49 protein-coding genes and 3 pseudogenes (1 of these 52 cut by a window edge) are annotated in these 57,079 nt (G+C 68.6%); 20 read left to right on the top strand and 32 right to left on the bottom strand.

The genetic code is table 11. The features are described 5' to 3' along the window. Both A5708_RS27805 and A5708_RS12265 read right to left on the bottom strand, forming a co-directional pair. On the bottom strand, positions 1-148 hold the 5' portion of the coding sequence (locus A5708_RS27805; RefSeq protein ID WP_269199390.1) for a CoA transferase. It extends 1,058 nt beyond the left edge of the window; only the first 148 of its 1,206 coding nucleotides appear in the window; the start codon lies at positions 146-148; the stop codon falls past the left edge of the window. Positions 149-199: 51 nt separating this feature from the next. After that, positions 200-1,156, bottom strand: a complete 957-nt coding sequence (locus A5708_RS12265) for a MaoC family dehydratase (RefSeq protein ID WP_155765982.1) — start codon at positions 1,154-1,156, stop codon at positions 200-202. Positions 1,157-1,385: 229 nt separating this feature from the next. Between A5708_RS12265 and A5708_RS12260 the strand changes: the two genes are divergently transcribed. Further along, a complete protein-coding gene (locus A5708_RS12260) occupies positions 1,386-2,537 on the top strand; it encodes an acyl-CoA dehydrogenase family protein (RefSeq protein WP_081292919.1) in 1,152 nt (383 codons plus the stop codon). 83 nt (positions 2,538-2,620) lie between these two features. Further along, positions 2,621-3,088 carry a CD225/dispanin family protein gene (locus A5708_RS12255; protein ID WP_065028896.1) on the top strand — a complete coding sequence of 156 codons (468 nt, stop codon included), beginning with the start codon at positions 2,621-2,623 and terminating at the stop codon, positions 3,086-3,088. On the opposite strand, the gene A5708_RS12250 is transcribed toward A5708_RS12255, so the two are convergent. Genes A5708_RS12250 through A5708_RS12235 form a run of 4 tightly spaced genes read right to left on the bottom strand, consistent with a single transcriptional unit; the run spans position 3,073 to position 7,362 of the window. Further along, positions 3,073-4,032, bottom strand: coding sequence for an enoyl-CoA hydratase/isomerase family protein (locus A5708_RS12250; protein ID WP_065028895.1), 960 nt, complete (start codon positions 4,030-4,032; stop codon positions 3,073-3,075). The two genes, A5708_RS12255 and A5708_RS12250, sit on opposite strands and share 16 nt — an antisense overlap. Positions 4,033-4,035: 3 nt before the next feature. Then, positions 4,036-5,553, bottom strand: coding sequence for a fatty-acid--CoA ligase FadD4 (fadD4, locus tag A5708_RS12245; protein ID WP_065028894.1), 1,518 nt, complete (start codon positions 5,551-5,553; stop codon positions 4,036-4,038). A gap of 34 nt (positions 5,554-5,587) precedes the next feature. After that, the gene (locus A5708_RS12240) at positions 5,588-6,649 is read right to left on the bottom strand and encodes an S-adenosylmethionine:tRNA ribosyltransferase-isomerase (RefSeq protein WP_065028893.1); all 1,062 of its coding nucleotides are present in this window, start codon (positions 6,647-6,649) and stop codon (positions 5,588-5,590) included. Next, on the bottom strand, positions 6,646-7,362 hold the full coding sequence (locus A5708_RS12235; protein WP_065028892.1) for an SDR family NAD(P)-dependent oxidoreductase: 717 nt from the start codon (positions 7,360-7,362) through the stop codon (positions 6,646-6,648). Before A5708_RS12235 ends, A5708_RS12240 begins: the two co-directional genes overlap by 4 nt. A 60-nt stretch (positions 7,363-7,422) precedes the next feature. Here A5708_RS12235 and soxR point away from each other — a divergent pair, with 60 nt between their 5' ends. Next, a complete protein-coding gene (gene soxR, locus A5708_RS12230) occupies positions 7,423-7,890 on the top strand; it encodes a redox-sensitive transcriptional activator SoxR (RefSeq protein ID WP_065028891.1) in 468 nt (155 codons plus the stop codon). 27 nt (positions 7,891-7,917) lie between these two features. Here soxR and A5708_RS12225 read toward each other — a convergent pair whose 3' ends face one another. The 3 genes from A5708_RS12225 to A5708_RS12215 form a co-directional block, all read right to left on the bottom strand. After that, positions 7,918-9,744, bottom strand: a complete 1,827-nt coding sequence (locus A5708_RS12225; protein WP_065028890.1) for a phosphoenolpyruvate carboxykinase (GTP) — start codon at positions 9,742-9,744, stop codon at positions 7,918-7,920. A gap of 140 nt (positions 9,745-9,884) precedes the next feature. Then, positions 9,885-11,450: a hypothetical protein gene (locus A5708_RS12220; protein WP_196772614.1), complete on the bottom strand. Its 1,566-nt coding sequence runs from the start codon at positions 11,448-11,450 to the stop codon at positions 9,885-9,887. Further along, positions 11,447-12,523: a hypothetical protein gene (locus A5708_RS12215; RefSeq protein ID WP_065028888.1), complete on the bottom strand. Its 1,077-nt coding sequence runs from the start codon at positions 12,521-12,523 to the stop codon at positions 11,447-11,449. Before A5708_RS12215 ends, A5708_RS12220 begins: the two co-directional genes overlap by 4 nt. Before the next feature lie 192 nt (positions 12,524-12,715). Here A5708_RS12215 and trmB point away from each other — a divergent pair, with 192 nt between their 5' ends. From trmB to A5708_RS12200, 3 genes are read left to right on the top strand one after another with little or no spacing between them, the layout of a single operon-like run. After that, positions 12,716-13,498, top strand: a complete 783-nt coding sequence (gene trmB / locus A5708_RS12210; RefSeq protein WP_196772615.1) for a tRNA (guanosine(46)-N7)-methyltransferase TrmB — start codon at positions 12,716-12,718, stop codon at positions 13,496-13,498. Between the two features lie 13 nt (positions 13,499-13,511). Then, positions 13,512-14,225, top strand: a complete 714-nt coding sequence (locus A5708_RS12205) for an NYN domain-containing protein (RefSeq protein WP_065028886.1) — start codon at positions 13,512-13,514, stop codon at positions 14,223-14,225. Between the two features lie 49 nt (positions 14,226-14,274). Next, complete coding sequence (locus A5708_RS12200; RefSeq protein WP_065028885.1) at positions 14,275-17,151, top strand: MMPL family transporter; 2,877 nt, start codon at positions 14,275-14,277, stop codon at positions 17,149-17,151. A 44-nt stretch (positions 17,152-17,195) separates the two neighbouring features. Here the strand turns inward: A5708_RS12200 and A5708_RS12195 are convergent, their stop codons facing one another. Continuing rightward, positions 17,196-18,344: an AI-2E family transporter gene (locus A5708_RS12195; protein WP_065028884.1), complete on the bottom strand. Its 1,149-nt coding sequence runs from the start codon at positions 18,342-18,344 to the stop codon at positions 17,196-17,198. Positions 18,345-18,524: 180 nt separating this feature from the next. Here A5708_RS12195 and A5708_RS12190 point away from each other — a divergent pair, with 180 nt between their 5' ends. Beyond that, on the top strand, positions 18,525-19,727 hold the full coding sequence (locus tag A5708_RS12190) for a lysylphosphatidylglycerol synthase transmembrane domain-containing protein (protein WP_065028883.1): 1,203 nt from the start codon (positions 18,525-18,527) through the stop codon (positions 19,725-19,727). On the opposite strand, the gene A5708_RS12185 is transcribed toward A5708_RS12190, so the two are convergent. Further along, entirely contained in the window at positions 19,724-20,278 is a 555-nt protein-coding gene (locus tag A5708_RS12185) for a hemophore (RefSeq protein WP_065028882.1), read from the bottom strand. The genes A5708_RS12190 and A5708_RS12185 overlap by 4 nt on opposite strands. Positions 20,279-20,628: 350 nt before the next feature. Here A5708_RS12185 and A5708_RS12180 point away from each other — a divergent pair, with 350 nt between their 5' ends. Further along, entirely contained in the window at positions 20,629-23,679 is a 3,051-nt protein-coding gene (locus A5708_RS12180; protein ID WP_065028881.1) for an MMPL family transporter, read from the top strand. Further along, positions 23,676-24,224, top strand: coding sequence for a hypothetical protein (locus A5708_RS12175; protein WP_065028880.1), 549 nt, complete (start codon positions 23,676-23,678; stop codon positions 24,222-24,224). Before A5708_RS12180 ends, A5708_RS12175 begins: the two co-directional genes overlap by 4 nt. Here the strand turns inward: A5708_RS12175 and A5708_RS12170 are convergent, their stop codons facing one another. Then, positions 24,225-24,914 (bottom strand): hypothetical protein, encoded by a 690-nt coding sequence (locus tag A5708_RS12170; RefSeq protein WP_065028879.1) that lies wholly within the window; start codon positions 24,912-24,914, stop codon positions 24,225-24,227. Then, positions 24,911-25,591 (bottom strand): hypothetical protein, encoded by a 681-nt coding sequence (locus A5708_RS12165; protein WP_065028878.1) that lies wholly within the window; start codon positions 25,589-25,591, stop codon positions 24,911-24,913. Before A5708_RS12165 ends, A5708_RS12170 begins: the two co-directional genes overlap by 4 nt. Positions 25,592-25,632: 41 nt before the next feature. Between A5708_RS12165 and A5708_RS12160 the strand changes: the two genes are divergently transcribed. Then, positions 25,633-27,621 carry a M13 family metallopeptidase gene (locus tag A5708_RS12160; protein WP_065028877.1) on the top strand — a complete coding sequence of 663 codons (1,989 nt, stop codon included), beginning with the start codon at positions 25,633-25,635 and terminating at the stop codon, positions 27,619-27,621. Here A5708_RS12160 and A5708_RS12155 read toward each other — a convergent pair. From A5708_RS12155 to A5708_RS12135, 5 genes are all read right to left on the bottom strand, one after another. Next, a complete protein-coding gene (locus tag A5708_RS12155; RefSeq protein ID WP_065028876.1) occupies positions 27,605-29,848 on the bottom strand; it encodes a molybdopterin-dependent oxidoreductase in 2,244 nt (747 codons plus the stop codon). The two genes, A5708_RS12160 and A5708_RS12155, sit on opposite strands and share 17 nt — an antisense overlap. Beyond that, a complete protein-coding gene (locus A5708_RS12150) occupies positions 29,838-30,440 on the bottom strand; it encodes a TetR/AcrR family transcriptional regulator (RefSeq protein ID WP_065028875.1) in 603 nt (200 codons plus the stop codon). The genes A5708_RS12155 and A5708_RS12150 overlap by 11 nt, the downstream gene beginning before the upstream one ends. Before the next feature lie 145 nt (positions 30,441-30,585). Beyond that, complete coding sequence (locus A5708_RS12145; RefSeq protein ID WP_065028874.1) at positions 30,586-31,599, bottom strand: L,D-transpeptidase; 1,014 nt, start codon at positions 31,597-31,599, stop codon at positions 30,586-30,588. A gap of 105 nt (positions 31,600-31,704) precedes the next feature. After that, the gene (locus A5708_RS12140; protein WP_065028873.1) at positions 31,705-32,949 is read right to left on the bottom strand and encodes an MFS transporter; all 1,245 of its coding nucleotides are present in this window, start codon (positions 32,947-32,949) and stop codon (positions 31,705-31,707) included. Positions 32,950-33,095: 146 nt separating this feature from the next. Beyond that, positions 33,096-33,386 carry a metal-sensitive transcriptional regulator gene (locus tag A5708_RS12135; protein ID WP_065028872.1) on the bottom strand — a complete coding sequence of 97 codons (291 nt, stop codon included), beginning with the start codon at positions 33,384-33,386 and terminating at the stop codon, positions 33,096-33,098. A gap of 117 nt (positions 33,387-33,503) precedes the next feature. Between A5708_RS12135 and ilvD the strand changes: the two genes are divergently transcribed. Continuing rightward, a complete protein-coding gene (gene ilvD / locus A5708_RS12130; RefSeq protein ID WP_065028871.1) occupies positions 33,504-35,216 on the top strand; it encodes a dihydroxy-acid dehydratase in 1,713 nt (570 codons plus the stop codon). Between the two features lie 66 nt (positions 35,217-35,282). Here ilvD and A5708_RS12125 read toward each other — a convergent pair whose 3' ends face one another. Next, entirely contained in the window at positions 35,283-35,723 is a 441-nt protein-coding gene (locus A5708_RS12125) for an SPW repeat protein (protein ID WP_065028870.1), read from the bottom strand. A gap of 161 nt (positions 35,724-35,884) precedes the next feature. On the opposite strand from A5708_RS12125, the gene A5708_RS12120 reads away from it, so the two are divergent. Next, positions 35,885-36,868 (top strand): nitronate monooxygenase, encoded by a 984-nt coding sequence (locus tag A5708_RS12120; RefSeq protein ID WP_065028869.1) that lies wholly within the window; start codon positions 35,885-35,887, stop codon positions 36,866-36,868. Between the two features lie 3 nt (positions 36,869-36,871). Here A5708_RS12120 and A5708_RS12115 read toward each other — a convergent pair whose 3' ends face one another. Then, positions 36,872-37,525 carry an O-methyltransferase gene (locus A5708_RS12115; protein WP_065028868.1) on the bottom strand — a complete coding sequence of 218 codons (654 nt, stop codon included), beginning with the start codon at positions 37,523-37,525 and terminating at the stop codon, positions 36,872-36,874. Between the two features lie 158 nt (positions 37,526-37,683). On the opposite strand from A5708_RS12115, the gene A5708_RS26230 reads away from it, so the two are divergent. Then, positions 37,684-37,830 carry a metallothionein gene (locus A5708_RS26230; protein ID WP_067124138.1) on the top strand — a complete coding sequence of 49 codons (147 nt, stop codon included), beginning with the start codon at positions 37,684-37,686 and terminating at the stop codon, positions 37,828-37,830. A gap of 41 nt (positions 37,831-37,871) precedes the next feature. Here A5708_RS26230 and A5708_RS12110 read toward each other — a convergent pair whose 3' ends face one another. From A5708_RS12110 to A5708_RS12095, 4 genes are all read right to left on the bottom strand, one after another. After that, the gene (locus A5708_RS12110) at positions 37,872-39,947 is read right to left on the bottom strand and encodes a beta-glucosidase (protein ID WP_065028905.1); all 2,076 of its coding nucleotides are present in this window, start codon (positions 39,945-39,947) and stop codon (positions 37,872-37,874) included. Between the two features lie 44 nt (positions 39,948-39,991). Further along, positions 39,992-40,504, bottom strand: a complete 513-nt coding sequence (locus A5708_RS12105) for a TIGR04338 family metallohydrolase (RefSeq protein ID WP_065028867.1) — start codon at positions 40,502-40,504, stop codon at positions 39,992-39,994. Then, positions 40,501-41,250 (bottom strand): DUF2786 domain-containing protein, encoded by a 750-nt coding sequence (locus tag A5708_RS12100; protein WP_065028866.1) that lies wholly within the window; start codon positions 41,248-41,250, stop codon positions 40,501-40,503. Before A5708_RS12100 ends, A5708_RS12105 begins: the two co-directional genes overlap by 4 nt. Positions 41,251-41,391: 141 nt before the next feature. After that, positions 41,392-42,186, bottom strand: a complete 795-nt coding sequence (locus tag A5708_RS12095; protein WP_231117887.1) for an alpha/beta hydrolase — start codon at positions 42,184-42,186, stop codon at positions 41,392-41,394. Between A5708_RS12095 and A5708_RS12090 the strand changes: the two are divergent. Next, a pseudogene (locus A5708_RS12090) lies at positions 42,179-43,313 on the top strand (sigma-70 family RNA polymerase sigma factor). The gene A5708_RS12095 and the pseudogene A5708_RS12090 sit on opposite strands and share 8 nt — an antisense overlap. A gap of 13 nt (positions 43,314-43,326) precedes the next feature. Continuing rightward, complete coding sequence (locus A5708_RS12085; RefSeq protein WP_065028863.1) at positions 43,327-44,736, top strand: alpha/beta hydrolase domain-containing protein; 1,410 nt, start codon at positions 43,327-43,329, stop codon at positions 44,734-44,736. Positions 44,737-44,789: 53 nt separating this feature from the next. Here the strand turns inward: A5708_RS12085 and A5708_RS12080 are convergent, their stop codons facing one another. After that, positions 44,790-45,923 (bottom strand): dihydrodipicolinate reductase, encoded by a 1,134-nt coding sequence (locus tag A5708_RS12080; RefSeq protein WP_081292918.1) that lies wholly within the window; start codon positions 45,921-45,923, stop codon positions 44,790-44,792. A gap of 128 nt (positions 45,924-46,051) precedes the next feature. Between A5708_RS12080 and A5708_RS12075 the strand changes: the two genes are divergently transcribed. From A5708_RS12075 to A5708_RS12060, 4 genes are all read left to right on the top strand, one after another. Further along, positions 46,052-46,876, top strand: a complete 825-nt coding sequence (locus tag A5708_RS12075; protein WP_419538325.1) for a MarR family transcriptional regulator — start codon at positions 46,052-46,054, stop codon at positions 46,874-46,876. A 25-nt stretch (positions 46,877-46,901) separates the two neighbouring features. Then, positions 46,902-47,627 (top strand): pirin family protein, encoded by a 726-nt coding sequence (locus A5708_RS12070; RefSeq protein ID WP_065028860.1) that lies wholly within the window; start codon positions 46,902-46,904, stop codon positions 47,625-47,627. Between the two features lie 73 nt (positions 47,628-47,700). After that, the gene (locus A5708_RS12065; protein WP_065028859.1) at positions 47,701-49,152 is read left to right on the top strand and encodes a YhgE/Pip domain-containing protein; all 1,452 of its coding nucleotides are present in this window, start codon (positions 47,701-47,703) and stop codon (positions 49,150-49,152) included. A 47-nt stretch (positions 49,153-49,199) separates the two neighbouring features. After that, a complete protein-coding gene (locus A5708_RS12060; RefSeq protein ID WP_419538323.1) occupies positions 49,200-50,339 on the top strand; it encodes a phosphodiester glycosidase family protein in 1,140 nt (379 codons plus the stop codon). Here the strand turns inward: A5708_RS12060 and A5708_RS12055 are convergent. The 7 genes and pseudogenes from A5708_RS12055 to A5708_RS12025 all read right to left on the bottom strand — a co-directional run. Next, positions 50,332-51,033, bottom strand: a complete 702-nt coding sequence (locus A5708_RS12055) for a YoaK family protein (RefSeq protein ID WP_065028857.1) — start codon at positions 51,031-51,033, stop codon at positions 50,332-50,334. The genes A5708_RS12060 and A5708_RS12055 overlap by 8 nt on opposite strands. Before the next feature lie 37 nt (positions 51,034-51,070). Then, complete coding sequence (locus A5708_RS12050; RefSeq protein ID WP_065028856.1) at positions 51,071-51,835, bottom strand: mammalian cell entry protein; 765 nt, start codon at positions 51,833-51,835, stop codon at positions 51,071-51,073. Further along, a complete protein-coding gene (locus A5708_RS12045; protein WP_065028855.1) occupies positions 51,802-52,362 on the bottom strand; it encodes a mammalian cell entry protein in 561 nt (186 codons plus the stop codon). Before A5708_RS12045 ends, A5708_RS12050 begins: the two co-directional genes overlap by 34 nt. Continuing rightward, positions 52,359-53,330 (bottom strand): RDD family protein, encoded by a 972-nt coding sequence (locus A5708_RS12040; RefSeq protein WP_065028854.1) that lies wholly within the window; start codon positions 53,328-53,330, stop codon positions 52,359-52,361. The genes A5708_RS12045 and A5708_RS12040 overlap by 4 nt, the downstream gene beginning before the upstream one ends. Next, the gene (locus A5708_RS12035) at positions 53,327-54,106 is read right to left on the bottom strand and encodes an Mce protein (protein WP_065028853.1); all 780 of its coding nucleotides are present in this window, start codon (positions 54,104-54,106) and stop codon (positions 53,327-53,329) included. Before A5708_RS12035 ends, A5708_RS12040 begins: the two co-directional genes overlap by 4 nt. Continuing rightward, positions 54,076-55,626, bottom strand: a complete 1,551-nt coding sequence (locus tag A5708_RS12030; RefSeq protein ID WP_065028852.1) for a virulence factor Mce family protein — start codon at positions 55,624-55,626, stop codon at positions 54,076-54,078. The genes A5708_RS12035 and A5708_RS12030 overlap by 31 nt, the downstream gene beginning before the upstream one ends. Further along, positions 55,620-56,681: pseudogene (locus A5708_RS12025) on the bottom strand (virulence factor Mce family protein); the annotation flags it as partial. The pseudogene A5708_RS12025 and the gene A5708_RS12030, both read right to left, overlap by 7 nt. 201 nt (positions 56,682-56,882) lie before the next feature. Between A5708_RS12025 and A5708_RS12020 the strand changes: the two are divergent. Then, a pseudogene (locus A5708_RS12020) lies at positions 56,883-57,079 on the top strand (mammalian cell entry protein); the annotation flags it as partial.

The raw sequence follows: 57,079 nt of genomic DNA, 5'->3' as shown, positions 1-57,079 counted from the left end.
TGGCCGCGGCGACGTCGCGCGCGCGGGTCAGCACGTTGGCGCGGGAGAAGTCGGCGGGGCCGTCGGGCAGGCCGGTCAAGTAGGCCAGCCCGCTGCTCCCCCACTCCTTGACTTGCTGGGACTCCCCCACTGACGAAGCCGAACTCACGCCCCCATTGTGCGCGCGGCCCGTGGCGCCGCGGCGAGCGGCAAACCCGGCTCAGAACTGCAGCGCGTGAAACCGCCAGTCCAGCACCGGACGGTCCGGCTCACCGGCGGTGTCGCCGACCGCATACACCAGCGACCGCAGACCCAGCACACCGCCGTGCTCGCTCGCTTCGGCGGATTCGATGTGCAACTCGCTGTACAGGGTGTCGCCCTCGTGCACGGGTCCGGTGTGATCGCAGGATTGCCAGTTCAGGACCGTCACCAGATTGGGCAGCAGTCTGCTCGCCTGCGCGAGCGCCAGCCCGATGGTGTGCCCGCCGTACACCAGCCGGCGCCCGCCGGCCCTCGAATCATGATGCGTGGCAGCAATATTCAAGGTCAACCGGGCGAGCTCGGGAGCGCTGCTGACCACGTCGGCGGTGCTGCGCAACACCGAACCGGCCAGCCCGGCGGCGAAGTGCGGACCGGGCACCTTGTCGCGGAACACCGCGCCGTCCCACTGCGCGGTCGGATCGTGGGCCGGTCCGGGCACGTCGATGCCGATGGCGGACAGATCGTCGTGCCGCGCGTGGTCGGGCGCGAAATCCGGGCTGGCGGGCAGCATCCCGCACCGGTAGAAGTCGAGCACCAGCCGATCGGCCTGGTCGATCGTGATCATCCGCAGCGCTACCAGCCCGGTCGGAGCCCGGCCCGGCTTGGGCGAATTCGCCCGCAGGCCAACCACTTCGGTGCGGGTGTAGAGCGAATCGCCGATGACCGGGAATCGGTGGAACACCAGGCCGCGATAGAACAGGTTGGCCTTGACGCGCTGGGTCACCAGCGTCGACTGCCCGATTGCCACGTCGCACACCAGCCCCGGATGCGCCAGCGGAGCGGGCAGGCCGGTCACCGCCCCGCACAGGTCGGCGTCCAGCGCCAGGCGCAGGCGGTCCCCCACGATCGCCTGGTGCGCGCCCGCCAATCCGGACGACAACGTCATCGAGGGAGCCCAGTCGAACACCTGCCCCATCGCGAGGTCGTCGAAGTACGGCCCGCCCTCGCGAATCCCCGCGTACCCGTCACTAGTCACAACGACCCATGCTGGCAGGCTGTGGAATCGAGGGTCAACTTCGTGGCGATCGCGAGCGCGGCGAAGCCGGGCGAAGCGGGTCGCCACCATCAGGGCCTCGTGGCGATCGCGAGCGCGGCGAAGCCGGGCGAAGCGGGTCGCCACCATCAATGCTGGAGGGTGATCACAGGTGAACGACGAAGAAGAGATGCTGGTCGCCACGGTGCGGGCGTTCATCGACCGCGACGTCAAGCCGGCCATTCGCGAGGTCGAGCACGCCAACACCTACCCCGAGGCGTGGATCGAGCAGATGAAGCGTATCGGCATCTACGGTCTGGCCGTTCCGGAGGAGTACGGCGGTTCGCCGGTGTCGATGCCGTGCTACGTGCGGGTCACCGAGGAACTGGCGCGCGGCTGGATGAGCCTGGCCGGCGCGATGGGCGGGCACACCGTGGTCGCCAAGCTGCTGACGCTGTTCGGCACCGAGGACCAGAAGCGGGCCTACCTGCCGCGGATGGCCAGCGGCGAGGTGCGCGCCACCATGGCGCTGACCGAGCCCGGCGGCGGCTCGGACCTGCAGAACATGACCACCACCGCGCTGCCCGACCCCGACGACGCCAACGGCCTGGTGATCAACGGGTCCAAGACCTGGATCAGCAACGCGCGCCGTTCCGGGCTGATCGCCTTGCTGTGCAAGACCGACCCGGAAGCCAGGCCGCGCCACAAGGGCATCTCGATCGTGCTCGTCGAGCACGGTCCGGGCCTGACGGTGTCGCGGGACCTGCCGAAGTTGGGTTACAAGGGCGTCGAGTCCTGCGAGCTGTCGTTCGACGGCTTCCGGGTGCCCCGCACGGCGTTGCTGGGCGGCATTGCGGGCGAGGGCTTTTCACAGATGATGAAGGGGCTCGAGACGGGACGTATCCAGGTGGCCTCCCGCGCCCTGGGCGTCGCCACCGCCGCGCTGGAAGACGCGCTGGCCTATGCCCAGCAGCGTGAGAGCTTCGGCCGGCCCATCTGGCAGCACCAGTCAATCGGCAATTACCTGGCCGACATGGCGACCAAACTCACCGCGGCCCGCCAGCTCACCCGGTATGCCGCCGAGCGATACGACAGCGGCGAACGCTGCGACATGGAAGCCGGGATGGCCAAATTGTTTGCCTCCGAAATCGCCATGGAGATCGCGCTGAACGCGGTGCGAATCCACGGCGGTTACGGCTATTCCACGGAATACGACGTCGAACGCTATTTCCGCGACGCGCCGCTGATGATCGTCGGCGAAGGCACCAACGAGATCCAGCGCAATGTGATTGCCCGGCAACTGGTGACGCGGGGCGGGATCTGAACCGGCTCACCAATCTCACGGCCCGAGAACAAAGTTTGGGAGTATATTTACCTGACTCTGAACCAAAGGGAAAGGCAGCAGCCATGAGTTATCCCCCCGTGCCGCCCGGAGGTTCGCCAGAATGGCCGGCGCAGCAGCCGGAATGGCAAGGCCAGCAACCGGAATGGCAGGGCCAGCACCCCGCCGGATGGCAGCCTCACCAGCCACCGGGGTGGCAGGGCCAGCCCCCACCCGCGGGCTGGCCGGCGCCCCAGCCAGGCTGGCAGGAGCCCGAGAACTATCTGGTCTGGGCGATCCTGTGCACGGTGCTGTGCTGCCTGCCATTGGGGATCGTGTCGATTGTGTACTCCACCAAGGTCTCCAGCCTGTGGGCTCAGGGACGCTACGCCGAGGCGCACGAGGCGTCCAACAACGCCAAGAAGTGGGCCATCATCAGTGCGGTCGTGGGTGCCGCCGTCGCGGTGATCGGCGTCGTGCTGTGGTTCGCCATGTTCGCGGCGATCGTGTCGTCCATCCCGTCCACGACCACCACCACCTATCCGGGCTTCTGATCCCAGGTCTCGTCGACCAGCCCCCAGGCCGTCGCAGTCGCCGCATCGACGGTGCGGCCGGACAACACGAGATACGCTGTGCGCCAACGGCCTATCCGTCGTGTCACGCTGACGGTGCCACCGGCCCCGGGCAACAGCCCCAACGCCAGCTCGGGTAGCCCGAACACCGCGTCGTCGCGGGCGCTGACCCATCCGCAGAACGCCGCCATCTCCAGTCCGCTGCCCAGCACCCGGCCGTGCACCTCGGCCCGGCACGCGCGGCCGAGCCGGGCGGCCAGCCCATCGAGCGCCAGGGCGGGGCTGTAGCGGGTGCGGGCCAGGTGCGCACTCGCCGGGTCGGCGAAGGTGCCGAATTCAGCCAGGTCACCGCCGCTGCAGAACGACGGGCCGTTGCCGCTCAACACGATGCCGGTGACCGAGGGATCCAGCTGCGCCACCGTCAGCGCTTCCAACAGGGCGGCGCGGGCATCGGTGGAGAACGCGTTGTGCCGTTGCGGCCGGTTGAACGCGATCCGCACGACGTCACCGTCGCGCGTCGCCCGCACCGGGTCAGGGATCTCGGGCATGCGGACCGGACCGCGCTCGCGCAACCATTGCGCGAACTCCGGGCCGGCCTGCAGGGTCGAGTACGCCAACGACTCCGTCACCACCCCGGACAGCGTCGGTCCGCGCGGATCCACCCCGCGCAACACGTCGTCGCAGATCCCGCTGGCGTGCGGCCAGCGCCGGCACCTGGCCGTCAACTCGTCCACCGTCGCGGTCACCGAATCGACGGTGACCACCCGCCGGTCGGCGCACGGTTCCTCGGTCAGCGTGAAAGTTGCTGCGTCAAGCCAGGATCCGGCTTCGGCGATGTCGGCGGCCGAGCCGACGGCGACGATCACCCCGGGCGGCGACGCCGGGCAGTCCTGCGGCGCGCTCGACAGGTCGACCACCCGGAGCATCGGTCACACCGAGTATTTCTCGATCAGCCCATTCTTGTAGAGCTTGCCGGTGTCGGTGCGCGGCAGCTGCGCTTCGAAGGCGATCGATCGGGGGCACTTGTAGTGCGCCAACCGATCTCGCAACCATGCCGTCAGCTCGTCGGCGAATTCGTCGGTGGCGTCGGCCGGGTCGACGGTCTGCACGGCCGCCACGACACGCTGACCCATCTCGTCGTCGGGCACCCCGAACACCGCGGCGTCGAGCACCTTCGGGTGGGTGACCAGAAGGTTCTCGGCCTCCTGCGGGTAGATGTTCACCCCGCCGGAGATGATCATGTGGTGGCGCCGGTCGGTCAGGTACAGGTAGCCCTCCTCGTCGAGGTAGCCGATGTCCCCGACGGTGGCCCAGCCGTGCTTGTCGCGCGATGAGGCGGTTTTCGTTGGGTCGTTGAGGTATTCGAAGGAATAGCCGCCCTCGAAGTAGATCTCGCCGGCCTGCCCGGGCGGGAGCTCGTCGCCGTGCTCGTCGAGGATGTGCACGGCGCCCCCCATGGGCTTGCCGACCGAACCCGGATGCGCCAGCCACTCTTCGGCGGTGATCAGCGTCGACCCGTGCGCTTCCGAGGACGCGTAGTACTCGTCGATGATCGGTCCCCACCAGTCGATCATCTGCTTCTTGATCTCCACCGGGCACGGAGCCGCGGCGTGCATCACCCGCTGCAGGCCGGCCAGGTCGTACGAATGACGAACCCGCTCAGGCAGTTTCAGCATGCGCGTGAACATTGCCGGGACGAACTGGCCGTGTGTGACGCGGTATCGCTGGATGGCGTCCAGGCAGCCTTCGGCGTCGAACTTCTCCATCACCACGGTGGTGATGCCGCCGGCCTGCGCGCTCATCGACCACACCGATGGCGCCGTGTGGTACAGCGGAGCCGGGCTCAGGTAGATCGAGTCGGGCGTCATCCAGAAACCGACCAGTGCGGACATCATGCCCGGCGCCTCGGCCGGTGGCACGTGCGGCAATTCGCGCTTGATGCCCTTGGGCCGGCCGGTGGTGCCCGACGAGTACTGCAGCAGGTCGCCCTCGATCTCGTCGTCGATCGGGGTGTCGGGCTGGCCCGCAACGCATTCCGGATAGCGCTCCCAGCCGGGCAGGTCACCGTCGGCGATCAGCAGCAGCTCCGGCAGCCCGCCCGGCAGTTGCTCGGCCAGGCCGGCGAGGGTGTCGCGCAGCGCCGCCGACCCGATGATGGCCTTCGCGCTGCTGTTGTCGATGATGTAGGCCGCCTCTGCCGCGGTCAGGTGGGTGTTGATCGGCACGTAGTACAAACCGCTGCGACGAGCCGCCCACATCACCGCGTGGATGTGCTCGTTGTTCTCCATCAGGATGGCGACGGTGTCGCCCTCGCGCAGACCCGCCTCGCGGAACCGGTGCGCCAGTCGATTGGCACGGGCCTCGAGGTCGTCGAAGGTGACGACCGTTCCGGACGGGTACAGGATGACAGCAGCTTTGTCGGCGCCGATATACGGGCGGATCTGCATGCGCAGACTGTACCGCCGCCAAACTTGACGGGTGTTAAGTGGTCGTCAGGGCGGGCAGCAGCAGGGCGCTGTCGCCGAATTCATGCCACAGGTAGCCGTGGTGCACCGCCTCGCGATACGCCGTGGCGACCAGCTCGGGACCGGCGACCGCCTCCAGCAACAACAGGTGCGAGGCACCCGCGTCGTGCCATCCGGTGACCAGGCCGCCGACCACGCGGCACGGCCGGTCGGGCCCAAGCACCAGATCCGTCCAGCCGGTGACCGCCCGGACTACGCCGCCGGCGGTGGCGGCCGATTCCAGAGCTCGGGTCACCGTGGTGCCGACGGCGATCACCCTGCTCCCGGCCGCACGCGCCGAGTTGACCATCCGCGCGGTGGCAGCCGGCACGGCGAAGGGCTCGGGCGTCGGCGGCTCGCCGGCTTCGGCCGACGACACCCCCGCGTGCAGCGTGATCGGCGCGATCGCGATGCCGGCGGCCACCAGGTCGGTGACCAGTTCTGTGCTGAAAGGACGTGCCGCGCTGGGCATTTCCGCGCTACCGGGTTGTCTGGCGAACACCGTCTGGTAGTAGCGCAGCGGCCAGTGTCGCGGCACGTACGAATACCGAATCGGCCGCCCGTGCCGGCCCAGGTACGACACGACGTCACCCTCGAGAATCAGCCGCGCGGTCCACAGCCGCGCGCCCACGGCTCCGGCTTCCGGATAGGACGACACGATGACGAGCGCCGCTCCGCCGGGCAGGTCGATACGCTCGCCCGGCCGGACGTCCGGCAGGTGTCCGGTCGCGTCTCCCGCGGGCCGCAGTTCCACCACCCAGCTCCTGTCGGCTCGCCGGGTCGAGAAGTGCACTGCGATGGGCCGCCCGTCGCGGCGGCCGTCCACCGCGGCGGGCATGGTGGCGGAGTTGTTCACCACCAGCAGGTCGCCCGGACAGAGGTGACTGCCGAGGTCGGCGAAGCGGGCGTGGCTGACGCCGTCCGGACGAGCGACCAGCAGTTTGACGGCATCGCGGGCGATGCCGTGCGCTTCGGGAGGCTCGATGGCATCGGAGCCCGGAGCGCGGTGGAAGCGGGTGTGCGGAGCCGCCAGAGTCATCGCGGCGCTCCGGATAACGACAGTTCGGCGGCTCGGTAGCGGCCAGGAGCCGGCCGGGTGTCCAGCAGGCGCAGCAGCGCCGGCACAACGGACTCCGGCTCGGCGCGATCGGAGATGTCCTCGCCGGGAAACGCCGCCTGATGCATCTCGGTGCGCATGTCACCGGGGTCGAAGGCGTACACCGCGACGGCGGGCACCTCGGCGGCGAGGACGGCCGATAGCTGGTCGAGTGCGGCCTTCGACGAGCCATAGCCGCCCCAGCCGGGATACGGTTCGACGGCGGCGTCGGAGGTCAGGTTGACGATGACGCCGGCGTTGTCGGCGAGCGCCGGCAGTGCCGCCTGGATCAGGGCCAGCGGCGCGAACAGGTTCGTCTGGTATACCGTCCACAACTCGCTCGCCGGGTAGTCGGCGATTACCGGTTGCGGGCTGGGCCCCAGTCGGCTGGCGTTGTTCACCAGGAGGCCAAGTGGCCCGACATCGCGTGCTGCCGCGACCAATTCGGCACGGTGTGACGCGTCGGTGACGTCACCGGGCACCGCGATGAAGTTTATTGAATTCAGTTTTCGGACAGTTGATTCCAGTTCAGAGGCGCGTCGAGCATCGCCGACGACGGTCCAACCGCGGCCGAGCAGGGCGGCGGTAACCGCACTTCCGAAGCCGCGCGAGGCGCCGGTGACAATCGCGACAGATTGCTGTTTGGATTGAGTCATCTCCCCATACTGATAGTTGAAGTAAACTTTAAGTCAAGTCCCGAATTCGAGAAGGCCACAATGGATAAGCGAGACTTGTTCACCGTCAGTGAGATAGCGAAGCGCAGCGGCTTCGCGGCATCGGCGATCCGATTCTATGAGGGGCAGGGCCTGATCACGGCGACCCGAACCGCCGGTGGCCAGCGCCGCTTCGAGCGGCAGATGCTGCGACGCCTGGCCTTCATCAAGGCCGCCCGCAACGTCGGCCTGAGCCTGGATGAGATCGCCGACGCGCTCGCCACACTTCCGGACGGCCGCACCCCGAGCCGCGCCGACTGGAGCCGACTGTCCAAAACCTGGCGTGCGCGCCTCGACGATCAGATCGCCGGGTTGATCGCGCTGCGCGACAACCTGGACTCGTGCATCGGCTGCGGTTGCCTGTCGCTGAAGCGCTGCGCCATCTCCAATCCGGGCGACCTTGCGGCCAGTGCCGGAGCGGGAGCAATGTACCTGCCGAGAGCACTACGGCGGCAGGCGATTAGCGGCTGAGGTCTACCTCACCGCCCGCAAGCGGGCTCAGCCCGCTTCGGACAGTCGCTGCTTGAGCGCCTCGAACTCGTCGCGGACACCGGTGGGCAGCTTGTCGCCGACGAAATCGAACCACTCCTCGATCAGGGGCAGTTCCTCGCGCCACTCGGCGGGGTTGACCGCGAGCGCCTTCGCCACGTCGCCGTCATCGACGTCCAGGCCGTCCAGGTCCAAGTCGTCGGCGGTCGGCACGATGCCGATCGGGGTGTCCTGGCCGCCGGCCTGGTGCTCGATGCGGTCCACGATCCACTTGAGCACCCGGCTGTTCTCGCCGAAGCCCGGCCACAGGAAGCCACCGTCTTCGTCGCGACGGAACCAGTTGACGAAGAACACCTTCGGCATCTTCGACTCGTCGGAGTTCTTGCCCAGGTCGATCCAGTGCTGGAAGTAGTCACCGACGTGGTAGCCCAGGAACGGCAGCATGGCCATCGGGTCGCGGCGCACGGTGCCGACCTTGCCCTCGGCGGCGGCGGTCTGCTCGCTGCCCATGGTGGCTCCCATGAACACGCCGTGCTGCCAGTCGCGGGCCTGCGTCACCAGCGGCACCGTGGTCTTGCGGCGGGCGCCGAACAGGATGCCCGAGATCGGCACGCCCTGCGGGTCGTCCCACTCCGGCGCCAGGATCGGGCACTGCGACATCGGGGTGCAGTAGCGCGAGTTGGGATGCGCGGCCTTCTCGCCGGAATCGGGCGTCCAGTCGCGGCCCTTCCAGTCGGTCAGGTGCTCCGGTTCGCCCTCCAGGCCTTCCCACCACACGTCGTTGTCGTCGGTGAGCGCCACGTTGGTGAAGACGGTGTTGCCGGCCTCGATGGTGCGCATGGCGTTGGGGTTGGACTTCCAGTTGGTGCCCGGCGCGACGCCGAAGAAACCGAACTCGGGGTTGACCGCGTACAGGCGACCGTCCTTGCCGAACCGCATCCAGGCGATGTCGTCACCGAGCGTCTCGGCGCGCCAGCCCGGGATGGTCGGCTGCAGCATGGCGAGGTTGGTCTTGCCGCACGCCGACGGGAACGCGGCAGCGAAGTAGTAAGCCTTGTTCTCCGGGGAGATGAGCTTGAGGATCAGCATGTGCTCGGCGAGCCAGCCCTCGTCGTGGGCCATCGCCGAGGCGATGCGCAGCGAGTAGCACTTCTTACCCAGCAGCGCGTTACCGCCGTAGCCCGAGCCGTAGCTCATGATTTCGCGGGTCTCCGGGAAGTGGGTGATGTACTTGGTGTCGTTGCACGGCCACGGCACGTCCTTTTGGCCCGGCTCCAGCGGCGCGCCGACCGAGTGCAGCGCCTTGACGAAGAACCCGTCGTCGCCCATCTTTTCCAGGGCGGCCTTGCCCATCCGGGTCATCACCTTCATCGAGATGACGACGTACTCGGAGTCGGTGATCTCCACGCCCAGCTTCGGGTCGTCGGCGCCGAGGGGTCCCATGCAGAACGGCACCACCCACATGGTGCGGCCGCGCATACAACCGCGGTACAGGTCGGTCATGGTGGACCGCATCTCGGACGGGTCCATCCAGTTGTTGGTCGGTCCGGCACCGTCCTGCTTCTCGGTGCAGATGAAGGTCCGGGACTCCACGCGCGCCACGTCGGACGGGTCCGACAGCGCCAGGTACGAGTTCGGGTGCTTCTTCTCGTTGAGCTTCTTCAACGTGCCGGCCTCGACCAGCTGGGCGGCCAGGCGGTTGAACTCCTCGTCGGAGCCGTCAGCGAAGATCACCCGGTCGGGCTGGGTGAGTTCGGCGACCTCCTGCACCCATGACAGCAGGCCCTGGTGGTTCGTGGGTGCTGTATCCAAACCGGGAATGGTCGCTGAGGTCATCGAACTCTCCTGGATTCTTCTGCGTATCGGGCTGGTGTTGCTCGCTATGCTCTCGCCCACACAATTAAGGAATTGGTGGCGTTAACTACAGGTTATCTTGAGGATCTTGTCGGGGAAGTCTCGGGCAGGTATAAGCCTTCTCACAACAACGATTCAGAAGATCCCGACGGGTCGCCATCTTCGCTCCTCGAAGCGGGTTTTTCGGTCTCGTCACCGCCGGCGGCTTCGGAGTGACTTTCGTCTTCTCGTATACCCGGTTCTCCCAGTTCTGCACGCACGACGGCCAGGGCCGCCGTCACCGCGGGCATCTCCCGATCGCGCGCGGCCGAGGCCCGCGCGGCGGCCAGGGCGTGCTCGCGCAGTTCGGTGTCGATGACGCCCACCGAAGCGGCCACTTCCGCGTTCTCGGCCTCGTCCTGGGCCAGCAGCGCCTTGCTCAACACCGACTCGGCGACCAGCACCCGGGTGGCGACCAGCTCCTCTGCGACCGACTGCAGCGAGGCCGTGACGTCGGCCGCCCAGCGATCCAGCAGCGCCCGGTCGTGCAGCAGCGCGCGGATGTTGATCACCATGAAGGTGAGTGCCAAAGAGATCGCCACGCATGCCAGTGCCGCGACGACGGCCAGCGCGGGATTCAGCCGCGAGGCCAAACCGCTCATCAGCCGGCTCAGCGTCAGCGCCACCCCCAGGCCGAACCCGACGCCCAGCAGGATCATCAGCCAGATCTCCTGGCGCCGCGATTTCAGCGGCGGCGGCGAGACGTCTACCGTCGGCAGCTGCTCGACCGGCGGCAGCTCCATCGGCACATCCATCGCCTGCGCCACCTCGGCCAGTTGCGCATCGGTGCTTTCGCTGACCTCGGCGACCACCCCGTCCAGCTGGTCGCGGGTGACCGCCTCGAAGCCGGCCATGTTGCGCCGCGACAAACCCGCCGCGTACTCCTGCAGTTCGGTGCGCACGCCCGCGCATCGGTTGCGTGCCGAGTGGGACAGCGCGACCCGAGCCTGCTGGATCTGACTGCGCAGCGTGATCGTGCGCTCGCTTTTCGCCTGACGCCGCTGCTGCAACGCGGTGCTGCGCTCCTCGCGCAGCGCCTCGACACGGGCTCGCCGGCCCGGCCCCTCGACCTCGCGGTCAAACCGCCGCGCCACCGTCTGCAGCCGAGATTCCCACGCCCGCAACCTGTTTCGCCGGGCGAGGTCGGGGTCGTCGAGTTGCGCCGAGACGGCGTGGACCAGCTCGTCGACGTCGGGCTCGCCCAGGTCGGGCAGCGCCGCCACACCCACCCAGGGCGCCCGGCCGTAGCGGGCGGCGTGCGCGCCCAGCGAGTCGCAGTTGGCGGCGACGATGTCGCGCCAGTTGAGATGCACGTCGATCTTGGACACCACGCCGACGACCGCATCGGTGTGCTCGGTCGCGGCGTCCAGCAGGGCGCAGTCCGACGGCGTCAGGTTGGCCGCCGCCGACACGACGAACACCACGAGCATCGGCACCTCGCCGGGCGCCAGGTCCGTCGACTCCACGAATCTGTGCTGCGGCAGCCGCTTCCGCAGGGCGTCGGCCACCGCGGTGACCCCGGCCATCCACGGACCGGTCACCAGCACCGCGTCGCAGCGCTGAATCGCCGGCGGATCCAGCCCCGGCCCCGCGGCCGCCACCAGCGCGTCCACCGCGGCGACGGGATCGTCGCTCGTCCCGCGGCTCACCAGAACTCCCCCGGCAGCGAGCCGCAGGCCTGGGACCACAGCCGCAGCGATCCGCGGGCGATGTCGGCGCCGCAGGCGCGGTGCAGTTCGCTGGCCGACGCGCGGCTGTAGCGCTGCCACCGCACCGCCCGCGGCAGGTGCGCGGACGGGTCGCGGTGCTGCGGGTCGCCCGGCTCCAGCCCGGCGGCCTCGGCCAGGTCCACGGCGGCCGCCATGCGTGCGACGACGGTGTCGTCGCGGGACAGGAACGCGCTGATGCGCTCGGCGAGCGTGCCGCCCCCGGCGGCCAGCGCCTCGAGTTCGGCGACGGCGGCCAGCACCCGCTGATAGCGCGCCTCGGCGCCCAGCGCGCCGATTTGGGCCAGGACGGCATCGACGCCGCTCATCCGGTGTAGCAGGGTCAGCACCTGGGCCGGGGTCCGGCCCTGCCGGAACGCGGCGACCGCCAGCGCGGTGCCGAACAGGTCGAGGGTGTCGAGCAGACGCTGCCGCACCTCGGTCGGCACCGGGGCGTCGGCGGTCAGGAACGCGGCGAAGGAGCCGTCGAAGCACGCGGTGCCGGGGTGAGCGGCCAGCGCGGCCAGCGCCGTCCACTGGGCGCTGTCCAGGTCGTCGAGCGCAGCGACCGCGAGCAGACCCGTCATCGGTTCCATGGGCACGCCGATCAGCGCCGAGAGCTCCGCGCTCCTGGCGCGCGCCGCCGCGATCGGGCCGTCGCCCCCCCGCCCGGACAGCGAGCCCGCCAGGTCGGCCTTGTTCAGCACGGCCAACACCGGGTGCCCGGCCGTCGCGATGGCCCGGGTGTCCTCGGGCTTGACCACCTCGGTGATCACGTAGACCACCGCCTCGACATCGCGCACGGTCGCCGGGGTGTCGACCTCGATGCCCGCCGCGCGTCCCGCGCCGTCCAGGGCGCGGCGCACGGTGCGGCAGCCGACCCCCCGGCGGCCGCGCACCACCACACGCAGGGGCGCGGCGGACCGCTGCGCGATCGCCGTCAGGCGCGCGTCGACCTGGCCGCCCGCGAAGCGCGCCAGCTCGTCGACGAAACTCTGGTGTCCTTGTCCCCTCATATCCCGCCTGTTCGGTCTGGATGACCCCATGCCCGGCCGGCGTCGCCGCTACCGGAGGCAGCGCCGGGCCCGAGCGGTCCCACCGAATGGTGGCACCCACGTCACCAAGAAGCGAGCCACCGTTAATGAGTTACCAGGTGGAGGCAACTGTTGGGTATCAATCCGGACCAGGGGCGGCTACATCCGAGGTTTATAGGCCACCATGGACAAATGCATGCGCAGCGCGGGGTGGCGATGTCTGCCGACACGCCGACAGGGGGTCCGGACCGCCCCGACCAGCGCTACCTCCCGGCTACGGCGTTCCGATCGCGACGATCGACCCTGTCCGATGCCCAGCGCCAGACCTGGGAACGGCGCTGGCCCGAGCTCGGCTTGTCGGTGGGCGCCGCAACCGAGGAACCCGACAGCTCCGAACCCACGCTGGATACCCGCGCCTGGTTCGGGCGGCAGGCACCGGTGGTTCTCGAAATCGGTTGCGGCAGTGGCATATCCACGCTGGCGATGGCCAAGGATGAACCCGATATCGATGTGGTGGCGGTGGAGATCTACCGGCGCGGACTGGCGCAGCTCTTGTGCGCGATCGACCGCGACAAGGTCAGCAACATCCGGCTGATCCGCGGCAACGCCCTCGATGTGCTGCAACGCCTCATCGCGCCCGGTTCGTTGACCGGCGTACGCGTCTTCTTCCCCGATCCGTGGCCGAAGGCGCGGCACCACAAACGCCGTTTCCTGCAGCCGGGCACGATTGGCTTGCTAGCCGACCGGCTACTCCCAGGTGGTGTCCTGCACGTTGCGACGGACCACGCCGGCTACGCCGAGCACATCGCCGAGGTCGGCGCGGGCGAACCCCGGCTGCACCCGGTCACTCCCGACAGTGCGCTGCCGATCTCGGTCGCGCGCCCGACCACCAAGTACGAGACGAAGGCTCAAGAAGCGGGCAGTGCCGTCACCGAATTCATTTGGCTTAGACGATGAGTAGGCGATGAGTATGAGCCTGACCGAAGAGACCGCGGCGGGAGCCCAACCCGTCGCGCCGCCGGCGGTGCTGACCGGCGAAGAACTGGGCGGCTTCTCTCCGCCGGGTGGACGCGTGCTGTTGGTGTGGGACGCCCCGAACCTGGATATGGGGCTGGGCTCCATCCTGGGCCGGCGCCCGACAGCCCTGGAACGCCCGCGCTTCGACGCCCTGGGCCGCTGGTTGCTGGCGCGCACGGCCGAGGTCAGCGCCGGCCGCCCCGGCGTCGTGGTGGAACCCGAGGCCACGGTGTTCACCAACATCGCGCCGGGCAGCGCCGACGTCGTCCGGCCGTGGGTGGACGCGCTTCGTAACGTGGGATTCGCGGTCTTCGCCAAGCCGAAGATCGACGAGGACAGCGACGTCGACCGCGACATGCTGGCCCACATCGAATTAAGGCGCACCGAGGGGTTGGCGGCGCTGGTGGTGGCGTCCGCCGACGGTCAGGCGTTTCGTCACCCGCTGGAAGACATCGCACGAAGCGGGGTCGGCGTCCAGGTGATCGGATTTCGCGAACATGCGAGTTGGGCGCTAGCGTCGGATACCTTGGACTTCGTTGATCTGGAGGATATCGCTGGTGTCTTCCGGGAACCGTTGCCGCGGATCGGCCTAGATTCGCTGCCTGACCAGGGTGCGTGGCTGCAGCCGTTCCGGCCGCTCTCCGCGCTGCTGACCGCGCGTGTGTGACACTGGAAAACCAATGCGCGGGTCGTTAACGATCCAGTAAGGAGCTTGCGTGTTCGCCTGGTGGGGTCGAACTGTGTACCGATACCGGTACATCGTGATCGGGGTCACGGTAGCTCTGTGTCTGCTGGGTGGTGTCTTCGGAATCAGCCTGGGCAAGCATGTTACACAGAGCGGCTTCTACGACGACGGCAGCCAATCCGTTAAAGCGTCGGTGCTGGGCGACCAGACCTACGGCCGCGACCGCACCAGCCACGTGGTGGCCACCTTCACCGCCCCCAACGGAAAAACCGTCGATGATGCGGCGTGGCGGGACAAGATCATCGGCGAGCTCAACAAGTTCAAGACCGACCACTCCGACCAAGTCGTCGGCTGGGCCGGCTGGCTGGCGGCACCGGACAGCACCAATCCCGTCATCAAGGGGATGGTCAGCGAGGACAAGAAACACACCTTCGTGTCCATCCCGCTGAAGGGCAACGACGACGACAGCATCCTCAACAACTACAAGACCATCCAGCCGGACCTGCAGAAGCTCGACGGCGGCACCGTGCAGCTGGCCGGTCTAGAGCCGATCGCCGAAGCGCTGACCGGCACCATCGCCACCGACCAGCGCCGCATGGAGGTCCTGGCACTGCCGTTGGTGACGGTCGTGCTGTTCCTGGTGTTCGGCGGCGCGGTCGCCGCCGGCCTACCGGCCATCGTGGGTGGCCTGAGCATCGCGGGCTCGCTGGGCATCCTGCGCCTGGTCGCCATGTTCGGTCCGGTGCACTTCTTCGCCCAGCCGGTCGTCTCGCTGATCGGCCTGGGTATCGCCATCGACTACGGGCTTTTCGTGGTGAGCCGGTTCCGGGAGGAGATAGCCGAGGGCTACGACACCGAAGCCGCGGTGCGAAGAACCGTGATGACGGCCGGGCGCACCGTGACCTTCTCCGCGGTGCTGATCATCGCGTCCAGCGCCAGCCTGCTGGTGCTGCCGCAGGGCTTCGTGCATTCGCTCACCTACGCGATCTTCGCCGCGGTCGGACTTGCCGCGTTGCTGTCGATCACCTTCCTGCCGGCGTGCCTGGCCATCCTCGGCCGCCACGTCGACGCGCTAGGCGTGCGGACCGCGTTCCGGGTGCCGTTCCTGCGGAACTGGAAGTATTCGCGCGCCTACCTGAACTGGCTGGCCGACCGGCTACAGAAGACGAAGACCCGCGAAGAGGTCGAGGCCGGGTTCTGGGGCAAGCTCGTCAACTGGGTGATGAAGAAGCCGCTGGCCTTCGCCATCCCGATCGCCGTCGGCATGATCCTGCTGGTCATCCCGCTGGGCAACCTGTCGTTCGGCGGCATGAGCGAGAAGTACCTGCCCCCCGACAATCCGGTGCGCCTGGCGCAGGAACACTTCGACAAGCAATTCCCCGGCTATCGGACCGAGCAGCTGACGATGGTGATTCAGAGCACCAACGGCAGCAAGGTGACCGACCAGCAGGTGGCCGACATCCGCAACCGGATCTCCTCGATCGGCGGCTTCACCGACAAGACGTGGGAGGAGCGGGCCTGCCCGACCATCGCCGGCAACCCCTGCGTCGCCGGCCCGAACGGGACGACGGTGCCCAAAGACGGCTCGGTGCGGGTGATCCAGAACGGCCTGGTCAACAAGAGCGATGCGGCGAAGAAGCTCAGCGAACTGCGGTCGGTGAATCCGCCGAAGGGGCTGAACCTCTATGTCGGCGGCACGCCGGCGCTGGAGCAGGACAGCATCCACAGCCTGGCCGAGAAGGGTCCGTTGATGCTGGTGCTGTTGCTCAGCGCCACCCTGCTGCTGATGTTCCTGGCCTTCGGGTCGGTGGTGCTGCCGGTCAAGGCGGTGCTGATGAGCGCACTCACCCTGGGCTCCACCCTGGGCATCCTGACCTGGATCTTTGTCGACGGGCACTTGTCGGGTGTCTTGAACTTCACCCCGACGCCGTTGATGGTGGTGCTCATCGCGCTGGTCGTCGCGGTCGGTTTCGGTCTGGCCACCGACTACGAGGTGTTCCTGGTCTCGCGCATGGTCGAGGCGCGCGAGCGCGGCATGTCGACGGCCGAGGCCATCCGGATCGGGACGGCGACCACCGGACGCCTGATCACGGCCGCCGCGCTGGTGCTGGCGGTGGTCGCAGGTTCGTTCGTGTTCTCCGACCTGGTGCTGATGAAGTATCTGGCTTTCGGTCTGATGGCGGCGCTGCTGCTGGACGCCACCGTCGTCCGGATGTTCCTGGTGCCATCGGTGATGAAGCTGCTCGGCGACGACTGCTGGTGGGCGCCGCGCTGGGCCCGCCGCCTGCAGAACAAGATCGGCCTCGGCGAGATCGACCTGCCCGACGAGCGCAAGCGGCCCACGCTCAACGGCCGGCCCGCGCGGCCGCCGGTTGCGGCCAGCCTGGTCGCGGCGGCGCCGCGGCCCCCGCACGACCCGACGCACCCCGCAGCGCTGGAGCCGTCGCGGCCCGCGCGACCCGGTCCCACAGACCCGCGGCCCGCGCAGGAACCGGCCGCGAGCACCACGCGCATCCCGGCCCGGCCCAGCCAGCCGACCGAAGCCAAGACCACGCGCTTCGCCGCCCAGGGCGCGCCCGGCCGTGACCGGCCGGCCGACCCGCGTCCCGCCGATTCCGCGCCGCAGGCTCCGCAGCGGCCCGCGGCGCCGGGTCCGGCGGCACCGCCCTCCGGGGATCAGACGCGCGCCATCCCGGTTCCCGGCAACCGGTCCGACGACAACGGCGACTCCGCCGAACCCACCACCGCCCTGCCCAAGATGCGCCCGGACGGCAACGACCCCAACGCGGCCACCGACCAGGCGAACGCGCGCGGTCAGGGTGAGAACGGCGACCCGGCGCGGCAGCGCCGGCGTTCCGGCGGCGGCCTGTCCGCCCAGGATCTGTTGCGCCGCGAGGGACGGCTCTAACCAGGCGCCCGGGCGTCCCCCAACGCCGCGAAAAGGCTTGAGCCTCAGCCGGATTCGCCCTCGGGTTTGTCGGGATCGGCCTGCATGATCGCGTTCTTTTCGTCCGTCTCCTCGGTCTGCTTCTCGGCTTCGGCGGCCGGATCGGGCGCCAACAGCACCTGGATCGCGTTGTTGAGGAATGCGACCGTGGGGACGGCCAGCAGGGCGCCGACGATCCCGGCGAGCACGCCGCCGGTGGAGATGGCGAGCACCACCCCGAGCGGGTGAATGGAGACCGCGCGGCCCATCACGAGCGGTTGCAGCAGATGGGCCTCGATCTGGTTGACCGCGACCAGCAGGCCCAGCGTGATCAGGGCATACACGACGCCCTTGGCCAGCAGCGCGACCACCACGGCCACCAGGCCCGAGATCAGGGCACCGACCAGCGGGATGAACGCGCCCAGGAACACCACGGATGACAGCGGCAGCGCGAGCGGGACACCCATGATGGCCAAACCGGTGCCGACCCCGGCCGCGTCGGTGAGGGCCACCAGGAAGGTGGCCCGCACGTACCCGATCAGCGACCCGTATCCGGCGTTGCCGGCTTCGTGCACCCGGCCGCGGACGCCCGTCGGGATGATCTGCACGACGTACTGCCAGATGTTGCGCCCGCCGTAGAGGAAGAAGATCAGCGTGAACAGCACCAGCACCGCCGCGGTGACCAACTCCGTGACGGTGGCCGCGGTGGAGATCGCGCCACTGGTCAGCTTCGCCTGATTGTTGTGCAGCGCCTCGATGGCGGCGTTGCCCGCGCTGTCGATCTGTTCGTTGCGCAGGTGCGCCGGCCCGTGAATCAGCCAGCGGCGCGTCGACTCGATGCTCTGCGTCACCTGTTCGGTCAGCCCGGGCAGGCCGTCGATGAACTGCAGGACGACGAAGGCCAGGATGCCGCCCAGGATCGCGAAGCCACCCAGCAACACCAGCGCCACCGCGCCGCCGCGAGGCAGGCCCCGCTTGTCCAGCCAGTCGACCACCGGCACCAGCAACGCGCTCAGCAGCAGCGCCACCAGCACCGGGACGACGATGACTTCGAGTTTTTGCACCACCCACAGGAGGGCGAGCACGGCGATCAGGATGACGAGCAAGCGCCAGGCCCAGGCGGCGGTCTTGCGGACGAGGGGTTCGACCGACGCGTCGTCGGCGTTTGCTGACATTTGGCCAGCCTATCCGCCGCGGCGCACCCTCAAACGTGTCTCGAAGCCGTCTCACGGGGTTCGGCGCGTCGACCGGAGCCATCGCCGTCGGCACGATCCGGTTACGACCCCGGAACTTCCAAGACACGGTAGGCGGTGCGCAGCGATCGCCGCGCCACCTGCACCGTTACCCTAAATCACGTGTCGCACGACGCACCCGCCCGCAATCTCGACTTCCCGCGCGAAGAAGCCCCGCGCGGGAAGTACTGGTGGGTGCGCTGGGTGATTCTCGCCGCGGTAGCCATCGTGCTTGCCGTCGAGGTTTCGCTGGGGTGGGATCAGCTGGCCAAAGCCTGGATGAGCCTGTACGAGGCGAACTGGTGGTGGTTGCTCGCATCGGTGGCGGCGGCGGCCGCGTCGATGCACAGCTTTGCCCAGATCCAGCGCACGTTGCTGAAGTCCGCCGGCGTGCACGTCAAGCAGTTGCGCTCCGAGGCGGCGTTCTATGCCGCCAACTCGCTGAGCACCACGCTGCCCGGCGGGCCCGTGCTGTCGGCGACCTTCCTGTTCCGGCAGCAGCGGCTGTGGGGCGCCTCGGCCGTGGTGGCGTCGTGGCAGTTGGTGATGTCGGGTGTGCTGCAGGCGGTGGGATTGGCTTTGCTCGGCCTGGGCGGCGCCTTCCTGCTGGGCGCGAAGAACAACCCGTTCTCGCTGCTGTTCACCCTCGGCGGCTTCGTCGCGCTGTTGCTGCTGGCCCAGGCCGTCGCGTCACGGCCGGAGCTGATCGACGGCATCGGCAGCCGGGTGCTGGCGTGGGTCAACTCGGTGCGCGGCAGGCCGGCGGAGACCGGCCTGGACAAGTGGCGCGAGACGCTGATGCAGCTGGAATCGGTGAGCCTGGGCCGACGCGACCTCGGGGTGGCGTTCGGCTGGTCGATGTTCAACTGGATCGCCGACGTCGCGTGTCTGGGCTTCGCCGCCTATGCCGCCGGGGATCACGCCTCGGTGGCCGGGTTGACGGTGGCGTATGCGGCCGCCCGCGCGGTCGGCACGATCCCGCTGATGCCCGGCGGCCTGTTGATCGTCGAGGCGGTGCTGGTGCCCGGCCTGGTGTCCAGCGGGATGTCGCTGCCCAACGCGATTTCGGCCATGCTGATCTACCGGCTGATCAGTTGGTTGCTCATCTCCGCGATCGGCTGGGTGGTGTTCTTCTTCGTGTTCCGCACCGAGAACATCGCCGACTCCGACGAGGACCCGATCACGGGTCCGCTCCCGATCGTGCCGCTGCAGGGCGACTCCGCGGCCGACCCGACCGAGACCGCGCTGCAGGGGCCGGTACCGCCCGACCGCGATCCGGACCCCGACGGCCAGTCCGGCCGCAGCGGGCCGGCACCGTCGGCCTAGCCGACGGTGTTGCCGCGCGACGGGCCCGGCAGCGGGTTGGTCGCCGCGGGCGGCGCCGGCTGCGGCGCGGCGGCCGGGGCGCCACCGGTGGTCCCGCTCAGCGGCGAAGCGCCCGCGGGGTTGCCGGGCAGCGCGGGCAGCCCACCGGCCGCGCCCTGGGCCTGCTGCATCAGCCCCATCGCCTGCGGGATCGAGATCGGCAACTTGCACTGCAGCGACAGGTTGGTCAGCGGCTGCGCGATCGACGTCATGTCGCCGGCGACCTTGGGGTTCGCGTCGAAGTAGGACTTCAGCCCGTTCACCGACTGCGGCCCCGCCTGCTGCTGCAGCATCGAGGTCATCGTCTGGTTGGTCTCCGGGTGCGAATCCAGGTAGTCACCCATCGACTTGGAGACCGAGCCGATCGTCCGGGCGACCTCACTGGCCGCGCACGGGTCGTTGGCGCCGGTCGCCGGGGCTCCGGCGAGCACCGCGACGGCCGCACCGGGCACCGTGGCGGCGATCAGGCCGGCGAAGAATTTGCGACCCCGTCCAGCGGTGGCTTTCGTCATGGACAACTCCTTAAGAGTTTGCGACGACCGCCGAATCGGCGCCTCGCAAACGACTGCGATAAGAACGGCCCCACGCGACGAAGGCGTCCCCCAATCCCCGGGGGCCTCGCGGGCCATCCGACATCCTGCCACCGCCGATATCACCCCTGCCAGTTCGAACGAAGGCCGGGCCGGGATATGTGACCGAAATCCCGCGTGGTCACCGGTTCACAACGTCTTCGCAGCGTCTTGGCAACAACGCCGTCACCGCAGCTCAGGAACTAGATAAGCCCACATAATCCACAGGCTGCTGCGGTATCGTCGCCAACACGCGTTAGCGAGAAGCGGGGAGCGACAAAATCCAGCAGTTAATGATGCGCCTCAGCCGCAGCCTGCGTAAGTACCGCTGGTTGGTCTTCACGGGCTGGTTGCTGGCATTGGTTCCGGCGGTCTACCTGGCGCTGACGCAGTCGGGCAACCTGACCGGCGGTGGGTTCGACGTGGCCGGATCGCAGTCGCTGGCGGTGCACGACCAGCTCGAGGATCTCTACCACGACCAGGGCGGATCGTCGCTGGCGCTGGTGGCCGCGCCCCGGCCCGACGCCAGCTACCAGGACATGAACGACGCCGTCGCGCAGCTGCGGCAGATCGCCACCGGCATCCCCGGCACCTCCGAGATCCCCAACCCCACCCAGCGCGCGCCGCAGCCCGACCGGCCGTACGTGCTCTCGGTGCGGCTGGACTCCCGCAATACCAGCGACGTCGCCAAGCAGCTCCGCACCAAGGTCGGCATCAAGGGAGACCAACCCGGCCAGACCGCGAACGGCCGCGTGCGCCTCTACGTCATCGGGCAGGGCGCGCTGTCCGCCGCCGCCGCCGCCAACACCAAGCACGACATCGCCGCCGCCGAGAAGTGGAACCTGCCGGTCATCCTGGTCGTGCTGCTCGCGGTGTTCGGCTCGCTGGCCGCCGCCGCCATTCCGCTGGCCCTGGGCATCTGCACGGTGGTGGTCACCATGGGCCTGGTCTATCTGCTGTCCGCGTACACCACCATGTCGGTGTTCGTGACCTCGACGGTGTCCATGTTCGGGATCGCGCTGGCCGTCGACTATTCACTGTTCATCCTGATGCGATTCCGGGAGGAGCTGCGCACCGGGCGCCAGCCCCGCGAAGCCGTCGACGCCGCGATGGCCACCTCCGGGCTGGCGGTGGTGCTGTCCGGCATGACGGTGATCGCGTCCCTCACCGGGATCTATGTGATCAACACCCCGGCGCTGAAGTCGATGGCCACCGGCGCCATCCTGGCCGTCGCGGTGGCCATGCTGACCTCGACGACCCTGACCCCGGCGGCGCTGGCGACGTTCGGCCGTGCGGCCGCCAAACGGTCGGGCTTCCTGCACTGGTCGCGGCGACCCGAAAGCACCCAGTCCCGGTTCTGGAACCGCTGGATCGGCTGGGTGATGCGCCGGCCTTGGGTGTCCGCGCTGGCGGCATCGCTGGTGCTGCTCGTGATGGCCGCGCCGGCGGCGTCGATGGTGCTGGGCAACAGCCTGCTGCGCCAGTTCGATTCGTCGCACGAGATCCGCGCCGGGGTGGGCGCCGCGGCCCAGGCCCTCGGTCCCGGCGCGCTGGGCCCCATCCGGGTGCTGATCAACTTCCCCGACGGCGGCGCGGCCTCCCCCGAACACAGCCACACCGTCGGTGCGATCCGCCAGCGGATGTCGCAGGCACCCAACATCGTCTCGGTGTCGCCGCCCCAGTTCGCCGAGGACAACGGCAGCGCGCTGCTGTCCGCGGTGCTGTCGGTGGACCCCGAGGACATGAAGGCCCGCGAGACCGTCGGCTGGATGCGCGCGCAGCTGCCCAAGGTTCCGGAGGCGGGCACGGCGCGCGTCGACGTCGGCGGCCCGACCGCACTGATCAAGGACTTCGACGACCAGGTGTCGGCGACCGAGCCACTGGTGCTGGCCATCGTCGCGGCGATCGCGTTCGTGATGCTGCTGGTCTCGGTCCACTCGGTCTTCCTGGCGCTCAAGGGCGTCCTGATGACGTTGCTGTCGGTCGCCGCCGCCTACGGCAGCCTGGTGATGGTGTTCCAGTGGGGCTGGCTGAAGGATCTCGGCTTCGCCCAGATCAGTTCGATCGACAGCACCGTTCCCCCGCTGGTGCTCGCGATGACCTTCGGGTTGTCGATGGATTACGAGATCTTCCTGCTCACCCGCATCCGGGAGCGCTTCCTGCATTCCGGTAACACTCGCGACGCGGTGGCCTACGGCGTGAGCACCAGCGCCCGCACCATCACCAGCGCCGCGCTGATCATGATCGCGGTGTTCGTCGGCTTCGCGTTCGCCGGCATGCCGCTGGTGGCCGAGATCGGCGTGGCGTGTGCGGTCGCGATCGCGGTGGACGCCACCGTGGTGCGGCTGGTGATGGTGCCGGCGCTGATGGCGATGTTCGCCCAGTGGAACTGGTGGTTGCCGCCGTGGCTGTCCCGGGTGCTGCCGTCGGTCGACTTCGACCGGCCACTGCCCGAGGTCGACCTCGGCGACGTGGTGGTGATTCCCGACGACATCTCGGCGCTGGTGGCGCCCAACGCCGACCTGCGGATGGTGCTCAAGTCCGCCGCGAAGCTCAAGCACCTGGCGCCCGACGCCATCTGCGTCACCGATCCGCTCGCCTTCACCGGCTGTGGCCGCAACGCCGCGCAGGCGTCGCCGGGCCAGGGCGAGGACCAGACCCGCGGCCTGGGACCCGCGCAGATCCCCCACCAGGTGGCCCTCAACGAGGAGAAAGTCAGCGTCGGCGTGGGCGCCGGCGACAAGAAGCCCGGCACCAACGGCCACACCAACGGCTCCCTGGCGGCCAAGAAGCTGGTCGGCGGCCTGACCTCGCGCAACGGCATCGCCAAGGCCATCGCCGGGGCGGATCGGCCCGTTCACCCGGTGACGCTGTGGCGCGGACGCCTGTCGGTCGCGATCGACGCGCTGGAGACGGGCACGCACACCGTGACGGGCGGCGACGGACCGAGATACGAGCGGCGCAGCCCCGTGGAGACCGCCAACGTGCAGCTGCCCACCGGCGACCGGCTGCTGGTCCCGACCGGCGCCGAAACCCTGCGGCTCAAGGGCTACCTGATCATGTGCCGTAACAGTCGGCGCGACTATGCCGATTTTGCAGACATGGTCGATTCGTTGGAGCCCGAGACCGCCGCAGTGGTGCTGGCCGGAATGGACAGGTACTACTGTTGTAAATCATCCAGGCGGCAGTGGATTGCCACCCAGTTGGTCCGTCGACTCGCAGATCCCGACCCTTGCGATTACCCGGGAGACCAGGGATCGGAAGCCGACGCTAGCGCGGACTGGGAGGAAATCAGGCAGCGCTGCCTGGCCGTGGCGGTAGCGATGCTGGAGGAGGCGAGGTGACGTTGGCACCCGACCGACGCCCCGCACCGCCGCCCCACCGGCCGGGCCCCGAACAGCGTCCACGCGGCAATGGACCGTCAGGAGGACCGTCCGGGTCCTTCCAGGACCCCGACCAGCCGGTGGAGTTCTGGCCGACCGCGGCCATCCGGTCCGCCCTGCAGGGTGGTGACATCGCGACGTGGAAGCGCATCGCAGGCGCGCTGAAGCGCGACCCGTTCGGGCGGACCGCCCGGCAGGTCGAGGAGGTCCTCGAAGGCACCCGGCCGTACGGCATCGCCAAGGCGCTGTGGGAGGTGCTCGAGCGGGCCCGAACCCATCTGGAGGCCAACGAGCGCGCCGAGGTGGCGCGCCACGTGCGGCTCCTGATCGATCGGTCGGGTCTGGCCCCGCAGGAGTTCGCCTCCCGCATCGGGGTCACCGCCGAGGAGCTGGACGGCTACCTCGACGGCAGCACCAGCCCGACGGCCGCGCTGATGATCCGGATCCGGCGGTTGTCGGACCGGTTCGTCAAGGTGAAGTCGGCCCGGTCCGCCGAAGCCAACTGATCAGGGCTCCCTGACCGGAAGCACGTCGGCGACCAGCCAGTCGCTGCCCCGTTTGGTCAGCGTCACCCGCAGCGCCGGCGCCGCCTGACTGGGCGGCTGTCCCGGGGTGTTCTGGGTGACCCGCAGGATCACCGCCACACTGGCCGCCGACGGCCCGAGGGCCTCGACTCCGGCCGACACCGTGGTGGCCTGCGCCGTGACATTGTGCTGGGCCAGCTCGGCGCTGGACTTGCTGTACTGCTCTTTGAACGCGGCCGCATGCTCCGGGACGATCATCGCCGTGGCCCGGTCGATGGAGCCGGTCGGGGCGGTGGGGCTGAACGACGCCATCGCCTCCGCCATGCCGGTGGCGGTCGCAACGACCTGGCGCGAGTCGTTGGTGAAGTCGTTGTCCGCCCTCGTCCAGTGCGTGTAGCCGGTCGCCACGGCCGCGGCCAGCGCCGCCGTGCACAGCAGCACGACGGCCAACCGCAGCCCCGGGGCGTCGTCGTCGGTGCCGACGCTGACCGAATCGCGGCGCAGCAGCCAGAAGTTGATCGCCACGCCTTCGACGATCAGCAGGATCAGCACCGAGCACGCCGACACCCACCACAGCGGCCAGCCGAGCACCAGCCCGATGGCCAGCAGGGCCGCGATCGCGGCCAGGGGGGCCAGGATGTCGAAGGCGAACAACCGCCAGATATTCCTCATCGGATCGACGCCAATCCGGAGATCATCTGCTTGCCGTCCACGTCGGAGACGTCCAGCCGCAGGCTCCAGTGCACGGTTTGCGGTTTGGCCCCGACGTTTTCGCTGACCGACGTGGCGATCACCATCACCGAGTCGGTTCGGCTCGCGAACGGTGGCAGCTTGGTGGTGACCATCTCTCTTGGAGGCCTCGTGCCCGCCGGCTGGGCGTCCACATCGTGGTGCATGGTTTCGATCGCCACCGCTTCAATCCGCCCGGCGCTCTTGGACTGCAGCTTCTCCACGACCGCCTTATAGGGCTGCACGGCGGCGTCGAAGTCGGTGTTGAGCTCGCCGACCGTCCCGTCGTGCAGCCGCTGCAGGCTGGCGTCGACGTTGCCGCTGTTCATGTTGATCAGCACGTTCGCCCAGTCCGCGGCCGTCTGCATGGCTCGGCTCAGGTAGCCGCGCTCGGCGACCTGGTCGCGGTGGTCGGACCAGATGATGAAGCCGAGCGCCACCGCGGCCACCGACAGCACACCGAGCACCGCCGACGCGATGCCGTAGTGGGAAAAGACTTCGGCGCTTTCGGATTCGTCCTTGTCGACCTCGTTGGAGTCGTCGTCGCTCGAGTCGTCGTCGGGGGCGACGTCAACGGAATCTTCTTCGGCAGGTGGCTCACTTCGCTCGCCCTCGGACATGGCCCGATCGTTGCATCCGGGAAAGATGGAAGGATGGCGGGGTGACGAATACGGCCATCCGCTCGGGCATCGACCTGAGCTTTGTCGACGACAGCATCCGCCCCCAAGACGACCTGTTCGGTCACGTCAACGGCCGCTGGCTGGCCGAATACGAGATACCGGCGGACCGGGCCACCGACGGTGCCTTCCGCCAGCTGTATGACCGCGCCGAAGAACAGGTGCGCGACCTGATCGTGGAGGCCAGCCAGCAGGGTGCCGCCGCCGCGGACGACGACGCGCAGCGCATCGGCGACCTGTACGCAAGCTTCCTGGACGAGGACACCGTGCAGAGCCGCGGTGTGCAGCCGCTGCTGGACGAGATGACCGTGATCGACGATGCCACCGACGCCGACGCGCTGGCCCGGACCATCGGCGCCCTGCAGCGCACCGGCGCGGGCGGTGGCATCGGGGTATACGTGGACACCGACGCCAAGAACTCGGCCCGCTATCTGGTGCACTTCACCCAGTCCGGCCTCGGGCTGCCCGACGAGTCCTACTACCGCGAGGAGCGGCACGCCGAGGTGCTGGATGCCTATCCCGCGCACGTCGCGCGGATGTTCAGCCTGGTCTTCGGCGGCGACCCGGCCGACCACGTCCAAACCGCCGACCGCATCGTCGCGCTGGAGACCAGGCTGGCCGAGGCGCACTGGGATGTGGTCAAGCGCCGCGACGCCGACCTCACCTACAACCTGCGCACGTTCGCCGAGCTTCGCGACGAGTCGGTGGGCTTCGACTGGGCCGGCTGGGCCGTCGCACTCGGCGCCGAACCCGACGCCCTCGCGGAAGTGATTGTGCGCCAACCCGATTACCTGCGCACCTTCGCCGAGTTGTGGCGCAACGAGGACCTTGAGGTGTGGAAGAGCTGGGCGCGGTGGCGGCTGATCCGCGCGCGGGCCGCCTGGCTCACCGACGAGCTGGTGTCCGCGGACTTCGACTTCTACGGCCGGCGGCTGACCGGCACCGAGCAGATCCGGGACCGGTGGAAGCGCGCGGTCTCGCTGGTGGAGAACCTGATGGGCGACGCCGTCGGAAAGCTCTACGTGCAGCGGCATTTCCCTCCCGGGGCGAAGGCCCGCATCGACGAGCTGGTCGCGAACCTGCGGGCGGCGTACCGGATGAGCATCAGCGACCTGGACTGGATGACACCGCAGACCCGGGAGCGGGCCCTGACCAAGCTGGAGAAGTTCACCGCCAAGGTCGGCTACCCGTCCAAGTGGCGTGACTACTCCTCGCTGGTGATCGACCGCGGCGACCTGTACGGCAACTACCAGCGCGGCTACGCGGTCAACCACGACCGTGAGCTGGCCAAGCTCGGCGGGCCGGTGGACAAAGACGAGTGGTTCATGACGCCGCAGACGGTCAACGCCTACTACAACCCGGGGATGAACGAAATCGTCTTCCCGGCAGCGATTCTGCAGCCACCGTTCTTCGACGCCGAGGCCGACGACGCGGCCAACTACGGCGGCATCGGCGCGGTGATCGGCCATGAGATCGGCCACGGCTTCGACGACCAGGGCGCCAAATACGACGGTGACGGCAACCTGGTCGACTGGTGGACCGACGCCGACCGGACCGAATTCGGCGTCCGCACAAAGGCTCTCATTGAGCAGTACGACACCTACACGCCGCGCGGCCTGGCCGGTGACCACCACGTCAACGGCGCATTCACCGTCGGGGAGAACATCGGCGACCTGGGTGGCCTGTCGATCGCGCTGCTGGCCTATCAGTTGTCCCTGAACGGCCAGCCCGCGCCGGTGATCGACGGCCTCACCGGCGTGCAGCGCGTGTTCTACGGCTGGGCCCAGGTGTGGCGCACCAAATCCCGTGATGCGGAGGCGATCCGGCGGCTGGCGGTGGATCCGCACTCGCCGCCGGAGTTCCGCTGCAACGGCGTGCTGCGCAACATGGACGCGTTCTACGACGCCTTTGACGGCGCCGACTCCGGCGCGCTGTTCTTGGAGCCGCAGGGCCGGGTCAAGATCTGGAACTGACACCCACCGGGGCGGGCTCGATCCGCGCGGGCACGTGCTTGTGCCACGGCGTGCCGGCGTAAGGATCGCGCCACTCGGTCGAGGTGAGCACGTTCGGCGCGACGCCGGGGATGACGGTGCGCCCCTCGTCGTCGACGTAATCGAGCCCAAAACCGTTGGGCAGGGCGGCATGCCCGGCCATCATCGTCTCGGTGATCTCGATGGTGGCCTCGGCGCTACCGGCCGCGGTGCTGATGCGCGCCCGGTCTCCCGCGACGAGTCCGAGCTGCTGGGCATCCTCGACGCTGACCCGCAGCGCGCCCTCGGCGTCGCGTTTGCGCCAGGTCGGGTCGCGGAAGATGTCGTTGGCGGTGTAGGCGCGCCGCTCCCCCACGGACAGCACGATCGGGAATTCCGGCGTAGTGAGCTGGGGTGGAACCCGGGACAGCGTCTTCAATTCGTCGAGCATCGACGGGATTTCCAGCGCGATCTTGTGGTCGGAGTGGCTGATCAGCGTGAAGTCGTCCTCGTAGTTGTGCACGGTGAACGTCACGCCCGACGGGGTGTTCAGGATCGCGTCGAACAGGGCGTTGCCGTCGGCGTGCCCGGCGCGCCGCACCGCATCGGGATAAGTCATGGCGGTCTTTTGGGCAAGGCCCCACAGAGCGGCCGCACCGCGCAACCCTTCCGGCAGGATCGGGCCGAGCGTTTCGTAGAGCACGTACGGAAGTAGTTGCGCCACAGTAGGATTAGCCATGGCAATGAGAAACGCCTCGGTGTAGGCCTGTCGGCCGTTTCGTGCGGCTTCGTGCAGCGGCCGTAAATCCGCGTCGTCCAGCACGCCGAGCGCGCGCACCAGCCGCGCCCAGATTTCGGGCTCGGCCAGGGTTCCCGGCAGGGGCTCCATCAATGGGCGGCGCAGGTGGAAGGTGTTGCGCGGGAATTCCAGGTTGAAGAAGGTGGCTTCCGGCTTCTCGAATTGGGACGCGGCGGGCAGCACATAGTGTGCGAGCCTGGCGGTCTCGGTCATCGCGACGTCGATGACCACCATCAGTTCCAGGGCTTGAAAGGCCTCCCGGCAGGCGGCCGAGTTGGCCAGCGAGTGTGCGGGATTGCTGCTTTCCACGATCATGGCCCGGAAGCGGTCCGGGTGGTCGGTCAGGATCTCCTCGGGCACCACATTGCTGGGCACCAGGCCGGAGATGATCGGGGCGCCGGTGACCGGTGTGCGCCCGGAGAACTGGCCGAAGAGCGGAGCGAACGACGAATGCAGGTGCTGGCCGCCTTTTTTCGCGAAGTTGCCGGTGAGGATCCACAGCAGCTTGTTCAGATAGGAGCACAGTGTGCTATTGGGTGCCTGCTGCACGCCGAGGTCTTCGAACACCGAGACGCTGGCGGCCGTGCCGATGCACCGCGCCGCCGCGCGCAGCAGTTCCTGGTCGACGCCGCACTGCGCGGCGTAGTCGGCCACCGGAACCTCGCGCAGCGTGGCGCGCACGGCGTCCGCGCCTCGCACGTGCTCGCCGAGAAATGTTTCGTTGCACAGGTTTTCCTGGACGAGTATGGCGGCCAGTGCGGCCAGGCACCACGCATCGGTGCCGGGTCGCACCCGCAGGTGAAAGTCGGACATCTTGGCGGTGTCGGTGACCACCGGATCGATGACGATCATCGAGCGGGCCGGATCTTTGGCGATCTCGTTGAGCACCACCCGGGCTCGCGGAAAGCTCTGCGACATCCACGGGTTCTTCCCGACGAACACCACGACCTCCGCGTGCTCGAATTCACCCCTGGTGTGGCCTCCGTAGAGATGCCCGTCGACCCAGGCCTCACCGGTTTTCTCCTGCGCCAGCGCATTTGAGCGGTACCGCGACCCCAACGCCTTCAAGAAGGCGCCGCTGTACGCCCCGCCCAGGTGGTTGCCCTGCCCGCCCCCGCCGTAGTAGAAGATCTTGTCGCCGCCATAGCTGTCGCGAATGTGCTTGAAGCCCTCGGCGATCTCGACGATCGCCGTGTCCCAATCGATCTCCTCGTAGCTGCCGTCGGCGCGCCGGCGTAGCGGCGAGGTCAGCCGGGCGCCGCTGTTCTGATAGTGGTCCAGCCGCAACGCCTTGTTGCAGGTGTAGCCCTGCGAAGCCGGGTGCGCCTTGTCACCGCGGATGCGGGTCAGCCGGCGGTCTTCGACCTGGACGACTATGCCGCAGTTGCATTCACACAGGATGCACGCGCTGGATTGCCATTCACCAGTCATCGTGGGTTTCCTTTCCGAGCGCCTGACCATAAGACGCCGCCGCCAGCAGGTCGCGCAGCTGGCGGTGGACGACGTCGAGGGGCATCAGGTCGCGTCGCACCCGCGCGAGCACGATCGCACCCTCGAGCGAGGCGGTGGCCATCACCGCCAATTCACGCGCCCGCTCCGGTGCAATGCCGTCGGCGATGAACCGCGCGGCGATCAGGTCCTTCCACCGGTCGAAGACCGCCGCGGCGCGCTCGATCACCATGCGTTCGGTGTCGTCCTGCTCGCCCGCTTCAACCGAGACGGCCACGATGGGGCAGCCCGCGCGAAAGTCGCTGTCGAGGAGCTGGCGGCGGTATTTGTCGATCAACGTGTCCAGCAGTTGCCGTCCGTCGTCGGCGCCGGTGATGACCGCGGCGACGTGCTCGCCGGCGTAATCGACGGCCTCGCAGAGCAGCTGGGTGCGCCCGCCGGGAAAGTAGTGGTAGGCCGATCCGCGGGGCGCGCCGCTGTGCTCGAGCACATCGGAGATCGCGGTGGCGTGCGCTCCGCGCTCCCGGATCAGCAGGGCGGCGGAAACGACCATCCGCTCGCGTGGACCACGCATCGCAGCTCCTCAGGGCAAACCGTTATATATGATGCTATACATAATCCGCTGCCGGGCGGAAGTCCCGGCCAGCTCTACCCCGGACCTCAGACGCAAAATCGCCCATCCCCGAGGGGAAATGGGCGATTTGCGTCGGCGCTGAGGGTCAGTTCAGCCAGTCGGCGGAACCGTCGTTCTTCTTGTAGTTGCCGCCGCTGGAGTTCTTCACCACGATCGGGTCACCAGGACCGAAGTTGTCGAAGAACCACTTGGCGTTGGCGGGGCTGATGTTGATGCACCCGTGGCTGACGTCGCGCTTGCCCTGGTCATCCACCGACCACGGCGCGCTGTGCACATAGTCGCCGACGTTGTCGAAGCGGACCGCGTCCTCGACCGTCACCTTGTAGCCGTAGGTCGAGTTGACCGGCACCCCGTAGGTCGAGGAGTCCATCACCACCGACGCCTTCTTGTCCTGGACGTAATAGGTGCCGTTGGGGGTCTGGTGATTACCCGACGTCATGCCCATCGACATCGGGAAGGTCTTCTCCACGGTGCCGTTGCGGGTGACGGTCAACTGGTGAGTCGCGTCGTCGGCCGTGGCGATCAGCGAGTCGCCGGTCTGAAAGGTGGACACGGTGCCGCCGGCGTCGACGGTTACCGCGGTGTGCGCGGGCCAGAAACTGATTGGACGCCAGCGCAGCTGGGTCGGGGTCATCCAGTAGAACTTGCCCGGCACCGGCGGGACCGACGAGACGTGCACGGCGCCGATCGCCGCGTCGGCGTTCTCGACCGTTCCGGGGAAATTGATGATGATCGGCTGGGCCACACCGACGGTCGAGCCGCCCTTGGGGACGAACGACGGCGGCCCGAAGGGGGCCGTGCCGGTGAACGGCGTGTTGTTCTGCCCATCGGCCGGGGCCGCAGCGGGCTGCGCGCCGGGCGGAAGCCAGGGCGGCGGTGCCAGCGGGTTGGGCGGCGGCGGGGCCGCCAGCGGGTCGGGTGGCGGTGGCGGTCCGGGCGGGGCCGCGACCGCGCCCGGGTCAGCGGGCGCGGGGTCCGGATCCGCCAGCGCGGGAGCCGCACTCAGCACCAGCACCAAGCCCAGGACGGACGCCAAGCCGGCGGCGTTCAGAGCGGCGAAGAGGCCCTTCTTGGTACCGGCCCTCGTCCAGCCCGACATATGCATACCTCCAGTCGTGTTCTCGACACAGTCTGGCATAAGGGCCGCGCCAGCTACCGTCATCGCCGGTCGCGCGCGCCCCACAGAGGACGCTGATTATGGGTCTTAGCTGGGCGGATATGAATCGGGTGAGCTTGTCGGAGCAACGTCCAGCATCCGCCGGTTGGCCACGATGCCGATGAGCGCGACCCCCATCAGGGCCGCCGAAGCGGTCAGCATCATCGTGACGCTGCGCTCGTAGAACAGGCCGCCGGCCAGCGAGCCGGCCATGATGCCGACCTGGAAGGCGGTCACGTAGAGCCCCGACGCCCCGTCGGGGTCGTCGGCCCCGTTGCGCATCGCGGCGGATTGCATCATCGGGGAGACCGCGGTGGCCATGGCCCCCCACAGCACGATGGCGGCGGTCCCGATCAGCGCGGTGGCCACGCCCGTCCTGCCACCCAACGCCAGCCCGGTCAGCACGACGAAGGCCGACGTCAGCCCCGTGATGCACAGGATGACGGCGCCCTTGGGCCGGTGGTCCAACGGCCGCGCCACCAGCGGCAACGACAGCAAGCCGGCCAGCCCGTAGGCGGCCAGCACGAAGGCGAGGTTCGGCCCGCGCACACCGAGGACGTTGCGGATCAGCTCGACGATGTAGGTGTAAGACACGAAGTGGCCCGTGACCGCGATCATCGCCAGCACACTCACCAGGATCAGCCGCGGGTTGCGGTGATGTCGCGACCTCGGACCCACGTGGGCGAGCTGGTCCTCGGTGAGCACCATCTCCGGCAGCATCAGCCGGGCGGCGAGGGTGACGACGGCGGCCGCGACGGTGACGCACACAACGGCCAGGCGCCAGCCCCACATCAGGCTCAGCGCGGCGGTCAGCGGGCTGCCCACCACCAGCGCGAGGCTGGTGCCGACATAGATCGACATGGTGGCGCGTCCGGCATGGGTCGGCGGCACCAGACGGGTCGCGATCGGCGCGATGACCGCCCACAGCAGGCCGTGGGTGACCGCGCAGAGCACCCGCCCGGCGGCCAGCACCGCGAAATTGGGCGCCAGCGCCGAGATGACCTGCGAAGCGGTGAGGCAGGTCAGGCTGAGCATGAGCGCTCGGCGCCGCGGCCAATGCGCGGTCCAGCGCACCAGCGGAAACGTCGTCAGGGCCGCCACGAAGGCGTACCAGGTCAACAGCGTTCCCACCGCAAACAGGCTGACGTGCAGGTCGCGGGAAATGGCAGGCAGCGCGCCGACCGGCAGAATCTCGGCGGTGACGTAGGTGAAGGCCGCGGCGGCCAGCACAGCCAACTGAGCCGCGATCCGTGGGGTCCACGTTCGCGCGGCAGCGTTGATTTCGGCAGTCATGGCGTCTGTATCGGCCGGACTACCCACTTCCTGGGTTGTCGCGCCTAATGCGATCACACTGCCTTACCGTACGGACCGCAACTGCGCCTCCCCCTGAATCAGGGCCGGGAGACAGGTCTCAACTACATCACCAATGGAGAACGAAATCAGGAACGAACCAGGCGTGCGATCGCGGCGGAGGCTTCGGCGAGCTTCTCGTCGGCCTCGTCGCCGCCCTCGGCAACCGCGCGGGTAACACAGTGATTCAGGTGCTCGTCGAGCAGGTTCAGGGCGACCGAACGCAGCGCGCTGTTCACGGCGCTGACCTGGGTGAGGACGTCGATGCAGTACTTGTCCTCCTCGATCATCCGGGCGATGCCACGCACCTGGCCCTCGATGCGCCGCAGCCGCTTGGCGTAGTTGTCCTTCTGCTGCGAGTACCCGTGGTCGTTCGTCATCTGTCTCCCCTGCCAATCGCCCGCCCTGCGGCGGCATCACGCCGAACTCCAGCTTATACCCCGTCGGGGTATCACCCCGAAAATTGGCATCGCGACTGGCCAGCGCATACTTGAACGATGCCCACCACCGATTCGGCCGCAACCGCCGACATCAAGCCGCGTAGTCGTGACGTCACCGACGGCCTGGAGAAGGCCGCCGCCCGGGGCATGCTGCGAGCCGTAGGCATGGGAGACGAGGACTTCGCCAAGCCGCAGATCGGCGTCGCGTCGTCGTGGAACGAGATCACCCCGTGCAACCTCTCGCTGGACCGGCTCGCCAAGGCGGTCAAGGAGGGCGTGTTCTCGGCCGGCGGCTACCCGCTGGAGTTCGGCACCATCTCGGTGTCCGACGGCATCTCGATGGGCCACGAGGGGATGCACTTCTCGCTGGTGTCGCGCGAGGTGATCGCCGACAGCGTCGAGACGGTGATGCAGGCCGAACGCCTCGACGGCTCGGTGCTGCTGGCCGGCTGCGACAAGTCGCTGCCCGGGATGCTGATGGCCGCCGCCCGGCTGGACCTGGCCTCGGTGTTCCTCTATGCGGGTTCGATCCTGCCCGGGGTCGCCAAGCTGTCCGACGGCAGCGAGCGCGAGGTCACCATCATCGACGCGTTCGAGGCGGTGGGTGCCTGCGCCCGGGGCTTGATGCCCCGCGAGGACGTCGACGCCATCGAGCGCGCGATCTGTCCCGGCGAGGGCGCGTGCGGCGGCATGTACACGGCCAACACGATGGCCAGCGCCGCCGAGGCGCTCGGGATGTCGTTGCCGGGCAGCGCGGCGCCGCCGGCGACCGACCGGCGCCGCGACGGGTTCGCGCGGCGCAGCGGTGCGGCCGTCGTCGAACTGCTGCGGCGCGGCATCACCGCCCGCGACATCCTCACCAAGGAGGCGTTCGAGAACGCGATCGCCGTGGTGATGGCGTTCGGCGGCTCGACCAACGCGGTGCTGCACCTGCTGGCCATCGCCCACGAGGCCGGCGTCGCGCTGTCGCTCGACGATTTCAGCCGGATCGGGTCGAAGGTGCCGCACCTGGCCGACGTCAAGCCGTTCGGCCGCCACGTCATGTCCCACGTCGACCACATCGGCGGCGTGCCGGTGGTGATGAAGGCGCTGCTGGATGCCGGGCTGCTGCGCGGCGACTGCCTGACGGTGACCGGTGCGACGGTGGCCGAGAACCTGGCCGAGATCGCCCCGCCCGACCCGGACGGCAAGGTGCTACGTGCGCTGAGCAATCCGATTCATCCGACCGGCGGGATCACCATCCTGCGCGGATCGCTGGCACCCGAGGGTGCGGTGGTCAAGTCGGCGGGCTTCGATTCCGACGTGTTCGAGGGCACCGCAAGGGTTTTCGATGGCGAGCGGGCCGCGCTGGATGCTTTGGAAGACGGCACCATTACCAAGGGTGACGCGGTGGTGATCCGCTACGAAGGCCCCAAGGGCGGTCCGGGCATGCGCGAAATGCTGGCCATCACCGGGGCCATCAAGGGTGCCGGTCTGGGCAAAGACGTGCTGCTGCTGACCGATGGCCGCTTCTCCGGCGGGACGACCGGCCTGTGCGTCGGCCACATCGCGCCCGAGGCGGTCGACGCCGGACCGATCGCGTTCCTGCGCGACGGCGACCGGATCCGCCTGGACGTGGCCAACCACGTGCTCGACGTGCTGACCGATCCGGCCGAATTCGAAGCTCGGCAAAAGGATTTCACCCCGCCGGAGCCGCGCTACAAGACCGGCGTGCTGGCCAAGTACGTGAAGCTGGTCAGCTCGGCCGCCATCGGCGCGGTCTGCGGCTGATCGCCGTCCCGGGCCGGATTGGGTCCGGGACTGGCGAAATGCCTTGCGGCCTAACCGAGTTCGCGATCAGGCCTGGGTTCCTGTCGCGCGGGTGCGCATGCCGAAGTAGGTCGCGTTGAAGCCCAGGAACGCCAACAACGCACCCGCGATGACATTCGACCACGTCATGCCGGTGGTCATCACGACGCCCGGCAGGATCCAGGTCGAGACGATGACCCACAGGCCCAGCACCGGCAGCGTCCAGGTCATGCCGTGCGCGCGATCCAGCGTCGTCGCGAATCCATAGGCCAGGAACGCCGCCGCGATCCCGACGATCAGGTCGGACGTGGCAAGCGATGCCGTGCCGTTGAATCCGACGATCCACGGCGACGCGGCCACGTACAGGCCCGTCAGCAGGGCCAGACCGAACGTGACATGCGCGCTCATCGACTCGGCCACGCGCTCGTAACGCGCACGCAGAGCCAACAAATCGGGGTGGTGATCGATTGATGAATGGACTGTACTCATTTTGTGACCTTTCTGTTATGCGGCAAGCCTTTTGAGCATGGCCGCACCCATCCATCTGCAGTCAAGATTACGCCCGCACGCCGCTGGCCAGCAACGAAATCGTTGCCACGGCAGGGCCGCTCGACGTGGCCGGATGGACAACGCGCGTAGCGTCTCAGGTCATGGATATCGCGGACCGGCTGCGGCTCGATGTTCCGGTCGGGCAGGCCGGCATGGGCGGCGGACTGGCGGGCGCAGCACTCGCGGGTGCGGTCGCCCGGGCGGGCGGACTCGGCACGCTGGGCATCGACACGCCCCAGCGGCTACGAACGTCTATCCAGCGGGTGCGCGCGCAGGCGCCGGGCCGTGCGATCGCGGTAAACCTGTTGATGCCCTTCGTTCATCGCCGGCACGTCGCTGTCTGCGTCGACGCGCGGGTGGACGTCGTCGTGGTGGCGTTCGGCGAAAGGCGGGGACTCGTCGGGCACCTGCGCGATGCGGGGATCTTCGTCTTCGTGATGGTGGGCACCGATGCGCAGGCGCGCGCCGCGATCGCGGCCGGCGCCGACGGTTTGATCGCCCAGGGACGCGAGGCCGGCGGCCATCTGGTGGGAACCATGGCGGCGCTGAAGTTTTTGCCGCGCGCCCTCGACGCCGCCGCCGGCCGTCCGGTGTTCGTGGCCGGCGGCATCGCCACCGGCGCCGACACGCGAGCCGCGCTGGACGGCGGCGCGAGTGGTGTCATTGCCGGCACGCGATTCCTGTTGACCCACGAGGCCAACGCGAACCGCGCATACCAGCAGCGAATCCTGCGGGCGGACACGACAATCGAAACCAACCTGTTCGGCCTGAGCTGGCCGCTGCGTCACCGTGTCGTGCCTAACGCGGCCACCCGCCGGTGGTGCGGCGAGGATGGTAAGGCCAAGGCGCTGCCCGCCGCCCTGAACGCGGCCAGCCGCCCGCTGTCGGCGCTGGGCTATTTCGACGCGGGACCGCTGTTGCGCCTGCAGTCGCCCGCCCTTCCGTTCTTCACCCCGCTGGCACCGGTGGCCGGCGTGCCCGACTCCTGGTTGGACAGCGCGGCCTTGTACGCGGGCGAAACCGCCTTGCGGATCGGCGAACTCACCTCCGCCGAGCAGGCCGTCGCCGACCTCGCCCCCCGCTGAGGCCTACCGCACCAACGCGAAGGCGAAGCCGTCCCAGCGCTTGGCGCCCACCGTCTGGAGCACCGCGGTGTCCAGCCGCGGGTGCTCGCCCATCGCCTGCAGCGTCTGGCGCACCGCCTGCGCTTGGGCGTTGGACTCCGGATCGAGGATCTGGCCCTGTCGAATCACGTTGTCCGCCACGATAACCGCGCCCGGGCGGGCCAGTCGCACCGCCCACTCCAGGTACGCCGGGTAGTTCTCCTTGTCGGCGTCGATGAAGATCAGATCGAACGGACCGGTCACCGTCGGCAGCGTATCCAGGGCCGCTCCGACGATCACCTCCACCCGATCGGCGAGGCCGGCCCGCTCCAGGTTGGCCCGCGCCACCTCGGCGTGCTTGGGCTCGTATTCCAGCGTCACGACTCGTCCTTGCGGGCCGGCGCCGCGCGCCAGCCAGATGGTGCTGAAACCGCCCAGCGTGCCCAGCTCGAGGATGCTGCGCGCACCGATGGCGGCGGCGAGCAGGCTCAGGAACTTTCCTTGCTGCACCGACACCGCGATCGACGGCAAGCCGGCCGCGTCGCTCGCCTCGAGGGCCGCGCTCAACGACGGGTCGCCGTCCGCCACGGTGCTGTCCAAGAATGCGTCGACGTCTTTGGGGGATGGGTTCTCGGTCATGGCGCCCACGCTAGCCGCGCCCGGCCCCGTTGGCACGGACGGCCGGGTTGGTATCGAACCGGTCGCGGCCGTTTACCGTATACCCATGGGGGGTATATAGTGAGGGTGCGGTCGACCCGCACCGCAAGAATCACCACAACAGGAAAAGGGTGAGTTAAATGGCAACTTATGAGGCCGGGACCGAGCTGACGTGCGGTCACGAAGGCTGCGGCTGTCGCGTCCGCATCGAGGTCCCCTGCCACTGCTCGGGTTCGGGTGAGCCGTACCGCTGCACGTGCGGCGACGCGCTGACCCCCGTCAAGTAACCCGCCGGGCCGGTCGTGCGTTCGGGCGTAGGCCCAATGACTTATCGCCCGAACGTACGACCGGTCAGCTCGACCGTGGCTTCCAGCCGCATCGCGATCGCCGACGTGCCCACCGCGGCCGTATAGGCGCCAGGGCGGATCCGCCAACTCTTGGCGCTGCCGTCGTAGCGGGCGAGCAGCCGCGGATCGGCTTCGACGGTCACCCGCCGGGCAGCGCCCGGCGCGAGATCCACCCGCTCGAATCCCAGCAGTCGTAAATACGGTTCACCGGCGGCTGCCGTCAGGTACAGCTGCGGTACGTCGGCCCCGGCGCGGTCGCCGACGTTGACGACGCTGAAACTCGCGCTGATGGTTTCTCCACCGCTGACCACCAGGTCGCGGTAGTCAAACCTGGTGTAGGACAATCCGTGACCGAAGGCGAACATCGGCTCATGGCCGCGCCGGGCGAACCAGCGGTAGCCGACGTCGGCCCCCTCTGCGTAGTCGATCGTGGTGGGTGTCCCCCACGGTTCGCCGGCGCCGGGCAGCTCCGGGCGCGGCGTCTGGGCGAGGTCGACGGGAAAGGTGATCGGCAGCCGGCCCGAGGGATTCACCGTCCCGGTGAGGATCTCCGCGATAGCCCGGCCGCCGTCCTGGCCCGGAAACCACGCCTGCACAACGGCGTTCACCGAGTCGCGCCACGGCATCGCTACCGGATTGCCGGTCTGCAGCACCACCACGGTGTTGGGGTTGACGTCCGCGACCGCCGCGATCAGCTCGTCCTGGCCCCAGGGCAGCGAGAGGTCGCCGATGTCGAAACCCTCGCCCTCCGCGCGGACCGCGAACACGATCACGACGTCGGCCGTGCGGGCCGCCCGCGCCGCCTCGGCCGGGCTGGCGCCGGGATCGAACTCTATCTGGGCCTGCGGGAGCAGATTTCGCAACTCCTCCAGCGGACTCGACGGCAGCAGATACAGATTCCGCATCCCGGCCTCCAGGCCCGAGCCGCCGATCGGCACCACGCCCGCGAATCCGCCCGGCGGGACGACGGTGCTCGAACCGTACCCGGCCGGCACACCCACGTGCGCGAACCCTCCGATGACGGCGACGCGTGGGCTCGACGCGGGCGCCAACGGCAACAGGCCCCGGTTGATCAACAACACCGTCCCCTGCCGCGCTATCTCCCGCGCAATCTCGTTGTGCGAGAAGAGGTCCGGGTCCGGTGCCGCGTCACCGCTATCGACGCCGACGGCGAACACGGACCGCAGGATCCGCCGAACCATGTCCGACAGGCGCTCCGCGGTCAGCCTGCCGTCAGCGTACGCGTCGCGCAGCGGCGCGCCGAAGGACTCGGCCTGCCACAGCAGCGCGTCGATCTGGGCCCCGCACTCCTGGTCGAGGCCGGCCAGGGCGCACTGCCAGCTCGGCGTGGCGCCCCAATCCGACATCACCCAGCCGCGATACCCCCACGCCCCTTTCAGCACGTCGTGGATCAGGACGGCGTTCGCGGCGGCGTAGTCGCCGTTGATCTTGTTGTAGGCGGTCATCACGGCGCCGGGTTGCGAGCGCTCGATCGCCAATTCGAAGGCCAGCAGGTCGGATTCGCGGTGCGCGTCGGGATCGATTACCGCGTCCAGGAAGTGCCGATTGGTTTCGTTGCAGTTCAGCGAGTAGTGCTTGACCGTCGAGATGACGCCCTGACCCTGGATGCCCTCGACCGACTCGCCGGCCATCGTCGCGGTCAAAAGCGGGTCCTCGGAATAGTATTCGAAATTGCGGCCATTGCGCGGATCACGGGCCAGGTTCATCGCGCCGGCCAGCTGCACGTTGAACCCGCGGCTGCGCGCCTCGCGGCCGATCACCTCGCCGGCGGCCCGGGCCAGCGACGGATTGAAGCTGGCGGCCAGCGCCAGGCCGGCGGGCAGCGCCGTGGCCGTATCGCCAACGCGGAAACCGGGATTGGTGACGCCCAGGCCGGCATCGCTCATCAGCAATGGGGGTACACCGAGACGGGGAACCCCCGGCACGTATCCCGCACTCATCGGCGCGTCCGCGGGGATGCGCTCGTCGCGCACGGGCCACATGTCGCCGGCCCCCATCACCGAGACCAGCAGCGCGAACCGCTCGTCGTCGGTCATTTGGGCTTCGACCTCAAGTGCCCGCGCGTCGGCGTCGGCGGGGTTCACCGGACGCCCTCCTTGGCGTAGACCACGCGCAGCACGTGGCCCAGTTCCGGTCCCATCACCAGCTCCGTCAGCTCACAGATCGTCGCAACGAACTCGGGGCCGTGCGGCGGGTCGGCCTGGCACAAATGATGCGCCACCTCGTGCAGCATCACCAGCTCGCGCAGCGCCCAATCGGCGGTGTCCCGGTCGGGAACCGCGATAACGCCTGTGCCATCGTAGTTTTCGTAGTGCGCGGCACTTGCGGCGCGCCGTCCCCGCACTCGCAGCGGCGCCACATCCGGCCAGCGTTGCCGCACCGCCGGGAGCGCCAGCACGTCGTTTACGTAGCGCTGCGCGGAGGCCACGGAACCGAATCGGCCCTCGGGCGGCAGCGTCAGCTGGGTCCCGAAGAACTCCACCACCTGCGAGCCGTGCTGGGCGGCGCGGTCGAACAGCGTCCGGACGAACTCCTCGGCGGCATACACCTTGGAGCGTTGCGAATCCCGGCGTGGGGAGTTCCCCGCGGTCACCCGCTCAGCGCGCTCCGCGCCCCGGGAAGTTCGGGGCTGTTGCCGAGCCGCGCCCGCTTGCCGGCCCGGTCGCCGGCGCGCCGCGCCGCCGACGAATATCCGGCCGACGCCCGGCTGGCCTGCCAGGTGCCGCGCGCCTTCGACGCGCCGCGGTAATAGTCCACCAGCTCGATCTCCTTGTCCCGCAATGCGATAGCGGTGCCCGGCGATCGGCGGCGGTCTTTGGTGGCCTCCTGCCGTGCCTGGTCGCGGGCCTCGGTCAGCCGCTGGCCGACGCGCGCGCCGAACGCCAGCTGAAAGTTGAGCCGGGCGGTGATCGTCGGCGTGGGACGATGCGCGCCCGAGGCGAGGTAGGCGTCCGACGCGCGGACCATCTGGACGACCAGGCTGGCGTACAAGGCGTGGCTGGCGTCGATGTCCTCGACGAACCCGTAGGCGTACACGAACGTCGAATTCGAGGCCACGTCGCAGCGCACGTCGTTGGCCGAGGCGATCAGCACGAACAGCTGCACGTACGTGCGTAACCCCTTGGTGCCCGCCGCCCCGATGGTGATGGTGCGCTGCGTCGGCGTCTGCGCCGCAGACCGCTGGGCCGAATGCGACCGCGCCACCGCGAGGTCGATGGACGCGGCCGTCGCGAGCCGCTGCGCGGCGGACATGAACGCTTCGGCTTCGTGGGTGTTGTCAGTGCCCTCGGCCTGACGCAGCAGTGCGGCGATGCGCGCCAACATCTTGTCGTCAGTCATGGCGCCGCTCCTCCCCATCGCTTCGCTCTGCATCGTCGTCGGCGCGAGTCATGGCGCCGCTCCTCCCCATCGCTTCGCTCTGCATCGTCGTCGGCGCGAGTCATGGCGCCAAACTACTCAAGCGATCCGACACGCTCCGCCTCACAGCCGAGCGGTGATCCAGGAGACCACGTCATCGAGCACCTGCTCGCGCTCGGGCTCGTTGAAAACCTCGTGGTAGAGCCCCGGGTAGACCTTCAACTCGACGTCGGTGGACCCGACACACTCGACCAGGCGACGGCTGCCCGCGACGGGGATCAGCCGGTCCTGCTCGCCGTGCACCACCAGCAGCGGCGCCGTCAGGGCCGGCGCCCGCTGCGGCATGGTCTCGCCGACCTGCAGCAACGCACGCCCGATGCCCGCGGGCACCTTGCCGTGGTACACCAGCGGATCGTCTTTGTAGGCGGCCACCACCGCGGGGTCCCGCGAGATGGCGTCGACGTCGAGTTCTTGTGCCGGCAGCCCGGGCACGACCGCGCCGAGCACCTTGGCGGCCAGCGCCAGCAACGGCGACACCTGATCCTGGGCCGCCACCGCAGGCCCCGAGAGCACCATCAGGTCGTAGTTGTCCGGACGTTCGACGCCGTAGGCGAAGACGATGCCGCCGCCCATGCTGTGCCCCAGCACGATGCACTTGAGGCCGTGGTGCTCCCGGGTGGCGATGCCGACCAGGGTGTCGAAGTCAGCGGTGTACTCGTGGATGTCGCGCACCAGCACCCGCTTACCGCCGGAGCGGCCGTGCCCGCGATGGTCCAGCGCATACGTGACCAGGCCCGCCTCGCCGAAGCGCTTCGCGACGTGGTCGTAGCGGCGGGCGTACTCGCCGAGACCGTGTGACAGCACCAGGACCGCCCGCGGTGCGGTGTCGGGTGTCCAGACGTCGTAGACGATGCGCACGCCGCCGAACCCGTCGAAACTGCGTTCGGTGCGGTTCACTTGGAGGTCCTAGTCATTAGGGGCAGCGTAATGGCTGCTGATGCGGGACGCGGTGGCAGACACTGCGTAGGCTCATGCGGATGAGCCTTCTCGCGCAGAACTCTGAAGGTGACCCGGCGGCCGGCGCGGATTTCTCGGCGCACGCAGAACCGTATCGGCGCGAACTGCTGGCCCACTGCTACCGAATGACCGGATCCCTGCACGACGCGGAGGACCTGGTGCAAGAGACCCTGCTGCGGGCCTGGAAGGCGTACGACCGTTTCGAAGGCAAGTCCTCGATGCGGACCTGGCTGCACCGCATCGCCACCAACACCTGCCTGACCGCGCTGGAGGGGCGCCAGCGCAGGCCGTTGCCGGTGGGCCTGGGAGGTCCGAGCTCGGACCCGACCGCCGAGCTGGTGGAGCGACGCGAGGTGCCGTGGCTGGAACCGCTACCGGAGCTGACCGAGCATCCCGCCGACCCGTCCGTCGTCGTCGGGTCGCGGGAGTCGGTGCGGTTGGCGTTTGTCGCTGCGCTGCAATACCTTCCGCCCCGGCAGCGGGCGGTGCTGCTGCTGCGCGACGTGTTGGGATGGCGCTCCGCGGAGGTCGCCGACGCTGTCGGCACCACCACCACCGCCGTCAACAGCCTGCTGCAACGGGCCCGCTCGCAGCTCGAGGCGGCCGGGCCCAGCTCCGAAGACGCACTGGTGCAGCCGGATTCGGCCGAGGCCCAGGACCTGCTGGCACGCTACATCGCGGCGTTCGAAACCTACGACATCGATCGGCTGGTCGACCTGTTCACCGCCGAGGCCATCTGGGAGATGCCGCCGTACACGGGCTGGTATCGGGGCGCGGGCGCCATCGTCACCCTCATTCATCAACAGTGCCCGGCGGAGGGCAGCGGCGACATGCGCATGCTGCCGCTGATCGCCAACGGCCAGCTCGCCGCGGCGATGTACATGCGCGCCGGCGACGTGCACGTGCCCTTCCAGCTGCACGTGCTGGATGCGCAGGGCGGCAAGGTGTCCCATGTGGTGGCCTTCCTCGACGACAGCTTGTTCACAAAGTTCGGGCTGCCCAGTTCGCTGTCCGCGGACCAGAGGTAAGAAGGTTGCTTTCATGACGAAGACCACCCAGGTGACGCCTGCCCCCGGCAAGCCGGCGCTGCTGCTGAGCGCTTTCGATCTCGCCGACTTGGGTTACGCCGTCGAGGAGTTCTTCGTCTCCGGCACGGCCTGCAGCTACGCCCCGGTGAGCGAGCTGGGCCCCGACGGCCGCTGGGACGCAACCCCTTCGGGCTCAGCCGATTACACCACCCGCATCGTGGCGTTGACGCCATCCGACCCGGCCCGGTTCAACGGGACGGTGCTCGTCGAATGGCTCAACGTCAGCGGTGGCATCGATGCCGCCGCGGTGTGGATGATGGCGCACCGCGAAATCCTGCGCTCCGGTTACGCCTACGTCGCGGTGTCGGCACAGCGGGTGGGGGTCGAGGGCGGCGAGAGCCTGCTTGGCGCGCACATGTCACTGAAAAGCCAAGATCCGCAACGGTATGCGGGCCTGCACCACCCGGGCGACGAGTTCTCTTACGACATCTACTCCCAGATCGGCGCGCTCATCAAAAGTGGCGAACACGGCGCGATCCTGCGCGACCTGCCCGCGCAGCGCGTCATCGCCCTGGGCGAATCCCAGTCCGCGATGTTCCTCACCACCTACATCAACGCCGTCGATCCGCTTGCCCCCCGTTACGACGGATTCCTGGTCCACTCCCGGTTCGGCCCGGCCGCGCCGCTGGACGGCAGCTCGATCTTCGAAGAATCCTCTGTGACGCAGGCGATTACGTTCCGCCCCGAACTGCGCGTCCCGTTGCTCACGGTCATCACCGAGACCGACGTTTTCGGCGGCCCGCGCGAGGGCTACTACTTCGCCAGGCAGCCCGACAACGACCGGCTGCGGGTCTGGGAGATCGCCGGTGCCGCCCACGCCGACAACTACACGATCCAGGTGGCGTTCATCGACAGCGGCTCGGCACCGCTCGAGTCCATCGTGGCCGGCTACACGCCGACCAACACGTTGATGGGCCAGGAACTGGCGCACAACATCAACTTCGGCCCGCAGCACCACTATGTGGTGCAGGCGGCGCTCGCGGCGCTGGATACCTGGGTCGCCACCGGCGAACCGGCGCCGGGCGCCGAACCGCTCGAGGTGCGCGAAAGCTCTGTGCCACAACCCGTTCCGGATGGCAACGGCATCGCCCGGGGCGGCATCAGGACGCCATGGGTGGACGTGCCGATCGCCAAGACGTCGGGCCTGGGCGGCGACGAGAGCATCATGTCGGCCATCTTCGGCTCCGGAGAGCTGTTCGACGCCAACACGATTCAGCGGCTCTATCCCGGTGGCAGCACCCAGTACCTGGAAAGCTTCACCGGGGCCCTCGACGCGGCGATCGGCGCCGGGTTCATCCTGCCGGCCGACCGCGCCGAGATCCTGCAGCTTGCCGCCGCGATGTATCCCGGCGGGCGGGCTTAGGTCCGATTGCCCGGCTCCTCACTCGCGCCGTTCCGGCGCTCGCCGTCGCCGGGCTAAAACAGCCGGCTGTCCGGCGGCGGCCCCTGCACCGGACGGACCAGTCCGGCCCCGGTGACCATCGGCAGGTCCAGTGCCGACAGCAGACCGGGCGGGGCGGCGCACACCGCCGGGATGGCGTTCACCATCCGCGAGGCGCCCGCGATGCGCGCCCCGAGGTCGTGGTCGTGGTCTTCGGCCATCTCGAATTCACACCGCATGCTCGGGGATCCCTCGATCTCCACGCGGTAGAGGCCCTGCCCGGAGGCCAGCCCGTAGCCGAGGTCCTTCGGCGGGATCGAGATGTGCGGCTGCGGCCAGTCGGGGGCGATGTCGTCGCGCATCCGCGTCACGTGGTCGAGCACGAAAGTCGGCTTCCCGTCGACATACCCGGTGAGCGTGGAGCGCATCGCGGCGATGGTTCCGGCGCCGATGTGACCGGTGGGGGTGTCGAAGGACTCGGTGGCGGGAATCCGCTCGTTGCCCTCCTCGATGCTGTCGACCTTGACGCCCAGACCCGCGGCGAGCTGGTGCAGAACGGGTCCCCAAGCGAAGGTGAAGATTCCGGGCTGGGCAGCGAACGCCTGATATTCCGGCGGCTTGCCGAACCCGAGGATCTCATACACCGCCGACTTGTCCGGGTAGGTCGCGTAGTTGAACATCTCGGTCACCCGCACCGACTCGATCACCCGAGAAACGCCGGTAAGCACCAGTGGCAGCACGTCATTGGCGAACCCGGAGTCGATGCCCGTGGTGAAGAACGACACACCCCCGTCGTGCGCGGCCTGCCGCAGCGAGCCGGTGAAGGCGGCGTCGAGCCCGTCGGGAAAGACCAGCGGCACGACCGAGCAGGACACCACGTTCTTGCCGGACCGCAGGATCGAGACCATGTCGGCCACAGCATCGAGCGGCCGTAGGTTGGCGTCGGCGGCATACACCACCACGTCGGCGTCGCCGGCGAGCAGCGCCGCCGAGTCCTGGGTGGCCACCACGCCGACAGGCGCGATGCCACACAACTCGCCGGCGTCGCGGCCGGCCTTCGCATCGCTGTGCACCACGACAGCGACCAGTTCAAGCTCCGGATGGTCGATCACGCCACGCAGGGCGATCACGCCCATGGATCCCGGACCCCATACCCCCACCTTGAACACGTCTATCTCCTAATATTAGGACGGATATTCTTGGATTTTGGACGGATCGTAGGGAGGTGGCGGTGGGTACGTCAATGGCCGAGCCGCCAAGCGAATCGGGTGCCAAGTCACCGCCCACCGCGCGGGCGATGGATGTCCTTACGGCCCTGGCGAATTCGAGGTCCGGCCTCACCTCGGCCGAGCTGGCCAAGAGCTGCGCGATCAGCACCTCGACCTGCGCCCTGGTGCTGGCCGAACTGGAGCGACGGGCGTGGGTGGCACGCCGCGCCAATCGCCGCTACGTGCTGGGCAGCGGATTGTTCGGGCTGGTCCACGGGCTGCGCGACCAGTTCCCGTTGCTGGACCGCGGGCGTGACGCGCTGCGCTTTCTGCACGACACGCTCGGCGCGCGCTGCTCGATGTCCAGGATCGGCGCACGGCATTTGACCACCGTCGACGCGGTCGGCCACGGCCCCGACGGCGAGCATGCCGTGGGTCAACGCTTCCCCATCGACCCGCCGTTCGGTCTGGTCGCCATGGCCTGGCGCGACGACGACTTTGTCGATGCGTGGTTGCGCCGCGTGATGCCCAGGCTCACGCGCGGCGAAATCGCCGAGCACCAGCGGGTACTGGCGAGTATCCGCGCCCGCGGCTACGGCGCCTGGCGGTTCGACGACACCCACCGCTCGCTGCGCACCCGGTTGGCCGACGTGCTGGCCTCGCTGGAGCCGACGGCGCAGGTCACCCGCCAGCTCACCACGCTGATGACGATGGTGACCCTGCAGTCGGTCACCGATGTCCTCGAAACAGAGTTATCGACAACGGAATTCGTCGTCCTGCCGATATTCGCCCATGACGGCCAGCCCGAGTACCAAATCGAGATGCACCTGGGTCACGCCACCGGGCTGACCCTGCCGGAACTCGACGCCGCGCTGCGGCACGCGCAGGGGCTGCTGGCCGCGACGGTGCCCTGACGCGGCCGACGATTAGGCTGGGGTGATGCCCGCCAGCACGGAGATCAGGGATGCGGCAGCCCGGGCCGTCACCAGTACCCCCTGGCTGACCTCCCGGCACTCTTTCTCCTTCGGCGACCACTACGATCCGGACAACACCCATTTCGGGCTTCTACTGGTGAACAACGACGACATCGTCTCGCCGGGTACGGGATTCGACACCCACCCACACCGGGACATGGAGATCGTGACCTGGGTGCTGCGCGGCGAACTGTCACACCATGACTCTGCCGGCAATCGCGGCGTAATCTATCCCGGTCTGGCACAACGCATGTCGGCGGGCAGCGGAATTCTGCACTCCGAGCGAAACGACTCCCCCAGTGAGCCGGTTCATTTCGTGCAGATGTGGGTGATGCCCGACGAGGCCGGGGTGCAGCCAAGCTACCAACAGCACGAGATCGACGAGAGGCTGCTGGCAAGCAACCTTGTGCCGATCGCCTCAGGGATGCCCGCACACGACGCCGCGATCACCCTGCACAACCGCAACGCCGCGCTGCATGCAACCCGATTGCCGGCCGGGGCGGCGGTGAGCCTTCCGCGGGCTCCCTACCTGCACCTTTTCGTAGCCCGGGGCCGGGTCAGCGTGGAAGGAATCGGCGCGGTGAGCGAGGGCGACGCCGTGCGATTCTCCGATGCGGACGGCCGGCGCGTGTCGGCGGGCGAGCCGTCGGAACTGCTGATCTGGGAGATGCACGCGAAGCTGGGTGACTGAGCCATCGCGCGCCGCATCCCATAGAGGGTCGGCGCCGCAGCCCATAGAGTGGGCACGACAGACAGGAGTCGGCATGCCTCACTCGAACCCGCAGCACGCGGCGCCCAACCCCAACCGGAACATCAAGGCGATCCGCACCGTGCGGTTCTGGGCGGCCCCCCTGGTCATCACCGTGGCGCTGATGTCGGCGTTGTGCGCGCTCTACCTCGGCGGCATCCTGAATCCGACAACCAACCTGCGCCATTTCCCCATCGCGGTGGTGAACGAGGACGCCGGTCCCGGGGGCGCCCAGATCGCCGACCGGCTGGTCAATGGGTTGGACAAGAACAAGTTCGACGTTCGAGTGCTCTCCCGTAGCGAGGCCCGGCAGCAACTGGACACCGGCCGGGTGTACGGCCAGGTGCTGATACCACCGAGCTTCTCGTCGAAGCTGCGGGACTTCGCGACCAGCGCGGTGCTGCCGGACCGCGCGGACCGCCCGTCGATCACGGTCTCCACCAATCCGCGGGCCGGCACCCTGGGGGCGAGTATCGCCGGCCAGACCCTCAACACGGCGATGGGGATCGCCAATGGCGAAGCCGGGCAACGGGTTATGGCCGAGGTGGCCGCGCAAACCGGCGGTGCACCGCTGGCCGGGGCGGCCCAGGTCGGCCTGAGCGCGCCGATCGAGATCCAGTCGAACGTCTACAACCCGCTGCCCAACGGCACCGGCAACGGCCTGTCGGCCTTCTACTACGCGCTCTTGCTGCTGCTGGCCGGCTTCACCGGCAGCATCGTGGTCAGCACGCTGGTGGACGCGTTGCTCGGTTATGTGCCGGCCGAATTCGGCCCCGTGTACCGTTTCGCCGAGCAGGTCAAGATCTCCAGATTTCAGACGCTGCTGCTGAAGTGGGCCATGATGGTGCTGCTCGGGTTGCTGACCTCGGCGGTGTACCTGGCGATCGCCGACGGGCTGGGCATGCCCATCGATCACAGCTGGCAGCTGTGGGCGTTCGGCGTGTTTGCGATCGCCGCCGTCGGCATCACGTCCAGTTCCCTGCTCTCGGTGCTGGGCACCGCCGGAATGTTGGTCAGCATGCTCATCTTCGTCATCCTCGGTTTGCCGTCGGCCGGCGCCACGGTGCCGCTGGAGGCGACGCCGTCCTTCTTCCGCTGGCTAGCCGAATTCGAACCGATGCACCAGGTCTTCCTCGGGGCCCGGTCGCTGCTGTACTTCGGCGGCCGCGGCGATGCCGGCCTGACGCAGGCGCTGACCATGACGACGATCGGCCTCGTGATCGGGCTGCTGCTCGGTGGCATCGTCACACACCTCTACGACCGCAAGGGTTTTCACCGGATTCAGGGTGCGGTCGAACTTGCTATCGCCCAGGAGCACCAGGCGCAGCACCAAACCCGCCGCGGCAAGCATGCGGACGGGCCCGCCGCCCCGGCTGCCGACAGCGAGCCGGCCGGGCCGGAGCCGACCGCCGCGGAACCGGCCGAGCCCGCCGCCACCGGACCCGAAAGTTCAAGCGAGCAAGCGTAATTCGCGCGTAGCCCTACCGTCACCGCACCGTTATTATTGTTGACAGTGTGACTTCTGAGACTGATGATGTTTCTGTTGCATTTGTACCTGGCGGAAAGGCTATCGTGCTGACCCGACGCGCCAGCTTCCGCCGGCTCGCGGCGTGCTGCGCCGCCGTCGTTGCCTGCCTCACCCTCGCCGTCACCTCCGGACAGCCCCTCGCCCGGGCCGCCGACGGCCGCGATCTGCTGGCCAACGCCATCGGCAGCACCCGTGGTTCCTACCTGGTCTACAACTTCGGCCCCGGCCATCCCGCGCCGATGCTCAACGCCGGTGGCAGCTGGTATGAGATGAACAACGGCGGCCACCTGATGATCATCAAGAACGCGGCGGGACGCCTGTCGCCGCACCTGCTGGTCGACACGCACCAGGGCGATCAGGCCCGGTGCGAAAACAACCCCGGCGCCCGCACCGCCGAGGGCCTCTGGCAGGCCTCGGAGCTGTACGCCCCGCTGCAGGCCTGGCAGCGCATGGGCCAGCCGACCATCGCGATCAACGCCAACTTCTTCGACGTCCGCGGCCAGAAGGGCGGCTCGTGGCGCCAGACCGGCTGCAGCTCACCGCTGGGCGCCTTCGTCGACAACACCCAGGGCCAGGGCCGCGCCAACCAGGCGGTCACCGGCACCGTCGCCTACCCCGGCAAGCAGGGCCTGTCCGGTGGCGGCGAAAGCTGGAGCGCCCTGTCGACCATGATCCTGCCGTCCGGTGGCGCCCCATATGTGGTGTGGCCCAGGACGAAGAGCGACTACGACGCCGCCACCCCGGTGGTCGCCGACCTGCTCAACAAGAACGAGAAGTTCGTCGCGGTCTCGGGCATCGGGCTTTTGGCGCCCGGCAACACCGGACAGCTGCACGACGGGGGGCCCAGCGCGGCCCGAACGGCGCTGGCCTACGCCAGGCAAAAGGACGAGATGTACATCTTCGAGGGCGGCAACTACACCCCGGACAACATGCAGGACCTGTTCCGCGGACTGGGCAGCGATAACGCCGTGCTGCTCGACGGCGGCGGCTCGTCGGCCATCGTGCTGCGCCGCGACACCGGCGGCATGTGGGCCGGCGCGGGATCACCGCGCGGCTCGTGCGACACCCGCCAGGTGCTCTGCGATTCGCACGAGCGGGCGCTGCCTAGCTGGTTGGCGTTCAACTAGGAACGGCGACAGCAGTTTTCGCCGACGACGGCCCGCACCGGAAGATCAGCAGGCTCGCCGCTATCACCGCCGCGGCGACCACGAACACCGGGGCGATCACGTACCTCGACATCGTCGCGCCGAGGAAGGCGCCGGCGCACATGGTGGCGACCACGCCGATGCGCAGCCTGTGACGTTCGCCGGTGCCGCCGGCCAGGTGGCTGTCCAGGCCGAGGCTGACGATCGTCGACGTCAGCACTGTGGTGGACAGCTCCTGGATGCCGAACTGGCGCGCACTCGAATGTTGTAGGCCGAAGGTCACCGCCAGGATTCCGATCATGATCAGCTTCGAATTACCTTGGTAGCGCAGCACTCCCGCCCCCGCCAGGATGGCCAGCGCCACCAGCAGGACGATCTCGGTTGCCAGCACCGTGGTAATCCACGGTCGCGTGCGCGGACCGAAGTGTCGTGACAGGCGACCACTGACGATCGTGGTGCTGACGAATGTCGGCAGGGCCACCGCGACGGCGGTCAGGTCGATGGTGGTGCTCGGGGCCAGCCAGAACCCCAGGAAGATCACGTTGCCGGTCATGTTGGCGACGAACACGTGGCCGAGCGCCAGGATGCTGATCGAGTCGGCCAATCCGGTGGCGAAGGTCAACAGCAGCAACGCTGCTACGGTCCATCGTTCGGATACCGGGAACGTGGCAGCCATGCGGTGCAGTATATTTCGGCACCGCCCGCCGATGGCGCTAAACCTTCGGCGTCAGATCCAGCGACGTGATCGTCGTCATCCTGGTCACCAGCCAACGGCTGTCGGACCGCTTCAGGAACAGCCGGTACGACAGGTACTTCAGTGACGGGACGTTCTTGGTCAGCGGGCTGGTGGAGGTCGTGTTCGTGTAGACGATCACCGAAGCGTTGGGGTCGTCCAGCGTCTCGACCGCCGCTCCGGTGACCTCGGTGCTGTTGCTGATCTTGGCCTGCTTGTTGGGGGCCACGATAGCGTCAACGAATTTGCGGTACTGCGCCTCGAAATCGCCGCTGAGATAGCGGGATGCGCGGTCGGCGAGCGTGTCCATGTTTTCCGGCGTGTACGTCCACAGCGTGGTGATCGCGTTGGCGGCGGTCCGCGCGACGTTCAGTTTCGTTGCGGCGGTGGCCCGATCGGCCAGGTACGGCTGCATCATCGCACCGGCGAACGCGGCGGACCCGACGAACAGCAGGGCGGCGATCATGGCGACGACGGCCCAGGCCTTACCGGCCCGCCGCTTCTTTCCCGCGCCGTCGGCCGGTGCCGCGTCGGTGGTCTGTTCCGCGTCCTCGTCGGCGGCCTCGGCATCGGCCCCGTCCGACGCGGCCTCGTCGCCAGCGTCGGGCTCCGTTGTCGCATCCGCCTTTTCGTCGCGCGGCTGCGAGCCGTCGCCCTCTGCCGCGCCCGTCGCCTCGGTCTCGGGGGCGACGGCCGGTTGCTCCTCGGCGGTCACATCACCTGCTGCAGGCTGCTGATCTTCCACTGGTTCCCTTCCTGCGTCGCGGTTGCCGCCCAACGGTTGGTGTTCTCCAAGACCTGTTTTTCGTCCGGCGACTTGGTGGTGATCGCCGTGGCCACCATGACGCTGACGCTGCCGTCGTCGTTCCATCGCTCCAGGCCGGCGTCCAGGACGCTGCCGGTGGCCGGTTCGGCCCTCGCGACCTGGAGCAGGATCTCGTTGGCGTTCTGCTGGTACTGCTTGGCGAAGTCGCCGGTCGCCTGCGCCAATATCCGGTTCACATAGTCGTTGGCGTGAAAGGGATCGATGGAGGTGAACTGCGTCATGAACCCGGTCACGTAGCTGAGCACCTCGCGGTCCTTCGCCGCGGTGCGCGCCCGGGATGCATGCGAGCCGAGCATCAGCGCGCAGGCAGTGATCGCGGCGACCATAAGCAGCGCCGCGACCGTGCCGGCCAACGGCACCAGCCATGGCCGCCGAGCCTCGGCCTCGACCGGGCGCGCGACGAGCAGGGGCCGGTCGTCGGGTGCAAACCTGCGCCGCGGGCTCATTTTCCGCCCCCGGGCTGCTTCGGCTTGGTCAGGACGTCGAGATCGTCCACGCGCCAGGTGTTCCCGCCGCCCTTGGTGAAGTTCACCCGCACGGTGGCGCTGATGTAGCGCTGCTCGGGCCCGATGCCGCGCCGGCCCTGCATGAACAGCAGCATCGTCGCCCGGTCGGGGCCCGCCGATTCGATGGAGCTGTTGGTGACCCAGTACTCGTTGATGACCGGGTGCCCCTTCTGCACCAGGTCCTGCTGGGCGGCCAGCTGGGGCCGATACTTGTCGGTCGCCAGCGACAGGGCGCGCGTGAAGTCGTCGTGCAGCGACTTGGGGTCGTACGTCAGCATCTGGGCGACGATCTTCGGTCCCTGCGTGGCGATCTGGGCGCGGGTCTGATCGGTCGCCCGGTCCGTGGCGTACACCACGAAATAGCTGATCGCGGTCCCGGCCAGGCAGAGCGCCGCCGCGCTCGACACCGCGACCGCGGTCCAGCGCCGGATGCGGGCCGGCACCGCGCCCGGGTCGAGGGGGCGCACTTCGGTGCGCACCAGCATGTCGGCGAACGTGCGGCGGCGTGAATCCCACAGGGGCCAAAGCCATCCCACGATCGAGACGGTATCGAGCAGGTGGGCGATGTCCCGGAGCAGCAGGGTCCACGGGCCCGGCGCATCGCCTGAGCGTCGTGTCACCGCGATGCCGACCAGCGCGCGGCCCAGGCTCCAGCCGGTGATCACCGGCAGCAGCAGCCGATTGACGAGCACCAGCAGGGTGACGACGCCGAGGACGGAGATGGCCAGCCACCACCACGCGCCGTGGGCCGGCAGGGTGCGCAACACCAGCGCCATCGTGATGATCACCGCGAGGCCCGGCAGCACGTCGACGGCGAATGCGTGAACGCGAGAATGCCAGGGCGCCAAGCCTTCTCGCGGTGACTCCTGGATTACCGTGGGCGCAGTCTGTTCGACCACCACCGTCACTTCGTCACCTGGTCGAGCTTCGAAATCTTGTACTGCCCCTCGGCGAAGGCCATCTTCACGCGCAGCCGGTAGCCGGCTTCGCTCTGGTTCTGGTCGCTGGCCACCTTGACGCGCAGCGCGACGAGGATGTCGATCGAACCGTCGGGGTTGTTGCGCTCGACGGCCGCCCGCACATCCGACACCTGAACGTGGATGTTCGCGGCCTGATACGCCTGCACGAGCATGCTGGTGTAGAGCAGCGCCTGCGAGCGGAACGCGTCCGTACCGCAGTCGACGATCTTCTGCTCGCTCGCGGTCATCGCGTTGGTGTCCGGCGCCTGGGTCGCCGACACGCATTCCACCGCCGCCTTCAGCGCCGCGGCGTCGTTACGGGCGATCCGCTGGCCTTGGTGGTGGTAGTGCAGCGCAAGGTAGCCGCCCCCGCCGACGGCGAGGGCGCACAGCACCAGCACCGCGGCGATCGCGGCCAGCCATCCGCGGCCCACCCGGGACGGGCCTCGCGGTGCGGCCACCGTAGGCTGCCCGGATTCCGCGTCATCCTCGCTAGCGCCGCCGGACTCGGTGGCGCCCTCGGACTCGGCGGTGTCGCCGGAGTCGGACGCGTCAGTGTCGGCAGCACCGTCCGTGGATTCCACCGCATCCTCGGAAGTGTCCTGCGGACCGGTTTGCTCGGCTCCGTTCTCGGGTGCCGCCGAATCCTCGTTCTGGTCTTGGGTAATCAACGAATCGTCCGTGTCGATGGGGTTCAGCCGGCTGGTGCCAGCATCTCCTTCCATCCATCGTCTCCTGTTCTGGTCGAGTTCTCGACGGAGTATTTAACTCCGTCTGGCCCTACCAGTTCACCGCTTTGGGGACTGTAGATCGCCGAGGGAGGCCCGCTGGGTTTGTAGACACAGGGGTTGGGCTGCTGGCCATTGCACTGCACGGTACCCGACCCCGGCCGGGACAACGGATCGCTGGTCGGCGGGGGTGTGCCCGCGACGCGGTCCGAGGGTGCCGGGTTGAGCCCGTTGTCCACCGACGGCGCGGGGATCACCATGCCCGGCTTCACCGGCTGGTCACAGCGCGCCGACGGGGCGGGGCACGTCAGGGTCTGGTTGGGGTCGCCGTACCAGGGGTTGGTACCCGCCGGCACATACGGCTTGGGGTCGCGGCATTCGCGCGGAGTCGCGGCCCGTTTGCCCGGAATGTCCGTACACGGGATGTTGCGCGACCCGCGCACGCTGTTCGCCGGGGTGTCCATCGGGATCTTGCAGTACGTGCCCGTGGGCAACGGCTGGATGCTGGTGTCCGCCGGGGACCGCCACTCCGGGGCCGGGATGAACCCCGTCAGACACGGCGGCGGCTGGTTGATCGACAGCGCCAGGTCGAGCGCGGCCATGTTGGGGAACGGTGCGGCCACCGTCTGGGCGATCGACGCACCCTGCGGGAGGAACACCAGGACCTGCTCGACGCCGGTGTGGTAGCGCTTGAGCAGGTCGAAGACGACCTCGAGGTTGGCCAGCGTCTGCGGCAGCGAATCCCGCACGTCGTTGAAGACCGAGTTGACCTGGTCGGCCGTCGGCGCCGCCTGGCGCAGCAGGCTTTTCAGGTGTGGGTCCTCCTGGGCGGACTGAGCGCCCAGCCTGTTCAGGTTGCGGGCCCAGCGCTCGATGTTGTCACTCGATTTGACCTGGCTGTCCAGCACCGGCCCCGAGTTCTGGATGATGTCGTTGACGTCGGTCATCTGGTTTTTGAAGTCGCCGACGATCGCCTGTGTCGCGTCGACCAACCGCTGCAGATTGGGGCCCAACCCGCCGACGGATTGCGCCGTCTCGTCGAGCAGCTGGCCGATCTTCTCCTTGGGCAGCACCGACAGCCCGCGGTTCGCCGTGTCCAGGGCGGGCCCGATCTCGGCGGGCACGGTGCCCTTCGTGATGGTCTGCCCGTCGGCCAGGTACTTGCCGGGGTTCCCGCTGGACGTCAGGTCCAGGTACTGCTCACCGACGGCCGAGACCGAGTGCACGTTGGCCGTGGCGTCGATCGGGATCTTGTAGTGGCTGTCGATGCTCATCGTCGCCTGGGCGCCGCGCTCGGTGGGCTCGACGTCGGTCACCTTGCCGATGGTGATGCCGCGATAGGTGACGTTGGCGGTGGGATACAGCCCACCCGATGCGGGCAGGTCGGCCTTCAGCGTGTAGCGGCCGATGCCGACCAGGCTGGGGATCTGCAGGTAATAGATCCCGAGCACGAGCAGCGAGATGACGGTCAGGATCCCGAAGGCGATCAGCTGGCGTCGGATGAAGGGAGTCAGCATTGGCTTCTGTCCGCCCTTTCCACCAGCGGTCCACCCGGTGCGTCATTCGGGTTCGGCGTGTAGCGCACGTCCGGGATCATCGTCTCCGGATCGCGCCCGAACGACTGCTCGAGCGCCCGCAGTGCTCCCGACAATCCGGTCCCGGTGAGGAACGCGTTGTCGACGGCGCTGTAGGTCAGGTCGAGCGTCAGCGAGATGTTGATGTAGTCGCCGCGGAAGATCTTCGGGACCGTGTCGATGTCGAACGGCTGGGTGAGGATCAGCTTCAGCGCGCCGGTCAGGTACGGCGAGGCCCGGCCGAGCTCCTTCAGCGGGCACTGCAGCGCCTGCAGGTCGGTGTGCAGCGGACCGCGCGCCTCCGACAGGTACTGGTCGGCCGCCTGGCTGAGGCGTCCCACCGAGTCGACGGCGTTGATCAGATGCTGCTGATAGTCCTTGTTCGCGAAGTATTTGATCAGCGGCGGGATGTCGGTCAGCACCCGGTCCAGGACGTCCGCGCGGCCGCCCACGTAGGTCAGCAGCCGGTTGGTGGAGTCGATGGCGTGGGTGATGTCATCGCGCTGCTGGTTGAGCTGGTTGGTGAACGTGTCCAGCTTGCCGAGCAGCGCCCGGATCTGGTCGCCGCGGCCGTTGAAGATGTTGTAGACCTCGTTCTGCAGCACCTCGAGGTTCGGGATGCCGCCGCCGCGCAGGATCAGCGACAGGCTGGCCAGCGTCTGCTCGGTCGTCGGGTAAGACTGCGAGTTCTTCAGCGGGATGGTGTCACCGCTCTTGAGCAGCTCGGGCGACGGGTTCGGCGGGGCGGCGAGCTCGACGTGCTGCGAACCCAGCAGCGAGGTCTGGCCGATCTTGGCGGTGGCGTTCTTGGGCAGCTTGGTGTTCTTGTCCACGCCCAGCGTCAGCGTGGCGATCCAGTTCTTCAACTGGATGGCCTTGATCGAGCCGACGAAGACGTCGGCGACCATCACCTTGCTGTTGCCGTTGATCGCGAGGGTGTCCGGCACCTGCACGTAGATGGTCATAGACCCCGCTCCACCGCCGGGGCCGGAGGTGATCCCGGGTCCGGTCGCACCGACACCGGCGCCGGTGGCCGCACCCGCGCCGAACGCCGGTGGCCCGGCGGCACCCGCCGACTTCGGAGGTGGCCAGTGAGGGGAGTGACGAGCGCTGTCGGCGCGAGGAACGAGCCGAACCGTCGGCCAGTGAGGGGAGTGACGAGCGCTGTCGGCGCGAGGAACGAGCCGAACCGTCGGCCCATGAGGGGCGCGCTCCGGGTGATTCGCCGGCGGAGCTGGCAGGGGCTGACCCTGCTGGTCGCCGCGATGGTGTTGAGTTCGTGTGGCTGGAAAGGCATCTCCAACGTCGCGATCCCGGGGGGCCCCGGCGGTGGAGCGGGGTCTATGACCATCTACGTGCAGGTGCCGGACACCCTCGCGATCAACGGCAACAGCAA

This window comes from Mycobacterium colombiense (genome assembly GCF_001672755.1).
Classification (GTDB): Bacteria; Actinomycetota; Actinomycetes; order Mycobacteriales; family Mycobacteriaceae; genus Mycobacterium; species Mycobacterium colombiense_C.
This window is presented reverse-complemented; position numbering and strand designations above follow the sequence as displayed.

Excerpts from the sequence above, each read along its gene's own strand:
- A5708_RS12265 (WP_155765982.1), bottom strand. The coding sequence starts at position 1,156 with ATGGGGCAGGTGTTCGACTGGGCTCCCTCGATGACGTTGTCGTCCGGA.
- A5708_RS12255 (WP_065028896.1), top strand. The coding sequence starts at position 2,621 with ATGAGTTATCCCCCCGTGCCGCCCGGAGGTTCGCCAGAATGGCCGGCG.
- A5708_RS12250 (WP_065028895.1), bottom strand. The coding sequence starts at position 4,032 with ATGCTCCGGGTGGTCGACCTGTCGAGCGCGCCGCAGGACTGCCCGGCG.
- fadD4 (WP_065028894.1), bottom strand. The coding sequence starts at position 5,553 with ATGCAGATCCGCCCGTATATCGGCGCCGACAAAGCTGCTGTCATCCTG.
- A5708_RS12240 (WP_065028893.1), bottom strand. The coding sequence starts at position 6,649 with ATGACTCTGGCGGCTCCGCACACCCGCTTCCACCGCGCTCCGGGCTCC.
- A5708_RS12235 (WP_065028892.1), bottom strand. The coding sequence starts at position 7,362 with ATGACTCAATCCAAACAGCAATCTGTCGCGATTGTCACCGGCGCCTCG.
- soxR (WP_065028891.1), top strand. The coding sequence starts at position 7,423 with ATGGATAAGCGAGACTTGTTCACCGTCAGTGAGATAGCGAAGCGCAGC.
- A5708_RS12225 (WP_065028890.1), bottom strand. The coding sequence starts at position 9,744 with ATGACCTCAGCGACCATTCCCGGTTTGGATACAGCACCCACGAACCAC.
- A5708_RS12215 (WP_065028888.1), bottom strand. The coding sequence starts at position 12,523 with ATGAGGGGACAAGGACACCAGAGTTTCGTCGACGAGCTGGCGCGCTTC.
- A5708_RS12205 (WP_065028886.1), top strand. The coding sequence starts at position 13,512 with ATGAGCCTGACCGAAGAGACCGCGGCGGGAGCCCAACCCGTCGCGCCG.
- A5708_RS12195 (WP_065028884.1), bottom strand. The coding sequence starts at position 18,344 with ATGTCAGCAAACGCCGACGACGCGTCGGTCGAACCCCTCGTCCGCAAG.
- A5708_RS12185 (WP_065028882.1), bottom strand. The coding sequence starts at position 20,278 with ATGACGAAAGCCACCGCTGGACGGGGTCGCAAATTCTTCGCCGGCCTG.
- A5708_RS12180 (WP_065028881.1), top strand. The coding sequence starts at position 20,629 with ATGATGCGCCTCAGCCGCAGCCTGCGTAAGTACCGCTGGTTGGTCTTC.
- A5708_RS12170 (WP_065028879.1), bottom strand. The coding sequence starts at position 24,914 with ATGAGGAATATCTGGCGGTTGTTCGCCTTCGACATCCTGGCCCCCCTG.
- A5708_RS12165 (WP_065028878.1), bottom strand. The coding sequence starts at position 25,591 with ATGTCCGAGGGCGAGCGAAGTGAGCCACCTGCCGAAGAAGATTCCGTT.
- A5708_RS12155 (WP_065028876.1), bottom strand. The coding sequence starts at position 29,848 with ATGACTGGTGAATGGCAATCCAGCGCGTGCATCCTGTGTGAATGCAAC.
- A5708_RS12150 (WP_065028875.1), bottom strand. The coding sequence starts at position 30,440 with ATGCGTGGTCCACGCGAGCGGATGGTCGTTTCCGCCGCCCTGCTGATC.
- A5708_RS12145 (WP_065028874.1), bottom strand. The coding sequence starts at position 31,599 with ATGTCGGGCTGGACGAGGGCCGGTACCAAGAAGGGCCTCTTCGCCGCT.
- A5708_RS12140 (WP_065028873.1), bottom strand. The coding sequence starts at position 32,949 with ATGACTGCCGAAATCAACGCTGCCGCGCGAACGTGGACCCCACGGATC.
- A5708_RS12135 (WP_065028872.1), bottom strand. The coding sequence starts at position 33,386 with ATGACGAACGACCACGGGTACTCGCAGCAGAAGGACAACTACGCCAAG.
- ilvD (WP_065028871.1), top strand. The coding sequence starts at position 33,504 with ATGCCCACCACCGATTCGGCCGCAACCGCCGACATCAAGCCGCGTAGT.
- A5708_RS12125 (WP_065028870.1), bottom strand. The coding sequence starts at position 35,723 with ATGAGTACAGTCCATTCATCAATCGATCACCACCCCGATTTGTTGGCT.
- A5708_RS12120 (WP_065028869.1), top strand. The coding sequence starts at position 35,885 with ATGGATATCGCGGACCGGCTGCGGCTCGATGTTCCGGTCGGGCAGGCC.
- A5708_RS12115 (WP_065028868.1), bottom strand. The coding sequence starts at position 37,525 with ATGACCGAGAACCCATCCCCCAAAGACGTCGACGCATTCTTGGACAGC.
- A5708_RS26230 (WP_067124138.1), top strand. The coding sequence starts at position 37,684 with ATGGCAACTTATGAGGCCGGGACCGAGCTGACGTGCGGTCACGAAGGC.
- A5708_RS12110 (WP_065028905.1), bottom strand. The coding sequence starts at position 39,947 with ATGACCGACGACGAGCGGTTCGCGCTGCTGGTCTCGGTGATGGGGGCC.
- A5708_RS12100 (WP_065028866.1), bottom strand. The coding sequence starts at position 41,250 with ATGACTGACGACAAGATGTTGGCGCGCATCGCCGCACTGCTGCGTCAG.
- A5708_RS12085 (WP_065028863.1), top strand. The coding sequence starts at position 43,327 with ATGACGAAGACCACCCAGGTGACGCCTGCCCCCGGCAAGCCGGCGCTG.
- A5708_RS12075 (WP_419538325.1), top strand. The coding sequence starts at position 46,052 with ATGGATGTCCTTACGGCCCTGGCGAATTCGAGGTCCGGCCTCACCTCG.
- A5708_RS12070 (WP_065028860.1), top strand. The coding sequence starts at position 46,902 with ATGCCCGCCAGCACGGAGATCAGGGATGCGGCAGCCCGGGCCGTCACC.
- A5708_RS12065 (WP_065028859.1), top strand. The coding sequence starts at position 47,701 with ATGCCTCACTCGAACCCGCAGCACGCGGCGCCCAACCCCAACCGGAAC.
- A5708_RS12055 (WP_065028857.1), bottom strand. The coding sequence starts at position 51,033 with ATGGCTGCCACGTTCCCGGTATCCGAACGATGGACCGTAGCAGCGTTG.
- A5708_RS12045 (WP_065028855.1), bottom strand. The coding sequence starts at position 52,362 with ATGAGCCCGCGGCGCAGGTTTGCACCCGACGACCGGCCCCTGCTCGTC.
- A5708_RS12035 (WP_065028853.1), bottom strand. The coding sequence starts at position 54,106 with ATGGAAGGAGATGCTGGCACCAGCCGGCTGAACCCCATCGACACGGAC.
- A5708_RS12030 (WP_065028852.1), bottom strand. The coding sequence starts at position 55,626 with ATGCTGACTCCCTTCATCCGACGCCAGCTGATCGCCTTCGGGATCCTG.